We start from the raw sequence: 47,277 nt of genomic DNA, 5'->3' as shown, positions 1-47,277 counted from the left end.
CCGGCCTTGCCGGCGAAGCGTCTAGACCCCCAGGCTGTTGAAGTGCCCGATCATGCGCTCGGCATCCGGCACCACCCCGCTGAACAGTTCAAACGCCTTGACGGCCTGAAACACCGCCATGTTGGCGCCGTTCAGCGTCTTGCAGCCCAGCGCGCGTGCCTCGCGCAGCAACTCGGTCTCGAGCGGGAAGTACACGATCTCCGCCACCCACAGGTCCGCGCGCAACAGCGCCTTGGGCACCGGCATGCCCGGCAGCTTGGCCATGCCCATGGGCGTGCTGTTGACCAGCCCGCAGGCCTGCGCCATGGCGCTTTCAAGGTCATGCCCCACGCGCGCGCGACAGCCACTGAAATGCTGGTTGAGATTGTCCACCAGCGCCTGGGCGCGCTCGGGTTCCACATCGAACAGCGTCAGTTGCGCGACGCCCTCGCTGAGCAATGCATGGGCCACGGCAGCCCCGGCACCGCCGGCGCCCATCTGCACCACGTGCCGACGTGAAACCTCGGCCAGCCCACGTCTGAAACCTTCGGCAAACCCCAGGCAGTCGGTGTTGTGGCCGATACGCCGGCCGTCCTTGAGCACCACGGTGTTGACCGCACCGATACCGCGGGCCTCGGGCGACAGCTCATCGAGCAGCGGCAGGATCACCTGCTTGCACGGGAAGGTGATGTTCAGCCCGGTAAAGCCCATGTACTCGGCGGCGGTCAGCAGCTCTTCAAGGGCGCTGCTGTCGAGCTTCAACGGGTCCAGGTCGATCAGCCGGTACAGGTAGTTCAGACCCTGGGCGGCGCCTTCGCGCTCATGCAGGGCCGGGGTGCGCGAGGCCTGGATGCCGGCGCCGATCAGGCCGGCGAGGATGCCGGGAGGGGAGGCCAAACTCATCGGGAAAACTCCGTTGTTGTTTTTGGTCGGTAATGAGGGAGCATTCCAATTAAAATGTACCGGATGGTTAACAAGGTCAATTGAGCGCAGGCTGCTACAGATCATTTGTGTGCGCTGATCGAACAGCCTGTGCTACACCTGTTGTTTTGCACATGAGCACGGAGGGCGGCATGGCGGCGCAGTTCGAAGAGATGCGGGAGGTACAGGACACCTGGCCAGGGTTGGCCAGCCTGACCCACTCGGTGTTTGCCGGGCTCGGCGCGAGGGGCTTTCGCAACCCGTTCCATTTGCAACGTGCCACTGCCACCTGCCTGCTGCTGATCGACGGGCTGGGCTGGGAACTGCTCAAGGCGCATGCGCTGCATGCGCCCTTCCTGGCCTCGCTGATGCAGCCGGACGGGCACTTCAAGGTCGGGTTTCCGGCCACCACGGCGGCGAGCCTTGCGGCCGTGACCTCGGGCCTGGGCAGTGGCGCCCACGGTATCGTGGGCTGCGATTTTGCCCTGGATGAGCATGCGGTGTTCTCGCCGCTGTCGTGGACCACCTCCGCGTTGCAGGAGGGCAGCGTGCCGACGGCGGTGCCTGAGGCGGTGTCGTTCATCGTGCCGCAGACTGCCTGGGAGCAGGCGGCCGAGCAGGGCGTGCAGATCAGCACGGTGATGCTGGGGCGCTATGCCACTTCGGACTTCACCCGGGCCATCTACAAGGCCGGTGGCATTCTGGCGGCGCCGGCCTACGACGCCTATCCCGAGCTGGTGCGTGGCGCGCTGGAGGTGGACGCCCCGGCCTTCTGTTTTGCCTATTTTGGAGACCTGGACTTTGCCGGGCACCTGTTCGGCCCCGGTTCGCCGGAGTGGTGCAGGCAGTTGGCGCTTGCCGACCAGTTGGCCGAGTCGATTGCCCGTCAGTTGCCACACGCCACGCAGATGCTGGTGATCGCCGACCACGGCATGCTCGACCTGGACCGTGGCGTGGTGCGTGATTTCGATACCGATACGCTGCTGCAGGACGGCGTGAGGGCGATGGCGGGGGACATCCGTGCGCGTTATCTGTACACCCACGAACACCAGCAGGACCGGGTGCATGAGCGCTGGCAGAACCGGCTGGGGGGAGGATTACCGGGTGTTGAGCAAGGCACAGGCGATCGGCAGCGGCTTGTTCGGTGACGTGATGCTGAGCCAGGCCGAGGCGCGCATCGGCGATCTGATCGTGATCCCGACAGGGGCTGGCGGGATTGTCCGCAGCGTGATGGAGAAGCATCCCAGCCAGTGGCGCGGGCACCATGGGGCGTTGACGGATGCGGACCAGGTGGTGCCATTGCTTCGGTATTCACATTAGGGCCTCTTCGCTGGCAAGCCAGCTCCCACAGGGATCACACTGTCCTTGTGGGCGCTGGCTTGCCAGCGAAGCAGGCGCCGCCGATACGGGCCTAGCGCCGAACCAGCAACACCCCGCTCTCCATATGGTGCGTATACGGGAACTGGTCAAACAACGCACAGCGCTCGATCCGGTGCGTATCGTGCAACTGCTCGATGTTCGCCGCCAACGTCTCGGGGTTGCACGAGATGTACAGGATGTTGTCAAAACGCCGGGTCAGTTCGCAGGTGTCCGGGTCCATCCCTGCGCGCGGCGGGTCGACGAACACGCTACCGAAGTCGTAGCCCTTCAGGTCAATGCCTTCCAGGCGCCGGAACGGGCGCACCTCGTTCAACGCCTCGGTCAGCTCTTCGGCCGACAGGCGCACCAGGCGCACGTTGTCCACGCCGTTGTCATCCAGGTTGTGCAGGGCGGCATTTACCGACGTCTTGCTGATCTCGGTGGCCAGCACCTTGCGCACCCGCGTGGCCAGCGGCAGGGTGAAGTTGCCGTTGCCGCAGTACAGCTCCAGCAGGTCGTCCTGGCGCTCGCCCAGAGCGTCGAACGCCCAGTTGAGCATCTTCTGGTTGACCATGCCGTTGGGCTGGGTGAACGCGCCCTCGGGCTGGCGGTAGCGGAACGTGCGGCCACCCACGGCCAGCTCCTCGACCGCGTAATCGCGCCCGATCACCACACGCTTGCCCTTGGAGCGGCCAATGATGCTCACGCCAAGGTCGGTGGCCAGTTGCTGTGCGGCGGCTGCCCAGTGTTCGTCCAGCGGGCGGTGGTAGCACAGGGTGATCATCGCGTCGCCCGCCAGGGTGGTGAGGAACTCCACCTGGAACAGCTTGAAGCTCAGCGCGGAACTGGCCTGCCACGCCGCCTTGAGCTGCGGCATCAACTGGTTGATGCGCAGGCTGGCAATCGGGAAGTCGTCGATCAGGATCGCCTTGTGCTTCTCGCCGGGGGCGAACATCGCATAGTGGCGCTGCTCGTTCTCGCGCCACAGGCGAAACTCGGCGCGCAGGCGGTAATGCTCGCGCGGCGAGTCGAACACCGCGGGTTCCGGCGCGTCGAACGGCGCCAGCAGCGCGCGCAGGCGCTCGACCTTGGCGTCGAGCTGTGCGGTGTAGGTAGTCGGGTCGTAGACAGTACTCATGCGGCGAACCAGCCCAGCTTGATGACGAACAGAATGGAGAGCACCACCAGCGCCGAGTTCAGCTCATGGCGGCGGCCCGAGATCAGCTTGATCACGGTCCACGAAATGAAGCCGAAGGCGATGCCGTTGGCGATCGAATAGGTCAGCGGCATGGCCAGCGCGGTGACCACCACCGGGGCGGCTTCGGTCACGTCGTCCCAGTTGATCTCCGCCAGGCCCGACGCCATCAGCACGGCGACGAACAGCAGCGCAGGTGCCGTGGCGAACGCGGGTACGCTGCCGGCCAATGGCGCGAAGAACAGTGCCAGCAGGAACAGCGCGGCGACCACGATGGCGGTCAGCCCGGTACGCCCGCCTGCGCTCACGCCGGCGGCCGATTCGATGTAGCTGGTGGTGGTCGAGGTGCCCAGCAGCGAACCCGCCATGGCGGCCGTGCTGTCGGCGATCAGGGCACGGCCCATTTTCGGCATGTGGCCGTCCTTGCCCATCAGGCCGGCGCGCTTGGCCACGCCGATCAGGGTGCCTGAGTTGTCGAACAGGTCGACGAACAGGAAGGCGAAGATCACGCTGATCAGGCCCACGTCCAGTGCGCCCTTGATGTCCAGTTGCAGGAAGGTCGGGGCCAGCGACGGCGGCATCGACACGATTCCGTTGAACGGGGTGACGCCCATGGCGATCGCGGCCACGGTCACGGTCAGGATGCCGATCAGCACCGCGCCACGGACCTTCATCGCCTCGAGTGCGACGATCAGGAAGAAGCCCAGGGTGGCCAGTACCGGCGCCGGATTGCGCAGGTCGCCCATGCCCACCAGGGTGGCCGAGTTGTCGACCACGATGCCGGCGTTGTGCAAGGCGATCAGCGCCAGGAACAGGCCGATACCGGCGGCAATCGCCGAGCGCAGCGGCAGCGGGATGCTGTTGACGATCCATTCGCGGATGCGAAAGATCGACAGCAGGAAGAACAGCACCGCCGAGATGAACACTGCGCCCAGCGCCACCTGCCAGGTGTGGCCCATGTGCAGCACCACGGTGTAGGTGAAGAAGGCGTTCAGGCCCATGCCCGGCGCCAGTGCGATCGGGTAGTTGGCGATCAGCCCCATCACCGCCGAACCGATGGCGGCGGCCAGGCAGGTGGCGACGAAGATCGCGCCCTTGTCCATGCCGGTCTCGCCGAGGATGCTCGGGTTGACGAACAGGATGTAGGCCATGGCCAGGAAGGTGGTGACCCCCGCCAGGATTTCGGTGCGCACATTGGTGTTGTGCGCTTTCAGTTGAAACAGCCTTTCCAGCATGCCAGCTCCCCGTGGCGCGCTGCGGCGCCTTGAATGTTCGACCCCTTCAGCAAAGCACAGACTGTACCGACTCCCGCTGGCGGGTTCTGTGATTTTTGAACGGGTCGCAAAAAAGCCGCGCATCATAGCAGCATGTTCGCCACTTTTGGACCAACACCCATGCACCTGCAACTGATCCACTACGCCGAGATGACACCTGCACAGCGGGCGTGCCTGGCGGCCATCGAGGTATTGCCGGCGCAGCGGGCATTTGCAGGTGATATCGAGGGCGCGCTGTACACCTTGGGCGGCGCCAAGGGCGATGATGTGCGCGGCCTGGCCTTGCTGGCAGACGAGGTGCCGCGGGCGTTCATGTTGCTCAAGCGTGGTGCGCACCTGCCGGCGTGGGCCCGAACCGATGCGGCCACGCTGCATGCCTTGCAGGTGGACTGGCGACAGCAGGGGCGCGGCCTGGGGCGCAGTTGCCTGGCACAGCTGCCACAGCGGGTGCGTGAGGTGTGGCCGCAGGTCGGCTGCCTGCAGCTATCGGTGGATGCCGACAATCAGGCGGCGCTGGGGCTTTACCGGGCGGCGGGGTGGGTGGACACGGGGGAGGGGTACAAGGGCCGCACAGGCTATGAGCGGCAGATGACACTGGCGTTCTGAGGGGCCCCTTCGCTGGCAAGCCAGCTCCCACAGGTAAAGTGCGATCTCCAGATCACTGATCTCCTTGTGGGAGCTGGCTTGCCAGCGAAGGGGGCGACACGGTCACTCGTGTTTCTGGGTATGCAGATGATCGCGCCCCGCCAGTGTGGGAAACAGCTTGATCCACACCCCCGTCACCACCAGGGTGCCCACCCCGCCCATCACCACTGCCGGCACCGTACCGAACCAGTGCGCGGTCACCCCGGACTCGAACTCACCCAGCTGGTTCGAGGCGCCGATGAACAGCCCGTTCACCGCGCTCACCCGGCCGCGCATCTCATCTGGCGTCTCCAGTTGCACGAACGCGCCGCGGATCACCATGCTGATCATGTCCGCCGCGCCCAGCACCGCCAGCACCGCCAATGAGAACCAGAACGAGGTCGACAGCCCGAAGGCAATGGTCGCCACGCCAAAGATCCCCACGGCGGTAAACATCACCCGCCCGACCTTGCGCTCCACCGGGAAGCGCGCCAGCCACACCGACATCAGCAGCGCCCCCACCGCGGGCGCCGAGCGCAACAGGCCCAGGCCCCAGGGGCCGGTCAGCAGGATGTCCTTGGCGAACACCGGCAGCAACGCGGTCGCCCCGCCCAGCAGCACCGCGAACAGGTCCAGCGACACCGCCCCCAGCACGTCCGGTCGGCTGCGGATGAAGCGCACCCCGGCCAGCAGCGACTCCAGGCTCGCGCGCCCCCGATTGACCGGCTGCGCGCTGGCGCTCAGGCGCAGGGTCAGGCCGCAGGCAATCACATACAGCAGCACCGTCGGCCCATACACCCAGATGCTGCCAAACGCATACAGAAAGCCGCCCAGCGCGGGCGCAACGATGGTCGCCGACTGCATCGCCGAGGCCGAGGCCGCCACCGCCCGCGGGAACAGCCCCGCCGGCACCACGTTGGGCAACAGCGCCTGGGTGGCGGGCATCTCGAACGAGCGCGCACTGCCAAGCAGGAAGGCCAGCACGAAAATCAGCTCACGGGTCACGCTGTTGGTGCTGCTGCCGACCACCAGCGCCAGTGCGATCAGCGCCTGCGCCACCTGGCACAGCGCCGCCACGCGGCGCCGGTCGTAGCGGTCGGCCACATGCCCGGTGTGCAGCATGAACAGCACCCGCGGCGCGAACTCCACCAACCCCACCAGGCCCAGGTCCAGCACGTTGCCGGTCAATTGGTAGAGGTGCCAGCCGATCGCCACGGTGAGCATCTGGAAACCGCTGGCGGTGAACACCCGCGCAAACCAGAACGCCAGGAACGGGCGGTGATGACGCAGCAACAACGGTACGGGGTCTGACATGGGCGAGGCAGGTCCTGGGCAAGGGGCGGCGGGGCAGATTATCACTGGTTTGTAACAACAGGTTGCGAAAGCCGTCATCGCTGTGCGGTCAGCGCACCGATTGGTCGATTGGTAAAGGGGGTGAGGCATCCGGTCACGCGGCAAACGACCACACAACCGCGCAGTGCGTTCAGGACTATGCTTTCAGGCAATCGTTGATCTGGATCAATTGTTGTTTCTGCAACGGTTTCATTTGCAACGATGTGGCCCGGAGGGCCGAATTCCCTGCGACGCTGAAGTTTTCAGAACAATTCAAACTCGCCGCACTCAATGACGTAGGGGCAGTAGGCGCCAAGGCCGTGACCCTGTCGCCGGACAACCTGATAGAGGAAGCACTATGTTCGGATTAGAGGCTCTAGATCTCGCCCGAATCCAGTTTGCGTTTACCATCTCTTTTCACATCCTGTTCCCGGCCATCACCATTGGCCTGGCGAGTTACCTGGCGGTGCTCGAAGGCCTGTGGCTCAAGACCAACGAAAGCGTCTACCGCGACCTGTACCATTTCTGGTCGAAGATCTTTGCCGTCAACTTCGGCATGGGGGTGGTCTCGGGCCTGGTCATGGCCTATCAGTTCGGCACCAACTGGAGCCGTTTCTCCGACTTCGCCGGTGCGGTCACAGGCCCCCTGCTGACCTATGAAGTGTTGACTGCCTTCTTCCTCGAGGCGGGCTTCCTCGGCGTCATGCTGTTCGGCTGGAACCGTGTCGGGCGCGGCCTGCACTTCTTCTCCACGGTCATGGTGGCCCTCGGCACGCTGGTCTCGACCTTCTGGATCCTGGCCTCCAACAGCTGGATGCAGACGCCCCAGGGCTTCGAGATCATTGACGGGCGGGTGATCCCGGTCGACTGGCTGGCGGTGATCTTCAACCCCTCGTTCCCCTATCGCCTGGCGCACATGGCCACCGCCGCGTTCGTCGCCACGGCCTTTTTCGTCGGCGCTTCGGCGGCCTGGCACCTGCTGCGTGGCAAGGACAACCCGGCCATCCGCAAGATGCTCTCGATGGCCATGTGGATGGCGCTGATCGTGGCGCCGGTGCAGGCGGTGATCGGCGACTTCCATGGCCTGAACACCCTCAAGCATCAGCCGGTGAAAATTGCCGCGATCGAAGGCCACTGGGAAAACGTCGGTGACGAGCCGACCCCGTTGATCCTGTTCGGCATCCCCGACATGAAAAACGAGACCACCCACTTCAAGCTGGAAATCCCCGCGCTGGGCAGCCTGATCCTCACCCATAGCCTGGACAAGCAAGTGCCGGCGATGAAGGACTTTGCGCCCGAAGACCGGCCCAACTCCACGGTGGTGTTCTGGTCATTCCGCATCATGGTCGGCCTGGGCATGTTGATGATCGCGGTGGGCCTGTGGAGCCTGTGGCTGCGCAAGCGCGACAGGCTGTACAGCTCGCGCCCGTTCCTCTACCTGACCCTGTGGATGGGCCCATCCGGCCTGATCGCGATCCTGGCCGGCTGGTTCACCACCGAGGTCGGTCGCCAGCCCTGGGTGGTGTACGGCCTGATGCGTACCGCCGATGGCGTGTCCAACCACAGTTATACCCAGTTGGGCATCACCCTGGTGATGTTCGTGGTGGTGTACTTCGCACTGTTCGGTGCGGGCCTGGGCTACATGATGCGCCTGGTGCGCAAAGGCCCTGAAACCGGCGAAGGCGATGAAACCACGCCGGGCGGGCCTGGCCAGCAACGTACACCGGCCAGGCCGCTGTCGGCCGCCGATGACGAACCTGAACACGCCACTGGCGCCAGCCTGAGCAAGGGGAATTGAATCATGGGTATTGATCTTCCGCTGATCTGGGCCGTGATCATCATCTTCGGCATCATGATGTACGTGGTGATGGATGGCTTCGACCTGGGCATCGGCATTCTGTTTCCGTTCGTCAAGGCCGAGCGCGACCGCGACGTGATGATGAACACCGTCGCCCCGGTCTGGGATGGCAACGAGACCTGGCTGGTGCTGGGCGGGGCGGCGCTGTTCGGCGCGTTCCCGCTGGCCTACGCGGTGGTGCTCTCGGCGCTGTACCTGCCGTTGATGCTGATGCTCATGGGGCTGATTTTCCGCGGCGTGGCGTTCGAGTTCCGCTTCAAGGCCAAGGCCGACAAGCGCCACCTGTGGGACAAGGCATTCATCGGCGGTTCGCTGGCGGCGACGTTCTTCCAGGGCGTGGCGCTGGGGGCGTTCATCGAAGGCTTCAAGGTGGTCGACCGCAACTACGCCGGTGGCTCCCTTGACTGGCTGAGCCCGTTCACCCTGTTCTGCGGCCTGGGGCTGATCGTGGCCTACGCGTTGCTGGGCTGCACCTGGCTGATCATGAAGACCGAGGGCCCGTTGCAGAAAAGCATGCATGACCTGGCGCGCCCGCTGGCCTTCGTGCTGCTGGCCGTGACCGGTATCGTGAGCATCTGGACGCCGCTGGCGCACCCGGACATCGCCACGCGCTGGTTCAGCCTGCCCAACCTGTTCTGGTTCCTGCCGGTACCGATCCTGGTGCTGGTCACCCTGTACGGGCTGGTCAAGGCGGTGGCGCGGCACGCCCACTACACGCCGTTCCTGCTGACCCTGGTGTTGATCTTCCTGGGTTACAGCGGGCTGGGCATCAGCCTGTGGCCCAACATCATCCCGCCGTCGATCTCGATCTGGGACGCGGCCGCGCCGCCGCAGAGCCAGGGCTTCATGCTGGTGGGCACGCTGTTCATCATCCCGTTCATCCTGGGGTACACCTTCTGGAGCTACTACGTGTTCCGCGGCAAGGTCACCCACGAGGATGGCTATCACTAGGAGGGCCTGGCAATGACTGGCAAAGATACCGTCGAGCAGGACAAGAAGCCGCTGCTGCAGCGCCTGGGTTGGCTGGTGCTGATCTGGACGGCGAGTGTAGCGAGCCTGGCGATTGTCGCGTGGCTGATGCGTCTGTTCATGAGCGCCGCGGGCCTGAGTACCCACTGAAACGTATTTCCCATCCCGCCTTGCGCGGATTTACAGCCCTGTGCAGCGTAAGCTGCACGGGGTTTTTTTGCCTCTGCCGATCCTGCCACACAGCGTTCCACAGCCCTTGTGGGAGCTGGCTTGCCAGCGAAGCAGGCGACGCGATTACAGCTACTTGCGCGCCTTCAGCACCACGAACTTGGGCGTCGCCGCCACCTGCTCCACCCCGCGAAACAGTCGTGCCAGCTTGCTGTGATACCCCAGGTGACGATTGCCCACGATGTACAGCGCCCCGCCCGCCACCAGCGCCTCGCGCGCCTGCTGGAACATGCGCCAGGCCAGGAAATCACCCACCACCTGCTGTTGATGAAACGGCGGGTTGCACAGCACCACGTCCAGTGACTGCGCTGGCTGCCCGGCCAGGCCATCGTCGGCGCGTACCGTCACCGCGCGTTCGCCCAGTGCCGCCCGCCAGTTCTCGGCTGCCGACTGCACGGCCATGTACGACTCGTCCACCAGGGTGTACTGCGCCTGTGGGTTGGCCAGTGCACTGGCGATCGCCAGTACGCCATTGCCGCAGCCCAGGTCCGCCACTCGCGCACTGCCCAGGCCTTGCGGCAGGTGGGGCAGGAAGGCCCGGGTGCCGATGTCCAGCCCTTCGCGGCAGAACACGTTGGCGTGGTTCACCAGCTCCAGCGCGGGTTGCTCCAGGCGGTAGCGGGTAGGGTAGGGCGAGGTTGCCGCCGCCTTCGGCTCGGCGGTCGCGATCAGCAGGCGGGCTTTCTTGTGGGCCAGCGAGGCCTGCACTGGGCCGATGTACTTCTCCAGCAGGTCGCCGGCGGCGCGTGGCAGGTGCTTGATCATCGCCCCGGCGATCACCTGGGCCCCCGGCGCCAGGTGACCCTGCAGGCGGATCAGTTGCTCCTCCAGCAGTGCCAGGGTCTTGGGCACGCGTACCAGTACCCGTTCGAACGGCCCTTGCCACGGTTCGCTGGCGGCGATGAATGGCACGCTGTCGAAGGCCTGGTCATTGCGCACCAGGTTCTTCTCCAGCGCCAGCCGGGCCAGGTAGGAGTCGCCGCTGGCGACCACCTGGGCATGTGCGCAAAGGCTGATGGCCAGTGCGCCGAAACTGTCATTGAGCACCAGCACCGGCGTGCTTGCGGGCAACCTCTGCTGGGCAAGGTGTTCGAGCAGGTACTGATCGGCGGCGTCGAACGCTTGCAGGGGGTCGTTGGCAACCTCGGGTTGGCGGATCAGCTCGAGCGCGGCGAAAGGGGTGGTCAGCAGGGGCATGGCAAAAGGCTCTGGGGCATTGGCGCGCGCGATGGGGGGGCGCAGGGCGGAGTGCCGATTCTACAGCCTTTTTCCAGGGGTGGCGGGTGTTGGCAAATGGCTCAGAGCAGGCCGTGCATCGCGGCAACCGCGACAGCACTGGTTTTGTTGCTGGTGTTGAGTTTGTTGATAAAGCTGCGGATATGAAAGTTCACCGTGCTCTTGGACAGGGTGAGAATGCAGCTGATGTCTTCGGCAGTCTTGCCGGCGGCAGTCCATCGCAGCACTTCCTGTTCACGTGCCGAGAGTGTGACCGCGCTCAGCTTGTGCGGGTGCAGGGTGTTCACCATCAAGGTATGCAGCACATTGCACAGCCACAGGGTCTGTGCGGACTTTTCGTAGAGCTCAGCCAGGCTGACCTCTCCCTGTGCGCGTGCCACGCACAATATACTCTGGTTACCACGCAGATCCTGCGTGCCCTGGCTCCAGCCGTGACAAAGCCCATGGGATTGCGCGGCCTTGCGTATCTGCGGGGCGTTCTTGAACAGCTCGCGCGTCCACAGCACCGGCATGGTCGAGGTGTGGCAATGCAGGACGGTGGGGTCGATGCGCTGGTAGTCCTGTTGCTGGTAGTGCTCGTTCCAGTCAGCGGGAAAATTGTTGAACGTGTATAGCTGCGGCCCTTGCGTCAGCAGGCGCCCTGAGAGGCGGTAGCCCAGGTACTCCATCCCCAGTTGCCTGGCCAGAGAAAGTGCAGAGGCAAACATTTGCTGCTGGTTGCCTTCCTGCGTCAACTGTTGAAGTTGCTCTTGTTTCCATTGGGGCATGTGCAGGACTCCTTTCCTGATGATTGCAGTCACGTAGACACGAGTGTAGGAAATGTCTGCGCGCTCGCTAGGTTTTTTTTGCTATTAATCGATGCGAACCTTGTACGGTTTTGACTATTGTACAACTCACGAAACAACTCAGTTTCATGCTTGAAACACGATGTCAGTTTGCCTTTATCGATGTCATTACATTAAGCCGGTGTTTATCGGACCCGCTTTGCGCGACACTGTGCGTTCTGATTTGTGGAGCACACCATGACTGCCAGCGCGCAGAAGTTCACCTGCCAGACCCTGCTCGATGTCCAGCCGCTGACCCCCAGCCTGTTCTCGCTGCGTGTTACCCGTGACGCCGGCTTTCGTTTTCGCGCCGGGCAGTTTGCCCGCCTGGGCGTGACCAAGGCCGATGGCAGCGTGGTATGGCGCGCGTACTCGATGGTGTCGTCACCGTTCGACGAGCACCTGGACTTCTTCTCCATCGTAGTGCCGGGCGGCGAGTTCACCAGTGAACTGAGCCGGTTGCGCGAAGGCGACGAGTTGCTGATCGACCGCCAGGCATTCGGCTACATGACCCTGGACCGTTTCGTCGATGGCCGCGACCTCTGGCTGCTGGCCACCGGCACCGGCATTGCGCCGTTCCTGTCGATCCTGCAGGACTTCGAGGCCTGGGAGCGCTTCGACAGCATCAAGCTGGTGTACTCGGTGCGTGAAGCTCGCGAACTGGCCTACCAGGACGTGATCGCCGGCCTCGAACAGCGCGACTACCTGGCTGAATACGCCGGCAAGTTGCAATTCATTCCGGTGGTGACGCGCGAGCAGCACCCCGGTGCCTTGCACGGGCGCATCACCACCCTGATCGAGAACGGCGAGCTGGAACGTGCGGCCGGTTTGGCGCTGAGCCCCGAGCATTCGCGGGTGATGATCTGCGGCAACCCGCAGATGATCGACGACACCCGCCAGGTGCTCAAGGCACGTGACCTTCAACTGAGCCTGAGCCGTCGGCCAGGCCAGGTGGCGGTCGAGAACTACTGGTAATAACGAACAACGGCGCCCCAAGGCGCCGTTCTTGTCTGTGCAGGCCGCTTCAGGGCTGATTGTTCTGTGCCTTGAGCAGGTCGCGAATCTCGCCCAGCAGTTCCTCTTCCTTGGTCGGTACCGGCGGCAGGGTCGGCGCCACGGCTTCTTCGCGCTTGAGACGGTTGATCGCCTTCACGCCCATGAAGATGGCGAAGGCCACGATCACGAAATCGATCACGGTCTGGATGAACTTGCCATAGGCCAGTACCACTGCCGGGATATCCCCCTCGGCGGCCTTGAGCACCACCGCCAGGTCGCTGAAGTCCACCCCGCCGATCAGCAGCCCCAGTGGTGGCATCACCACATCCCCCACAAAGGATGAAACGATTTTGCCGAAGGCGGCGCCGATGATGATACCGACGGCCATGTCGACCACGTTGCCCTTGACCGCGAAGGCCTTGAATTCACTGATCACGCCCATGGTTTATTCCCTGTAACAGATGAGATTGGTCATCGCAGTGTAAATCAGCTAAGCGCTTCATGCCCCGCGTTGCTCTAAAAGACCCTGGCTATACCGAATAGTTTTGTCGGATAACCGAGGCCCCGTGGGTTGGCAGGCTCGGCTATCATGGCCCCTTTTTTCAGGAGACTGCCCCCATGGCCAAGGCCAAGCGCATGTACGGCTGCACCGAGTGCGGCGCGACGTTTCCCAAGTGGGCGGGCCAGTGCGGTGAGTGCGGCGCCTGGAACACCCTGACCGAGACCATGATCGAAAGCGGCGGTGCTGCGGCACCGGCCGGGCGTACCGGCTGGGCCGGGCAGCAGGCACAGATCAAGACCCTGGCCGAAGTCAGCGTCGAGGAAATCCCGCGGTTCAGCACCGCCAGCGCCGAACTCGACCGCGTGCTCGGCGGCGGCCTGGTGGACGGCTCGGTGGTGCTGATTGGTGGCGACCCCGGCATCGGCAAGTCGACCATCCTGCTGCAGACCCTGTGCAACCTCGCCACGCGCATGCCGGCGCTGTACGTCACCGGTGAAGAGTCGCAGCAGCAGGTGGCGATGCGTGCACGGCGCCTGGGCCTGCCGCAGGACCAGTTGCGGGTGATGACCGAAACCTGCATCGAAACCATCATTGCCACGGCCCGGGTCGAGAAGCCCAAGGTCATGGTGATCGACTCCATCCAGACCATCTTCACCGAGCAGCTGCAGTCGGCGCCGGGCGGCGTGTCGCAGGTGCGCGAGAGCGCCGCGTTGCTGGTGCGCTATGCCAAGCAGAGCGGCACGGCGATCTTCCTGGTCGGCCACGTGACCAAGGAGGGTGCGCTGGCCGGCCCGCGCGTGCTGGAGCACATGGTCGACACCGTGCTGTATTTCGAGGGCGAGTCCGATGGCCGCCTGCGCCTGCTGCGCGCGGTCAAGAACCGCTTCGGCGCGGTCAACGAGCTGGGCGTGTTCGGCATGACCGACCGGGGCTTGAAGGAGGTCTCCAACCCCTCGGCGATCTTCCTCACCCGTGCCCAGGAGGAAGTGCCGGGCAGCGTGGTGATGGCTACCTGGGAAGGCACCCGGCCGATGCTGGTGGAGGTGCAGGCGCTGGTGGACGAAAGCCACATGGCCAACCCGCGCCGCGTCACCCTGGGCCTGGACCAGAACCGCCTGGCCATGTTGCTGGCGGTGCTGCACCGCCACGGCGGCATCCCTACCCATGACCAGGATGTGTTTCTCAACGTGGTGGGCGGGGTCAAGGTGCTCGAGACGGCGTCGGACCTTGCGCTGATGGCGGCGGTGATGTCGAGCTTGCGCAATCGACCGTTGCCGCATGACCTGCTGGTATTTGGCGAGGTGGGCCTGTCGGGTGAGGTGCGCCCGGTGCCCAGCGGCCAGGAGCGCCTGAAGGAAGCCGCCAAGCACGGCTTCAAGCGCGCCATCGTGCCCAAGGGCAATGCGCCCAAGGAAGCGCCGCCAGGGTTGCAGGTGATTGCGGTGACGCGTCTGGAACAGGCCCTGGATGCCTTGTTCGAATAGCACAAAAAAGGCCGGTGGTGAGCACCGGCCTTTTTCGAAGGGTTATCTAATGTGGTGTTTCACAAGTACCAATGAAACGCTCCCCTAGTGCTCTACGGCAGTCTGGCGTCTCACCACCTGCCCCCCATGCTCATCCTTCTCCAGCAGCGGAATCTCCTTGCCGTCGGCATCGAACAGCTTGCCGTCTTCGAAGTAGTCACCGTCACGCAGCCCGGAAATGTCCGAGTAGTTCAGCGTGCGCTCGGAGGCGGCGACGAACACCGACTGCTGGTCCGAGTTGCCGGTCTTGAAGTGGTTGAACACCAGGTTGAGCAGGATCGCCATGATCGCCGACGAGCTGATGCCCGAGTGGAAGATGGTCTCGAACCAGTTGGGGAACTGCGCGTAGAAGTTCGGCGCAGCAATCGGGATCATGCCAAAGCCCAGTGACGCAGCCACGATGATCAGGTTCATGTTGTTGCGGTAGTCCACCTTGGACAGCGTGCGAATACCACTGGCCGCCACCGTGCCGAACAGCACGATGCCCGCACCACCCAGCACCGAGGTCGGCACCGCGGCGATCACCCGGCCCATGATCGGCAGCAGGCCAAGCACCACCAGGATCACGCCACCGGTGGCCACCACATAACGGCTTTTTACCCCGGTCACGGCCACCAGGCCAACGTTCTGCGCGAACGCGCTCTGGGTGAACGAGCCGAAGATCGGCGCCAGGATGCTCGAGGCCATGTCGGCACGCAGGCCGTCGCCCAAGCGCTTGGAGTCGACCTTGGTGTCGATGATCTCACCCACCGCCAGGATGTCGGCCGAGGTTTCCACCAGGGTCACCATGATCACGATGCACATCGACAGGATGGCGGCGATGTGGAAGGTCGGCATGCCGAAATGGAACGGGGTAGGGAAGGCCATCATCGGGCCTTCGAGCACCTTGCTGAAGTCGGCCATGCCCAGCGACCAGGCGATCAGGGTACCGAACACCATCGCCAGCAGGATCGACAGCCGCGAGATCGCCGCGCTGCCCAGCTTGCTCAGTACCAGCACGATCAGGAAGGTCGCCGCCGCCAGGCCGATGTTGGCCATGCTGCCGAAGTCCGGCGCCTTGCTGTTGCCGCCCATTACCCAGCGCGCCGCTACCGGCATCAGCGTCAGGCCGATGGTGGTGATGACGATACCGGTCACCAGCGGCGGAAAGAACTTGGTGATGCGCGAGAACACCGGGGTGATCAGAAAGCCGATCAGCGAGGCGGCCATCACCGCCCCCAGCACACCCGGCAAGCCACCCCCGCCCTCGCTGCTGAGAATCGCGCCCATGGTCGCCACACCGGCGAACGACACGCCCTGCACCAGCGGCAACTGGCAACCGAAGAACGGCAGGCCCAGGGTCTGCAGCAGGGTCGCCAGGCCACCGGCAAACAGCGATGCGGCAATCAGCAGGCCGATGTCGGCCGGGCCCAGGCCGGCCGCCTGGCCGAGAATCAGCGGCACCGCGACGATGCCGCCATACATGGTGAGTACGTGTTGCAGCCCGTACGCCAGGTTGGCGCCGAGACCCAGGTTCTCGTCTTCGGGGCGTGAGACCGTGGACGTGTCGGGGGAGGACGTAGTCATGGGAGCAGGTTCTCTGTTTTATTGTTGTGGCGCTACTGTAGACAAGGATTGCACAGTATTGCCAGAACAATTGTATACAATTTTTAGATCTGCGCAGGAACAGTCCTGCACCTGATTTGGGCTCAGGGGTGGATGCAGTTATCGTTCCAACGCCACGCACAAGGCCCGGCAAGGCCGGGTCTGGCGAGGTGAACGCTTGTTTTAAAGCTGTCCGAGTGGACAGGAAGGCGGGGCGGGGTCAGGTCGGTAGTGGGCTAAGAGATTTCAAACTTCGATGAGTTGGCGCAGCTCGCGCATCATTTCAGTGCTGTCCGCCAGGTTCAGCTCCACCAAACGGTGCAAATGGCTGATCGAGATCAGGTCGATATGCAGGCAGGCGAAGCCGAGTGTTTCGGGCTCTTCGTGGCGTAGCTCGACCTGCATCCATACACGGGTCTGCTCATCCAGATGCAGGATGGCCTCGAAGTCCTGGGTATCGTCGAACTCCCACGCGGCCGGGCGCTCGATCAGCAGCCCCTTGAGCGACAGATCGAGCAAGGTGACCGACCAGCGGCGTTCACCCTGCACCAGTTCGGTGGGGGCATCGAAGGCAATGCGCTTGAAACGTCGGCGTTCTTGATGGTCGCTCATCGGGAAGGCCCTCCGGAGTAGAACCTGACTATAGCTCAGCGCTTGCCAGCGTGATCGCAAACGCGCATAACCGACCTGTGAACGGGCCGTTGAAGGCTCTAGACCAAAGCAAGTATGGCAATGCGCCAAGACTGGCCCTAGACTCGACAGGCGGTCTTTCATATCCACTAGCTGGAAGCACACCATGAACAACAATAATAGCCTGCTACGCCACATTCCGTGGCTGCTGCTGGCGGTACTGGGGGCCTGTGCGCTGGGTGTCGTCGCCCTGCGCCGTGGCGAAGCGATCAACGCCTTGTGGATTGTGGTTGCCTCGGTGGCCCTCTACCTGGTCGCCTACCGTTACTACAGCCTGTTCATCGCCACCAAGGTGATGCAACTGGATCCCCGTCGGGCCACCCCGGCGGTGCTCAACAACGATGGTCTGGACTACGTACCGACCAACAAGCACATCCTGTTCGGTCACCACTTTGCCGCGATCGCGGGTGCCGGCCCGCTGGTCGGCCCGGTCCTGGCGGCGCAGATGGGCTACCTGCCCGGCACGCTCTGGCTGATTGCCGGCGTGGTCCTGGCCGGTGCGGTACAGGACTTCATGATCCTGTTCCTGTCCACCCGCCGCAACGGTCGCTCGCTGGGCGACATGGTGCGCGAGGAGATGGGCCGCATTCCGGGTACCATCGCCCTGTTCGGCTGCTTCCTGATCATGATCATCATCCTCGCCGTGCTGGCGCTGATCGTGGTCAAGGCCCTGGCCGAGAGCCCATGGGGCATGTTCACGGTCATGGCGACGATCCCGATCGCGATGTTCATGGGCATCTACATGCGCTACATCCGCCCGGGCCGCATCGGCGAGATCTCGATCATTGGCGTGGTGCTGCTGTTGCTGTCGATCTGGCTGGGGGGCCTGGTCGCCGCCGATCCGGTGTGGGGCCCGGCGTTCACCTTCACCGGTGTGCAGATCACCTGGATGCTGGTGGGCTACGGCTTCGTCGCTGCGGTACTGCCGGTATGGCTGGTGCTGGCGCCACGTGACTACCTCTCCACCTTCCTCAAGATCGGTACCATCGTGGCCCTGGCCATCGGTATCCTGGTGCTGGCGCCCGAGCTGAAAATGCCGGCCCTGACCCAGTTCACCGACGGCACCGGCCCGGTGTGGAAGGGCACCCTGTTCCCGTTCCTGTTCATCACCATCGCCTGTGGCGCGGTGTCGGGCTTCCACGCGCTGATCTCCTCGGGCACCACGCCCAAGCTGCTCGACAACGAAGTCAACGCCCGTTACATCGGCTACGGCGGCATGCTGATGGAGTCGTTCGTCGCCATCATGGCCATGGTCGCCGCCTCGGTGATCGAGCCAGGCGTGTACTTCGCCATGAACAGCCCGGCTGCGGTGGTCGGCTCCGACGTCGTGACCGTCGCGCAGACCGTCAGCAGCTGGGGTTTTGCGATCACCCCCGAGGCGCTTGAAGCGGTGGCCCGCGACATCGGCGAGCACACCGTGCTGGCCCGTGCCGGCGGTGCACCGACGCTGGCCGTGGGTATCGCGCAGATCCTGCACCAGGTACTGCCGGGTGAAAACACCATGGCGTTCTGGTACCACTTCGCGATCCTGTTCGAGGCGCTGTTCATCCTCACCGCAGTAGACGCCGGTACCCGTGCCGGGCGCTTCATGCTGCAGGACCTGCTGGGCTCGTTCGTGCCAGCCCTCAAGCGTACCGAATCGTGGGGTGCCAACCTGCTGGCCACCGCCGGTTGCGTGGCGCTGTGGGGTTACCTGCTCTACCAGGGCGTGATCGACCCGCTGGGTGGCATCAACACCTTGTGGCCGCTGTTCGGTATCTCCAACCAGATGCTGGCCGGTATCGCGCTGATGCTCGGCACCGTCGTGCTGATCAAGATGAAGCGCCAGCAGTACATGTGGGTCACCCTGGTGCCGGCGGTATGGCTGCTGATCTGCACCACCACCGCAGGCTTCATCAAGCTGTTCGACCCGAACCCGGCAGTGGGCTTCCTGGCCCTGGCCAACAAGTACAGCGTGGCGCTGGACGCCGGGCAGGTACTGGCCCCGGCCAAGGACATGGCGCAGATGCAGCACGTGATCTTCAACGCGTACACCAACGCGACGCTGACCGGGCTGTTCCTGTTCGTGGTGTTCAGCATCCTGTTCTTCGCGCTCAAGGTCGGTATCCGGGCCTTGAACAAGAAAGAACGCACCGACAAGGAATCCCCGTTCCAGGCCTTGCCGGACGCGTAACCCAAGAGGAATGCAAGCATGTTCAACGATCTCGGTCGACTGGGTAAGTACCTGGGGCAGGCAGCCCGCCTGATGGTCGGCATGCCCGACTACGACAATTACGTCGAGCATATGCAAACCAAGCACCCCGACGTGCCGCCGATGACCTACGAGGCGTTCTTCCGCGAACGCCAGGAGGCGCGTTACGGCGGCAAGGGCGGGCCCAAGTGCTGTTGAAACACGGCACCTGCGGCACGTGACACACCTGTGGGAGCCCGGTCAGCCGGGCTCCCACAGTCATTTTCAGCGACAGGAGATTTTCTGCGTGCAACCCATTCCCGTAACCGTGCTCAGTGGTTTTCTGGGGGCCGGCAAGACCACCTTGCTGCGCCACCTGCTCAAGGCCGAGCACGGCCTGAAAATCGCCGTGATCGAAAACGAATTCAGCGATGCCGGCATCGACACCCAGCTGTTGGGTGAGGAGCCGGTGCAAGTCATGACCCTGGCCAATGGCTGTGTGTGCTGCACCATCCACACCGACCTGACCAAGGCGCTGTTCCTGCTGCTGGAGCGCCTGGACAGCGGCGAGATCGCCTTCGACCGGTTGGTGATCGAGTGCACCGGCCTGGCCGACCCGGCGCCGGTGGCGCAGACCTTCTTCATCGACGAGGAACTGCGCGAGCGCTACATCCTCGACGGCATCATCACCCTGGTGGATGCGGCGCATGCCGACGTGCACCTGGCCCAGACCATCGCCCAGGCCCAGGTGGGCTTTGCCGACCGCCTGCTGGTGAGCAAGACCGACCTGGTCGACGCCGCCTCGTTCCAGGCCCTGAGCGAGCGTCTGGGGCGCATCAACCGGCGTGCGCCGATCCGTGTGGTGGACAACGGCAGGATCGACCTGGCCGAGTTGCTGGATGTGCGTGGGTTCAACCTCAATGCCAGCCTTAACTTGCGGCCGGTGGTGGCGGCCGACAGCCTGGACCGGATCTCCAGCATGGTGCTGCGTACCGATGCGCCGCTGGATATCGATCGCCTGAGCGCGTTCATGAATGAGTTGCTGGAAGCCCATGGCAAGCAGTTGCTGCGCTACAAGGGCGTGCTGAACATTGCCGGCGAGGATCGGCGCCTGGTGTTTCAGGGGGTGCTGAAGCTGTATGGCTTCGACTGGGACACCGAGTGGGCCGAAGGCGAGCAGCGCGAGAGTGTGATGGTATTCATTGCCGATGACTTGCCGGAGGCGAAGATTCGCGAAGGGTTCGAGGCCTTGAGCCGCCCCTGAGAGCCCCTTCGCTGGCAAGCCACACACAGAGTTCTGCGGCGCACATAGAACCTGTGGGAGCTGGCTTGCCAGCGAAGCTCTTTTAAAGGCCCACAAAAAAGCCCGGCTCAGGCGCCGGGCTTTTTCACATCAGTTGCCTGCGATTAGTTGCCGTATACCGGCAGTTTGGCGCAGATGGCCTTGACCTTCTCACGTACGGCATCGATCACCGCTTCGTTGTTCAGGTCGGCCAGGATGTCGCAGATCCAGCCAGCCAGTTCCTTGCACTCTGCTTCCTTGAAGCCGCGAGTGGTCACAGCCGGGGTGCCGAAGCGCAGGCCCGAGGTGACGAACGGGGAACGTGGGTCGTTCGGTACGGAGTTCTTGTTGACGGTGATGAAGGCTTTGCCCAGGGCCGCGTCAGCGTCCTTACCGGAAATTTCCTGCTTGATCAGCGACAGCAGGAACAGGTGGTTCTCGGTACCGCCCGACACCACGTCGAAGCCGCGCTCGATGAACACGCCGGCCATGGCCTGGGCGTTCTTCACCACTTGCTGCTGGTAGGTCTTGAACTCAGGCTGCAGTGCTTCCTTGAAGCAGATCGCCTTGGCCGCGATCACGTGCTCCAGCGGGCCACCCTGGGCGCCCGGGAAGACTGCGGAGTTCAGCTTCTTCTCGATGTCGGCGTTGGCACGGGCCAGGATCAGGCCGCCACGTGGACCACGCAGGGTCTTGTGGGTCGTGGTGGTGACCACGTCGGCGAACGGCACCGGGTTCGGGTAGACGCCCGCGGCGACCAGGCCAGCCACGTGCGCCATGTCGACGAACAGGTAGGCACCGACCTTGTCGGCGATTTCACGGAAGCGCGGGAAGTCCAGCACTTGCGAGTAGGCCGAGAAGCCGGCAACGATCATCTTGGGCTTGTGCTCGACCGCCAGGCGCTCGACTTCGTCGTAGTCGATCAGGCCGTTGGCGTCGATGCCGTACTGGATGGCGTTGTACAGCTTGCCCGAAGACGACACGCTGGCGCCGTGGGTCAGGTGACCGCCGTGGGCCAGGCTCATGCCCAGGATGGTGTCACCGGCCGACAGCAGGGCCAGGTAGACGGCGCTGTTGGCCTGGGAGCCGGCGTGCGGCTGGACGTTGGCGTAGTCGGCGCCGAACAGCTCCTTGGCGCGGTCGATGGCCAGTTGCTCGACCACGTCGACGTACTCGCAGCCACCGTAGTAGCGCTTGCCCGGGTAGCCTTCGGCGTACTTGTTGGTGAGCACCGAGCCTTGAGCTTCCATCACCGCAGGGCTGGTGTAGTTTTCCGAAGCGATCAGCTCAATGTGCTCTTCCTGGCGCTGGGCTTCTTGCTCCATGGCGGCAAAGAGATCGGCGTCGTACTTGGCAATGGTCAAATCACGGCTGAACATGGCGGTCCTCAAGGATCGTGCTGAAATAGGCGGGCATTCTACCTCATCGGCTTTTGTCTGGCATATGAAAGGGCATCATGTCGCAGACAAGCGGGGTTCATTCAGGATCGGTGGCGCTGCCTTCGCTGGCAAGCCAGCTCCCACAGGGGCTTGCGGCGTCCATTTAACCTCTGGGAGCTGGCTTGCCAGCGAAGGGGGCCCCGCATTACTCGAACATGAACAAGGTTTCGTTGCTGAACTGCGCCTCGAACTGGTTCGCCGGCATCGGCCGCCCGAACAGGTAGCCCTGCACCTCATCACAGCCATGCTCACGCAGGAACTCCAGCTGTTCATGGGTTTCCACGCCCTCGGCGATCACCGCCAGGTTCAGGCTGTGGGCCATGGCGATGATGGCGCGGGCGATCTGCGCGTCCTGCTCGCCCTCGGGCAACCCGTCGACGAAGGTGCGGTCGATCTTGAGCACGTCGATCGGGAACTGCTTGAGGTAGTTGAGCGATGAATAGCCGGTGCCGAAGTCGTCCACCGCGATGCTCAGGCCCAGGTTCTTCAGGCTGTCGAGAATCACCATGGCCTCGTTGACCTCGCGCATCAGGATACTCTCGGTCAGCTCCAGCTCCAGGCATGCCGGGGGCAGCCCGGTCTCGCCCAGGATGGTGGCGATGCGCGTACCCAGCTGGCCGTCGGAGAACTGGCGCGCCGAAATGTTCACCGACACCTTCGGTACCCGCACCTTGGCCTGGTGCCAGGCCTTGAGCTGGCGGCATGCTTCGTTGATGACCCAGTCACCCACGTCCACCACCAGCCCCAGTTCCTCGATCACCGGGATGAAGTCGCCCGGCGGCACCAGCCCGCGACGTGGGTGACGCCAGCGCAGCAGCGCCTCGGCCCCGGTCAGGCGCTTGCCGTCGCCACTGAACTGCGGCTGGTAGTACAGGATGAATTCGTTCTGCTCCAGGGCATGGCGCAGGTCGCTTTCCAGCTCCAGGCGTTCCAGCGCACTGGCGTTCATGTCGGCCTGGTAGAACTGGAAGTTGTTCTTGCCACGTTCCTTGGCGTGGTACATCGCGGTGTCGGCGTTCTTCATCAGTTGGCTCAGCTCGCCGCCGTCCTGCGGGCTGAGGGCGATGCCGATACTGGCAGTGACGAAGAATTCGCGGTTTTCCAGCACGAACGGGCGCACCAGGCTGGCCAGGATCTGCTCGGCCACGTGAATCGCCCGGTTCAGGGCCAGCTCGCGGGTGGCCTTGGGCTGCAGCAGCAAGGTGAATTCGTCGCCGCCCATGCGCGCCACGGTGTCATCCTCGTGCACGCAGTCGAGCAGGCGCTCGGCCATGTCCTTGAGCATGCGATCACCGGCGGCGTGGCCCAGCGAGTCGTTGATCGGCTTGAAGCGGTCCAGGTCCAGGAACATCAGCACCACCCAGGCCTTCTGCCGCTCGGCCTGCTGCAGCGCGGTGTGCAGGCGGTCCTGGAACAGCGTGCGGTTGGGCAGGTGGGTCAGGGCGTCGTAGTAGGCCAGGCGGTGGATGCGCTGTTCGCTGGCCTTGCGCTCGCTGATGTCGGTGAAGAAGCACACGTAGCTGGCCAGGTCGCCCTCGTCATCGAGCACCGCGGTGATGCCCACCCACGCCGGGTAGTGCTCGCCGTTGCGGCGCTTGAGCCACACTTCGCCTTCCCAGGTGCCGCGCTGGTGCAGTTGCTTGAGCACGTAGTGCAGGTGCGCTTCCTGCTGTTCGTCGACGGTGAGTAGGCTTGGCAACTGGTCGAGCACGTCGGCCACCGCGTAGCCACTGACCCGGCTGAACGCCTCGTTGGCCTGCACGATGTAGCCGGCGGGGTCGGTGATCAGGATCGCCGAGGTGGAGTGTTCGAATACCGTGGCGGCCATGCGCAGGTCTTTCTCGGCACGGCGCTGCTGGCTGATGTCGCGGCCAACGCCCAGGATGCCTTCGAAGTGGTTGTGCTCGTCCCACACCAGCACCACGCGCAACTCGATCGGGATCTTGCGCCCATCGGCGCGCAGGCAGTCGAACAGAAACAGCTGGGTGGTCACTTCGGTGCGCAGCCGCTCCAGTGCGGCCGGCTCGGTCAAGGCATGGCTGACCCGTTCGAACAGCGTATACAGGCCGGTCAACTGCGCCGGGTTGGCGATGGTCGACTGCCAGCCGTTGTCGAGAATCCACTGCACGTCATAGCCCAGCACCGCCTGCACCGAGGGGCTCACATAGTTGAGCTGCAAGCGCGGGTCGGTGGAGAAGATCACGTCGCTGATGCTCTCGGCGAGCATGCGGTAGCGCTGCTCGCTGTCGCGCAGCGATTCGCTGGCCTCGATCTGATCGGTGACGTCCTTGGCCACGCCGATGATGCGCTGCACGTTGCCTGCAGCGTCGCGGGTCAGGGCCTGCTCGCGAATGTCGTAGCGCCGCCAGCTCTGGTCGCGATGGCGAAAGCGCAACTGGCAGTGCAGTTGCTCGACGTAGCCGCTGTGGCGTTGCTGCTGGCGCATCTGGCGGAACTGGTCGGCGTCCTGCGGGTGCAGCAGCACTTCCCAGAAGTACTCGCCCATCTGTGCCAGCTCGTCGCGCCCATAGCCCAGGGTCTGGCCCAGGTGGCGGTTGCTGAAAATCATGCGCAGGCTGTGCACATCCTGCACGTACAGCTGGTCGGGCACCGTGCGTACCACGTCCGACCAGAAACTCTCGCGTTCCAGCAGCGACAGCTCCACACGCTTGCGGCTGGTGATGTCGCTGATGCTCAGGATCACGGCCTGATAGTCGCGGCGCTCTTCAGGGAAGCGCACCATCAGCCAATAGTGCTGATCCTGGCCCAGCTCGTCGCTCAGGCGCACTTCCAGCTCCAGCAGACGCTGACCGTTGAGCACTGCTTCGAGCAATTGCACACCGACCCCGTTGTCGCCGGGCCGCGTCTCTTCGAACAGGCGCTGCCAGGCGCTCTGGCAGCACGCCACGCCCAGCAGTTGCAGGGCGACCTGATTGACTTCGGTGATCTTCAGCTCACCCAGCAACGTGCCGCGCAGCGACGGGTCCTTGGCCAGGCGCTGGGCCAGCATCTCGGTGCTGCGCAGGCGCTGACGCTCCAGCAGTGCATCGAGGCCGGACAGGTCGAGCACGCACAGCGCCACGCCGGTGCCTTCGAAGATGTCCTGGTAGCGGCGGCGCCCTTCCTGCAGGGCGCGATGGCGGCGGCGCATGCTGAACAGCGCCAGCAGCGGGATCAGTGCGCACACCAGCCCCAGCACGCATTTGCCGATCAGCGCCGGCAGCAGTTGCTGGCGGCTTTGCGCGGCATCGAACAGGCCGCGCAGTTGCCAGTCGCTGTTGTCGATAAAGGCCAGCATGACGCTGTGCAGCGATGCGTCGTCGCGTGCGGGCGCATCGGCGTGAGCCGGATGGCGGTCCACCACCTGTGCGCTGTGGAGGTTTTCCAGCCACCACAGCGGGTGGTCAGGGCGTTCCAGGCGTGCAGTCAGGTCGCGGTAGTAGTCAGGTGCAAGGCGCAGCAGCCAGTAACCGTTGCCGGCGCTGGCGGGTTGGCGCAGCAGCAGGTAGATGAGGCTGTTGTCGGGGCTGTTGCTGAAGTAATAAGGGCGGCCGTGGCTGCGTTGCAGCAGCTCGTCGAGGGCCTGACGGTCGGCGCTGAGGCCTGCACTGTCGTGCAGCACCTTGCCTTGGGCATCCAGCCAGGCCAGGCTGCGCAGCCCCACCAGGCGCTCATGCAACTGTTCGAGCAACGGTGGCAGCTCGGCGGCGCCAGGGGCGACGGGGTGTGCTTGCACCAGGTTGAGCGCCACCTGCGAATGCAGGGCCAGGCTCAGGCTCAGGCGGTCGGCCAGGTCTGCGCTGGCGTCCAGGCTGTGCTGGCGGCGATCGGCCAGGGTATGGCGATACTGCTCGATCACCTGCCAGAACAGCAGGCCAAGCAGCAGCAGCGCAAGGATCGCCAGCGCCCCTTTCAGCGAGCCACGCAACGTCGAGCCGGACGCAGTGCCGGCTTTGCGCAGGGATGAAAGCTGAGTCAGATTGGTCAAACGGGGTTCCTGCGGTAAGGCTGTGCCACGGGGCGCTGCGCCATCAATAGCGTGGGCGCAGTGTGCGGTGTTCCTGTCGCATACCAGTCCAGGCGCGCACTATAAGCCCCACGCCCGGAGGGCGGCTAGCATGCCTTGAAGTGTGGCAAAGTGCCAGTGCTGTCCATCTGTAGGCTCGCGTCCTGTTTTTTGACATAAATTGAACACAAAGCGTTGATTGCAAAGTGCCATCTCCAGGTCTAGGATGTCCTATCTTTTTTAAAAGCAGCGGACCCACGGATGGGTGTTTCGCGCTGCTTTGGCAGGCCTTCTGCCGCCTGGGCTATTCCAGCCGGGGCAGGGCCTGCAGTCCAAATACAGGCCATGGATGTCCTACTCAAGCAAGCTGCACGCACGCTACCTCGAGCTTGCCCGGCAGGCGGTTTCCACGGAACGCTTTGCAGGCGAGGATGTACGCTTTTCCAGTGAGTACGAAGCACTGGAAGGCGAACTGAACAAGGCTCAGTCCGTTCACGAAAGCGGCCAGATCGACTGGCTCAGGGTCCTCGAGAACAGCGAGGCGCTGCTGCGCACCCAATCCAAAGACCTGCGGGTTGCTGCCTGGCTGACCTGGGCCTTGTATCAGCGCGAATCCTTTCCGGGGCTGTTGGCCGGCGTGGGCCTGTTGCAGCACCTGTGCGAGCAGCACTGGGCCCAGGTGCATCCAGCCAAGGCACGTACGCGGGCTGCGGCGATCAGCTGGCTGGTGCCGCGGCTGGAGCAGGTGCTGGGTGAAAATGTCGCGATCAAGGAACAGCTCGCGTTGTTCCGCCGCCTGGTCGAAAGCCTGCAAGGGCTCGACGCCGCCCTGACGCTGCACCTGGGCGACGAAGCCCCCCTGCTGCTGCCGTTGTGCCGGCGCCTGTCGAACATGGTGCAACGCGCCGCCGACAACCAGCCCGAGCCAGGTGCTGTGGGGGCGGTGGTGGCCCAGGTCAAACAGGCCGCCACCCAGTTGCTCACCCCCGGCGCCCCCGTCGACAGCGAGAAAGACGCGCACAAGGTCTTGCGCAGCTTGCAGGACAGCGCCCGCCCCCTGTCCACCTGGTGGCTCAAGCAGAAGGCCACCGACGTGCGCGCCCTGCGCCTGAATCGCACGCTGCTGTGGCTGCAGATCGACGCGGTGCCCGAACGCAATGCCGAGCAGGTGACGGCGCTGCGCGGGCTGCCGGTCGACCGCCTGAAGACGTATCAGGAGCGCTTCGCCAACGGCCAGTATGCCGACCTGCTGGTGGAGCTCGAAGCCAGCCTGGCCAAGTCGCCGTTCTGGTTCGACGGCCAGCGCATGGTCTGGGAATGCCTGCTGGAGCTCAATGCCGAGCAGGGCATGCGCGAGGTGGAGTTTCATTTTGCGCAGTTGCTGCAGCGCCTGCCGGGGGTGCTTGAGCTGCGCTTTCACGACGGCACCCCGTTCGCCGACCCGGCAACCCGCGGCTGGATCAACGCCAGCGTCATGCCGCACCTGCAAAGCACCAGCGCGCCGCGCAAGGCCGAGCTCGACGTCGCGGCCAGCCAGCCAGCCTGGGAGCTGGCGCTCGAGGCGGTGCTGCCGGTGCTGCGCAAAGACGGCCTCAAGCCCGCCGTACAGATTCTCAAGCAAGGCCTGCAGGCGGCCCAGGGTGGGCGCGTGCGCTTCTTCTGGCAGCTCACCCAGGCCCGGCTGTGTTTTCTGGCCAAGAAGTACGAGCTGGCCAAGACCCAGCTCGAAGCCCTCGATCACGAACTGCAACAGGCCGGCCTGCACCTGTGGGAGCCGGACCTGGCACTGGAAGTACTGCGTCTGCTGCACAGCTGTTGTGAGCTGTTGCCGCAGAACCACGCCGTGCGCGAACGCAAGGATGAGGTTTATCGCAGGCTGTGCCACCTCGACCTCGAAGTGGTACTCGACTAGGCCCCCGGGCCGCAAACGCAAGGAGAAAAGCCATGGCCAAAGAAGGCTCGGTAGCCCCCAAGGAACGCATCAACGTCACGTTCAAACCTGCCACGGGCGGTGCCCAGGAAGAAATCGAACTGCCGCTCAAGCTGCTCGCGATCGGTGACTACACCCAGCGTGCAGATGAACGCAAGGTAGAAGACCGCAAGCCCATCAGCATCGACAAGATGACGTTCGACGAGGTGCTGGCCAAGCAGGAGTTGAGCCTGACCCTCAGCGTGCCCAACTGCCTGCAGGACGACGACAGCTCCACCGACGAGCTGGGCATCAGCCTGCGCGTCAATTCGATGAAGGACTTCAACCCGGCCAGCCTGGTCGAGCAGGTGCCAGAGCTCAAGAAGCTGATGGAGCTGCGCGATGCGCTGGTGGCACTCAAGGGCCCGCTGGGCAACGCACCGGCCTTTCGCAAAGCCATCGAAGGCGTGCTTGCCGACGATGCGTCGCGTACCCGAGTGCTCGGCGAACTGGGCCTGAGCGCCACCCCGACCACCGACGCTTGAGCCTCCCCAGTCAAGGAAGAACACCATGAGCACCAGCGCAGCACAGCAAACCAGCAGCACCGATGGCGAGTACAGCATTCTCGACAACATCATCGCGCAGACCCGCCTGACCCCTGACGATGAAGCCTACGACATCGCCAAGCGCGGCGTGTCGGCCTTCATCGAGGAACTGCTCAAGCCGCACAACGACGGCGAACCGGTCAAGAAGGCCATGGTCGACCGCATGATCGCCGAGATCGATGCCAAGCTCAGCCGCCAGATGGACGCCATCCTGCACCACCCCGACTTCCAGTCGCTGGAGTCGGCATGGCGTGGCCTGCAACTGCTGGTCGACCGCACCAACTTTCGTGAAAACATCAAGATCGAAATTCTCAACGTCTCCAAGCAAGACCTGCTGGACGACTTCGAGGACTCGCCCGAGGTCATGCAGGCCGGCCTCTACAAGCACATCTACACCGCTGAATACGGCCAGTTCGGTGGCCAGCCGGTGGGCGCGATCATTGCCAACTACTTCATGTCGCCAAGCTCGCCCGACGTCAAGCTGATGCAGTACGTGTCCAGCGTCGCCTGCATGTCGCACGCCCCGTTCATCGCGGCAGCCGGCCCCAAGTTCTTCGGGCTCGAAAGCTTCACCGGCCTGCCAGACCTCAAAGACCTCAAGGACCACTTCGAAGGCCCGCAATTTGCCAAGTGGCAAAGCTTTCGCCAGTCCGAAGATGCACGCTACATCGGCCTGACCGTACCGCGCTTCCTCTTGCGCAACCCGTACGACCCGGAAGAAAACCCGGTCAAGTCCTTCGTCTACAAGGAAACCGTGGCCAACAGCCACGAGCACTACCTGTGGGGTAACACCGCCTACGCCTTCGGCACCAAGCTGACCGACAGTTTCGCCAAGTTCCGCTGGTGCCCGAACATCATTGGCCCGCAGAGCGGTGGCGCGGTAGAAGACCTGCCGTTGCACCACTTCGAAAGCATGGGCGAGATCGAAACCAAGATCCCGACCGAAGTGCTGGTATCGGACCGCCGCGAGTACGAACTGGCCGAGGAAGGCTTCATTTCCCTGACCATGCGCAAGGGCAGCGACAACGCCGCGTTCTTCTCGGCCAGTTCGGTGCAAAAGCCCAAGTTCTTCGGCATCAGCGCCGAGGGCAAGGCCGCAGAACTCAACTACAAGCTCGGCACCCAGCTGCCGTACATGATGATCGTCAACCGCCTGGCCCACTACCTCAAGGTGCTGCAGCGCGAGCAACTGGGTTCGTGGAAAGAGCGCACCGACCTGGAGCTGGAGCTCAACAAGTGGATCCGCCAGTACGTGGCCGACCAGGAGAACCCGAGCGCCGAAGTGCGTGGCCGCCGCCCGCTGCGTGCCGCCCAGATCATCGTCAGCGATGTGGAAGGCGAACCGGGCTGGTACCGCGTGAGCCTCAACGTGCGCCCGCACTTCAAGTACATGGGCGCCGATTTCACCCTGTCGCTGGTTGGCAAGCTGGATAAAGAGTAACCGGGAGCGTGCACATGACGGGATATGGCAGCCTTTTCGAGCGTCTGGGCGGCGAAGCCGACAAGCGTCGCGGCTGGAGTCGTGAAGTGGCTGCCATGGCCTCCGTCGCGGCGCACCTGGGCAAGATGCTCAGTACCCGCGCGGGCAGCGTGCAAACGCTGCCCGATTACGGCCTGGCAGACCTGAACGACATGCGTTTGAGCCTGCATGACGCGTTGAGCCAGGCGCGTCAGGCCATCGAGCAGTTCATCGAGGCCTATGAGCCGCGCCTGTCGAGCGTGCAGGTGGTGTCGCTGCCGCGTGATCACGATCAGCTCAAGCTGGCTTTCAGTATCGAAGGCCTGCTTGAGCTGGACGGGATCAAGCGCCAGGTCAGTTTTTCCGCGCGCCTGGAGGGCGGCGGCCAGGTCCGGGTCAACTGAGGTGCTCATGGCGCCACGGTTTAGCGAACAGCCCATTCGCACGCATGACTAACAGGTAATCGAGCATGTCCTTCAACCATTACTACCAGAGCGAGCTCACCGCGTTGCGCCAGTTGGGGCGACGCTTTGCCGAGCGCAGCCCGGCGCTGGCGCCGTTCCTGGGACAGGCCGGGCGCGACCCTGACGTGGAGCGCCTGCTCGAAGGTTTTGCCTTTCTCACCGGGCGCCTGCGACAGAAGCTCGATGACGAACTGCCGGAGCTGAGCCATTCGCTCATGCAGCTGCTGTGGCCCAACTACATGCGCCCGCTGCCGGCGTTCAGCATTCTGCAGTTCGACCCCCTGGGCCAGCCGGGCCCGGCCTTGCGGGTGGCGCGCGATACGCCGGTCGAGAGCCAGCCGATCGATGAGGTGCGCTGCCGTTTTCGTACCTGTTACCCCACCGATGTGATGGCGCTGGACCTCAGCGCCGTGAACTACTCGGTCAAGGGCGATGGCGCGTTGCTCAGCCTGCACCTGCAGATGAGCTGCGACGGGCATGTCGGCGAATTGGAGCTGAGCCGCCTGCGCCTGCATCTGGCGGGCGAGCGCTACATCAGTCAGATGCTCTACCTGTGCCTGCTGCGTAATGTGGAGGGCATCGAACTGGTGCCGCTGGGGGCCGATGGCAAGCCGTTCGTGCGTGCCAGCGGTGAAGGGGTGTCGCTGCGCCTGACGGGCAACCGCGTTCAACCGGTCGGTTTTGCCGAGGAGGAGGCGTTGATTCCCTACCCCTTGAACACCTTTCGTGGCTACCGCTACCTGCAGGAGTACTTTGCCTTTCAGGACAAGTTCCTGTTCGTCGACCTCGATGGCCTGGAGGTGCTCAAGTCGCTGGGGCCGGACACCCTCAAGCAGACGCGCGGGCTGGAGATTCGCTTCGATATCCGCAGGGGCGGCATCCAGCGCATGCGGCCCACGCTGGACAACGTCAAGCTCTATTGCACCCCGATCGCCAACCTGTTCCAGCACGATGCCCTGCCCATTCGCCTGGATGGCAAGCAGGACGAGTACCTGTTGCTGCCGGCCGAGTACGACCTGGAAAACTGCGGGGTGTTCTCGGTGCACAGCGTCACCGGCTGGAAACCTGGCGGGGTGGGCTACCAGGCCTATGTGCCGTTCGAGTCGTTCGAGCACGACCCCAGCTTCGACGTGCCGCAGACCAGCCCGCACTACAGCATTCGCCAGCGCTCCTCGTTGCTGCATGACGGCCTCGACACGTACCTGAGTTTCGGTATCCGCGATACCCAAACCCACGAAACGCTGTCGATCGAGCTCACCTGTACCAACCAGAACCTGCCGCGTCGGCTCAAGCTGGGCGATATCAACCAGCCTTCCGAGCAGACCCCGGAGTTCCTGACCTTTCGCAATATCACCCCGGTCACCGCCAGCTACGCACCGCCCTTGAACCGGGATTTTCTGTGGAAGCTGATCAGCAACATGTCGCTCAACTACCTGTCGCTGGCCAACGTCGATGCGCTCAAGGTGATCCTGGAAACCTACGACTTGCCGCGCTACTACGACCAGCATGCCGAGAAGGTCAGCAAGCGCCTGCTCGGCGGGCTCAAGTCGATCCGTCACGAGCACGTCGACCGCCTGCACCGCGGGCTGCCCCTGCGCGGCCTGCGCACCGAGCTGACCATCGACCCGCAGGGCTACATCGGCGAGGGCGACCTGTTCGTGTTCGCCTCGGTGCTCAACGAGTTCTTTGCCCTTTATGCCAGCCTCAACTCGTACCACGAATTGCGGGTCAAAAGTACTCAGGGAGAGGTGTACCAATGGACACCACGTATGGGCTTGCAGCCCCTGCTTTGAGCGGGCTGACCCACTCGATACGCGAGTATTCGCTGTTTCAGGCAGTGCTGCTGGTCATGGACCGGCTGCGCGAGTTTCACCCCGGTCTGGGCGAAGACGAGCTGTATGACCTGCTGGAATTCCAGGCCAACCCGAGCCTGGGCTTTCCGGGCAGCGATGTCGATCGGGTCGAATTTTTCCAGGACCACGGGCAGATGCGCGCACGCCTGCGCTTCAACCTGATCGGCCTGTGTGGCGCCAGTTCGCCGCTGCCGGCGTTCTATGTCGAACAGGCGCTGGGAGACGCCGAGGACGGCAACCCCACGCGGCATTTCCTTGACCTGTTTCACCATCGCCTGCAGCGCCTGATGCTGCCGATCTGGCGCAAGTACCGCTACCGCGCGCGCTTTCAGAGCGGTGCGCTCGACCCCTTTTCGGAGCAGTTGTTCGCCCTGATCGGGTTGGGGGGCGAACACATTCGCGCCGCCCGCGAGCTGAACTGGAAACGCCTGCTGCCGTACCTGGGCCTGCTCAGCCTGCGTGCCCACTCCGCGGCGCTGATCGAGGCTGTGCTGCGCTACTACTTCAAGCATGCGGACCTGGTGATCGAGCAGTGCATCGAGCGCCGCGTGCAGATCCTGCACGAACAGCGCAATCGACTGGGGCGTGGCAACAGCCTGCTGGGCGAGGACGTGGTGCTGGGGGAGCGGGTACGCGATCGCAACGGCAAGTTCCGCATTCACATCACCCAGCTCGACTGGCAGCGCTTCCACGAATTCCTGCCGATCGGTTTCGGCTATCAACCGCTGTGTGCGCTGGTGCGCTTCACCCTGCGCGATCCGCTGGACTACGACATCCGCCTGGTACTGCGCCAGGAAGAGATTCGCGAACTGCGCATCGGCGAAAGCAATGCCTGTCGTCTGGGATGGACGAGTTGGCTGGGTCACGAACACGCCGACGGCGTGGTGACCCTGGGAAGCAAAATTCATTAAGGACCGATGGACATGATCACTGTAGACCTGCAACAACTTATCCAGGCGCTGGACGCCGACACCCGACGCGACCTGGAGCGCTGTGCCGAACGCTGTGTGGCCCGTGGCGGCAGCAAGATCCTGGTCGAGGACCTGCTGCTGGAACTGCTCGACCGTGCCGAGGGCCTGCTCGAACGGGCCTTGCACGATGCCGACGTGGCGCCGGGCGAACTGCGTGCCAGCCTGCAGGTGCAGCTTGAACACAGTGCGTCACGCAACCCGGTGTTCGCCCCGGAACTGGTGCAGTGGCTGCAGGATGCCCTGCTGGTGGCCAACCTCGAACTGGGCAGCAGCCAGGTCGAGCAGGCCGCACTGATCCTCGCGCTGCTGCGCAACCCCCTGCGCTACGCCGGCAGCCGTTACCAGCCGCTGCTGGCCCGGCTGAACATCGAACGCCTGAAGGGGTTCGCGCTGGCGTCGCAGCCGGCCGCCCAGGGCGCCGCCGGCGGGCAGGGTGAGTCCATGCTGCAGCGCTTTACCCACAACCTCACGCAGCAGGCGCGTGACGGCCGGCTCGACCCGGTGCTGTGCCGCGATGACGCGCTGCGCCAGATGGTCGACATCCTGGCCCGGCGGCGCAAGAACAACCCGATCGTGGTGGGCGAGGCGGGCGTGGGCAAGACCGCCATCGTCGAAGGGCTGGCCTTGCGCATTGCTGCCGGTGAAGTACCGCCCGCGCTGCGCGGGGTGGAGTTGTTGTCGCTGGACATGGGCCTGCTGCAGGCCGGTGCCAGCGTAAAGGGCGAATTCGAACGGCGCCTGAAGGGGGTGATCGACGAGGTCAAGGCCGCGCCCAAGCCGGTGATCCTGTTTATCGATGAGGCCCACACCCTGATCGGCGCGGGGGGCAATGCCGGCGGTTCGGATGCGGCCAACCTGCTCAAGCCGGCGCTGGCGCGGGGCGAGTTGCGCACCATCGCTGCCACGACGTGGAGCGAATACAAGAAGTACTTCGAGAAAGACCCGGCCCTGGCCCGGCGCTTCCAGCCCGTGCAGTTGCACGAGCCGACGGTTGACGAGGCGGTGACCATATTGCGCGGCCTGGCGCAGGTGTATGAAAAAAGCCACGGCATCTACCTGCGCGATGACGCAGTGGTGGCTGCCGCACAAATGTCGGCGCGCTACCTGGCCGGCCGGCAACTGCCGGACAAGGCCGTCGACGTGCTGGACACCGCCTGCGCCCGTGTGCGCATCAGCCTGGCGGCCGCCCCGCAACGCCTGGAACGGTTGCGTGCGGCGCTGGCAGAAGGCGAGCGACAGGTTCAGGCGCAGCAGCGCGATGCCGAGGCGGGTGTGCCCATCGACCGCCAAGCGCTGCACGCACTGCAGGCGCAACTGCGCAGTGACGAGGCTGCGCAGCAGGCCGTGCAGGCCCGCTGGGAACAGCAGCGGGCGCTGGCCGAGCATGTGCTTGAGCTGCGCCGGCAACTGGCCGAGGCCCGCGAGGGCGGTGCGGCACAGGATCAGCTGTCGACCTTGCAGGCCTCGCTGGAGGCAACCCGCAGCACACTGGAGGCTGCGCAGGCGGTAGAGCGCCTGGTCAGCTTCGAAGTGTGCCCACGGCTGGTGGCCGAAGTGATCAGCGCCTGGACCGGCGTGCCGCTGGAGCAACTGGCGCGTGAACACAATGCCAAGGTGGTGCGCTTTGCCGATGACCTGCGTGCGCGCATCCGTGGCCAGGAGCAGGCCGTGCAGGCGCTGGACCGTTCGATGCGGGCCAGTGCCGCCGGGCTCGAGAAGCCCGATGCGCCGGTCGGGGTGTTCCTCTTGGTAGGCCCCAGCGGCGTGGGCAAGACCGAGACGGCCCTGGCGCTGGCCGACCTGCTGTACGGCGGTGATCGTTTCATCACCACCATCAACATGTCCGAATTTCAGGAGAAGCACACCGTTTCGCGCCTGATCGGCGCGCCACCGGGCTACGTCGGCTATGGCGAGGGTGGCATGCTGACCGAGGCCGTGCGGCAGAAACCCTATTCGGTGGTGCTGCTCGATGAAGTCGAAAAGGCCGACCCGGACGTGTTGAACCTGTTCTATCAGATCTTCGACAAGGGCGTGGCCAACGACGGCGAAGGGCGCGAGATCGATTTTCGCAACACGCTGATCCTGATGACCTCCAACCTGGCCAGCGACCACATCGCGGCACTCTGCGAGGGCGGCGAGCGCCCCTCTGCCGAGCAGCTCGAACAGGCGATCCGGCCGGCCCTGAGCAAGCACTTCAAGCCCGCCTTGCTGGCGCGCATGCGTGTCGTGCCGTATTACCCGGTGAGCGGGCCGGTACTGCGCGAGCTGGTCGAGATCAAGCTGCAGCGTTTTGGCGAGCGACTGCTGCGCCGCCAACTGGGCTTCAGCTATGCCCCGGCGCTGGTCGAGCACCTGGCCGAACGCTGCACCCAGGGCGACAGCGGTGCGCGCCTGATCGATCACCTGCTCGACCTGCACCTGCTGCCGCAGGTAGCCGACCGTGTGCTGCACGCCATGGCAGCCGGCGAGACGTTGCAGCAGGTGCATGCCACGCTCGACGGCGATGCACGCGTGAGGTGCGAGTTTGCCTGAGGTGGGGGTGATGTTCACCCATGTGCCGCAGCCTCTGCACTATGCCGAAGCCCTGCTGACGCACTTCGCCAGCCTGTCGCGCCTGGGCCGCGAGCTGGCGTTGCAGGAAACGTTCGTGCGCGCGGTGGCCGAGCTCAGCGGTTGCGAGCTCAGCCAGCTGTACCTGCTCGATGCGACCCACACCTCGCTGGGGCTTGCCGCCGAATGCCTGGGTGGGGCCGTGCAACCGCGTGGCGCTGCGAGCGTGCCGGTGGACTACAACGGCGAACAGCTGCTGCAGTTTGCGCTGTGCCAGAACCGCTCGGTGAGCCTGGTCGACCTGCCCGCCAGCCTGCTGGACACCAGTTTTCTGCCGGTGCTGCAACGCCCCTGGCAATCGCTGCTGTGCGTGCCGCTGCTCAACCCGCAGCAGACCATCGAAGGCCTGCTGCTGTGCGCCAGCCGCGAGGCCGTCGAGCTGAGCGGGTTTGCCCAGTCACTGGCGCACCTGGGGGCGTTCGTGCTGGGACAACTCGACCTGCTGCAGCGCCTGCGCCAACCCCGCGTGACGCCTGAACCGCTGGCCAGGGCCGGCGCCACCGACTACGGGTTGATCGGCAGCAGCGCCGCCATGCGGCAGACCTGCCAACTGATCAGCAAGGTGCTGCATAGCCCTTACACCGTGTTGTTGCTGGGCGAGACCGGTACCGGCAAGGAAGTGGTGGCACGCGCGATCCACGACTACGGCCCGCGGGGTTCCCAGCCGTTTGTGGTGCAGAACTGTGCGGCCCTGCCGGAGCACCTGCTGGAGAGTGAGCTGTTCGGTTACCGCCGGGGCGCCTTCACCGGCGCGCTACACGATCGCCAGGGGCTGTTCGACGCCGCCCACGGCGGCACCCTGCTGCTCGACGAGATCGGCGACATGCCGCTGTCGCTGCAGGCCAAGCTGCTGCGTGTGCTGCAGGAAGGCGAGATTCGCCCGCTGGGCTCCAATGACACGCACACCCTCGATGTGCGAATCATCGCCGCCACCCACCGTGACCTGGCGGTGCTGGTCAGCGAAGGCCGCTTTCGTGAAGACCTGTACTACCGCCTGGCGCAGTTTCCCATCGAGTTGCCGGCCTTGCGCCAGCGTGAGGGCGACGTGCCCGTGCTGGCCCGGCATTTTGCCGCCAAGGCCTGCGAGTTCCTGGGCCGCCAACCGCTGCACTGGTCGCCGGCGGCATTGGCCTGCCTGGATGGGCTTGCCTTGCCGGGCAACGTGCGCGAGCTCAAGGGGCTGGTCGAGCGCGCGGTACTGCTGTGCGACGGCGACTGTCTGCTGCCCGAGCACGTTGCACCGGTCAGCGAAGTACCGGCGCCGGACACCGGCCTGAACCTGCGCGAGCGCCTGGAGAACGTGGAGCGGCACTGGCTGCTCGACTGCCTGCGCAAGAACGCCGGCAACCAGACCCTGGCCGCGCGCGAGCTGGGCCTGCCCCGGCGCACCCTGCTGTACCGCCTGGGGCGGCTGAATATCAACCTTGGCGAATTCGAAGGTTGAGCGGCCATGGCGACAAACAGTCTGTTTTCCCGTTCAACCGCGTGCTGCCCGAGCCGGGTGGCACCCCGTGCACTGCCTACCGATGGAGATTCGCCAATGTCTGTTCGTCACTGGCCCGCCGTACTGCTGGCGCTGATTGTGCTCAGCGGCATGGGCGGCTGTAGCGGCAATTACAAATTCAACGACGACACCTATCGCCCGCTGGGTGATCCGCAGGCAGCCAGCCGCGGCAAGTGAGTGCAAGGAGCATCAACATGGAACTGGTTCTGCAAACGCAGGGACGCAGCAAGACCTTCACCCGTGCAGGCGGTGTGATCGGGCGCGACGAGGCCTGTGACTGGGTCATCGCCGACGCGCAGCGGCACGTATCGAAAAGGCATGCGCTGATCACCTGCCAGGAGGGTGCGTTCTTCCTCACCGACATCAGCAGCAACGGCACCCGCGACGGGCGCAGCGGTGCACAACTGCGCAAAGGCGAACCTCAGCGTATCGAGCAGGACAGCGTATTTCTGCTGGGCAGTTTCGAGGTGCGCGCGCGGCTGGTCAGCCAGGCCGCGGCAGACGTCGAAGTGGGCCTGCCCAGTGCCGCCGGCAGCATCATCCCCGACGACGCCTTTCTCGACCAGAACCCGTTCCATGCACTTGACCAGCAAGAGGGCGAGCCTTCGCCACTCGACGCATTGAGCGCGCTGGACACGGTGGTGCCGATGGCCCGCCAGCGCCCGGACTACGCCCGAGTGGACAGGGAAAGCCTGCTGGTGCCCAACCTGGTTGCGCAACCGCAGATCAGTAGCGAGGCGCAGGCCGCACCGCCACCGCCACCGCAGCATGACGAGCGCTTCTGGTGCGCCTTTGGCGAGGCCCTGGGGGTCGACCTCGGCGGGCTCGACGCCGCTGCCCGTGAAGCCCTGGCGATCAAGGCTGCCGGCCTGCTCAGGCACAGCATCGGCGGCCTGCAGCAAAGCCTGCGCACCCGCAGCGAACTGAAGAACGAACTGCGCCTGGCCCTGACCACCTCCCACCGGGCCAGCCACAACCCGCTGAAGTCGGCCATCGATGCCGGTCAGGCGCTGGGCCTGTTGCTGCAGGCCAGTGCGCCGGGCCAGCTACCCGCGACCCAGGCCGTGACCCAGGCCTACCGCGACCTGCAGGCACACCAGGTGGCGATGCTGACGGCCAGTCGCGCTGCCTTGCACGGGGTGCTGGAGCACTTTTCGCCACGCCAGTTGACCTTGCGTTTCGAGCGCGGTCGCACGCCGCTGCTGCGCACGGCTGCCAGCCAGTGGCGCGCCTTCGTGCGCTACCACCAGGCCCTGGGCCAGGACGATGAATGGAGCGAGCGCCTGCTGGCGCGCGACTTCGCCCAGGCCTACGCCGAACAGGTTCGCCTGATCGGCACCCTTCACACCGACGCCCAAGGATGATGCCCATGCTGCGCTGCAAGACCCTTTTCTCCACCGGCCTGATGGCCCTGGCGCTGCTGCTGGCCGGCTGCGCCTCGCTGTCGCCGTACTCGGCGTTGACCAAGCTGCACCTGACCCTCAATGCCGGTGACCAGCTCAATCCCGACCTCAATGGCCGGCCCTCCCCCATCGTGGTGCGCCTGTTCGAACTCAAGCACCCGGTGGCCTTCGAGAACGCCGACTTCTTCAGCCTGTACGAGCGGGCCAAGGAGTCCCTGGCGCCGGACCTGGTGGTCAGCGAAGAACTGGAGCTGCGCCCCGGTGAGCAACTGGCGCTGCGCTTGAGCGTGGAACCTGGCAGCCGCTACGTCGGCGTGCTGGCGGCCTACCGCGACCTCGACCAGACGCAGTGGCGCTACGTGATCCAGATCGCCCCCCAGGCGCTCAACAACGCCAGCCTGACACTGGACCAGGCCGGGATTCGCAACAGCAACGCCACACTGGCCCGGACGGAAAACTGATCATGCACGTGCACAAAGTCATTTGGCAGGAAGGCATGCTGCTGCGCCCGCAGCACTTCCAGCACAACGATCGCTACTACGACTACCAGATGAAAACCCGTACCCAGCTGCTGGGCAGCTACAACTGGGGGTTCCTCAGCCTTGAGATCGACCAGCAGTTTCTCAGCATGGGCAAGCTGGTGGTCAGCCAGGCCAGCGGCGTGCTGCCCGACGGCAGCCTGTTCGAGCTCAGCAGCAACATCGAGCCGCTGGCCCTGGACATTCCGCCCAACACCGGCAACACGCCGGTGTACCTGGCGCTGCCGCTGGTCACCGGCAACCACATCGAGACCCGTCGCCTGGAACAGTCCGACGTGCTGGCGCGGTACATCGCCTACGAGGCGCCGGTCAGCGACTCCAATGCCGGCGATGACATCAACAGTGACATCAGCTGCGCACGGCCGGATTTTCGCCTGCTGCTGGGCGAGCAGCAAGGCGATCAGGCCTACGTCAAACTCAAGCTCTGCGCCGTGCTCGACACCACCCCGGACGGGGTCATCAGCCTCGACCCCGAGTTCGTACCGACCTTCATTCACACCCACGCCTCCAGCTACCTGCTGTCGTGCCTGAAAGAGGTGATCAGCATGCTCGGCCACCGTGGCGACACGATTGCCGAGCGCATCCGCTCCAACGGCAAGGTCGGTGGCGCCGAGGTGGGCGACTTCATGATGCTGCAACTGATCAACCGCACCGAGCTGCTGCTGCGCCACTACCTGGGCCTGGACCAGCTGCACCCCGAGGAGCTGTACCGCACCCTGCTGACCATGCTCGGGGACCTGGCCACCTTTGCCAGCGACAGCAAGCGCCCGCGGGTCGACAGCCGCTACCAGCACAGCGACCAGGGCGCGAGCTTTCGCCGGCTCATGGACGGCATTCGCGAGGTGCTGTCGATGGTGCTGGAGCAACACGCCATCGAGCTGGACCTGCAGACCCGCCAGTACGGCATTCTGGTGGCCTCGGTGCACGACCAGACGCTGCTGGCCTCGGCCTCGTTCGTGCTGGCGGCCAGCGCCAACTGCGACAGCGAAACCCTGCGCACGCGCCTGCCTTCGCACCTCAAGGTCGGCCCGGTGGAACGTATTCGGCAACTGGTCAACCTGCACCTGCCGGGCATCAAGGTGGTGCCGTTGCCGGTCGCTCCACGGCAGATCCCGTTCCATTCCAACAAGACCTACTTCCTGCTCGAGTTCAATGCCGAGGACCAGGCCCACCTGGAGCGTTCCGGTGGTTTTGCATTCCATGTCTCGGGCGACTTCGCCGAGCTTGAACTGAAATTCTGGGCCATCAGGAACTGACCGCCATGCACAAGGACATCGAACACCGTCAGGACGACAAGACCGTGCTGGTGGACCGCCAGGGCCAGGTGCCCAGGCAGGTCCCGCTGACCGACGCGGGTGCCGCCCCACGCCTGGAACAGCTGGAAGACCGGATGATCTACTCGGCCCGCCTGGGCCCGGCCGAGGCCATCAACATCAGCCTCAACACGCTGGTGGCAGCGGCCTCCGACCTGCTCTCGCACGTGGTGCGGCTCAAGCACAGCGACACGCCCGAGGACATGGACGCGCTCAACCAGACACTCACCCATGGCATCAAGCTGTTCGAGGCGCATGCCCTGCACAACGGGGCCGAGCCCAGCCAGGTGATGACCGCCCGCTACGTGCTGTGCTCGGTGCTGGACGAAGCCGTGGTCACCACCTCCTGGGGCAACGAGAGCGAGTGGGCGCAGATGAGCCTGCTCAGCAGTTTTCACAACGAGACCTTCGGTGGCGAAAAGTTTTTCCAGCTGCTCGATCGCCTGTCCAAGAACCCGGTCAAGCACCTGCCGATGCTGGAACTGATGTACCTGTGCCTGTCGCTGGGGTTCGAGGGCAAGTACCGCGTGATGGTGCGCGGCATGCTCGAACTCGAAGGCATTCGCGATGCGTTGTTCCGCCAGGTGCGGCAACTGCGCGGGGACGCCCCGCGCGAGCTGTCGCCGCAGTGGGAAGGGCTCAACGATCAGCGTCGCAGCCTGGTGCGGGTGGTGCCGTGGTGGATGGTCGCGCTGTTCGCGCTGATCTGCCTGGTGGTGATGTATTCGGGTTTCGCCTGGGTGTTGGGCGAACAGCGCGAGACCGTGCTGCAACCTTTCCAGCAGCTTGACCCCGAGACGGTCCAGGCGCAGCAGTAGAACAGGGACGTGTAATGAAAAACTTCTTCAAGAAAGTCGGCGACTTCCTGCGCAAGACGTGGGTCTGGACGCTGTTGCTGGTGCTGTCGCTGGTACTGCTGGTGTGGTTCGTGGGGCCGCTGCTGGCGGTCGACGATCATCGCTTCTGGGCATCGGCCACCTCGCGGCTGCTGACCATCAGCGCGCTGTTCCTGTGCTGGGGGCTGGGCATGGTGTTCGCCAGTTGGCGCGCCGGGGTGCGCAAGCAGGCGGTTGAGGAGAGCGAAGACGGCCAGGAACGCCTGCGCCGTGAAGAGCGCATCGACGAGGAACACAAGGAACTGCGCAGCCGCTTCAGCGAAGCCTTGCGCACGCTCAAGGCCTCGAGCCTGTACAGCGGGCGCAGCGAGCGCTGGCGCAACGACCTGCCCTGGTACCTGCTGATCGGCCCGCAGGGCAGCGGCAAGACCAGCCTGCTGGACTTCTCCGGCCTGGAGTTCCCGCTGAACAAGCTGGAACGCCAGCTTACCCGTGACACCCGGGGTACCCGCCATTGCGACTGGTACTTCGCCGACCATGCGGTACTGATCGACACGGCCGGACGCTACCTGACCCAGGAAACCAGCGAGGTCGACGCCAGTGCCTGGCGCACCTTGCTCAACCTGCTGCGCCGGCGCAGCCGTAGCCGTCCGCTCAATGGCGTGCTGGTCAGCGTACCGGTCGAACTGCTGCGCAGTGGTGACGAGAAGGGCCTGGAAAACCTGGCGCGCCAGGTACACGCACGGTTGCAGGAGGTGCAGCAGACGCTGCACGTGCAGGTGCCGGTGTACCTGGTACTGAGCAAGGCCGACCAGTTGCAGGGCTTTGACGACTTCTTCGACCAGTTGAGCCGTGAAGAAAGCGACCAGGTGCTGGGCAGCACCTTTGCCAAGGACCAGAACGGCACCGATGTGGCCGTGCTGCGTCAGGCGTTCGAAGCGCTGCTGCGCCGCCTCAACAGCCAGGTGATCATGCGCATGCACCACGAGCGCGATACCCAGCGGCGTGCGCGCATCCTCGATTTCCCGCACCAGCTGGCGCAGATCGGCGAGCAACTGTGCCTGTTCGTCGACATCGCCTTCACCGGCAACCGCTATCAGCGTGGCAGCCAACTGCGAGGGTTCTACCTCACCAGTGCCCCGCACCTGACCCAGCAACTGGACCCGGACACGGCCAGCATCGGCGCCAACCTGGGCTTGCCCAGCGCGGTACTGCCTACCTTGCGCAGCGGGCGTTCGCGGTTCATCCATCACCTGCTCAGCCGGGTGATCTTCCCCGAGGCCGACCTGGCCGGCCTCGACCAGCGCGAACGGAGCCGCATTCACTGGGGCCAGCGTGCCCTGTATGTCAGCGCGCTGGGCGTGCTGGCGTTTTGCGGGCTGTTGTGGGCAGGCGGCTTCACGGCCAACCACGATCGCCTCGAACAACTGCGCGGGCTGGGCCAGGCATGGGCCGGACAACGTGCGGCACTGACCCCGCAGAGCGAGGCCATGGCAGCACTCACGCCGCTGGACACCAGCTATGCCGCGACCCAGGTGTTCCCGCCCGCCAGCGAAGCGTCGCTGCATGAGCGCCTGGGCCTGTACCAGGGCGAGCAGAGCAACCCGTTGTTGCGCAGCGCCTATGAACAGGAACTGCACACGCAACTGCTGCCACGTGTGGCCAGGCAGCTCGAGGGGCAGATTCGCGCCAACCTGCGTGACCGTGAACGCCTGCTCAACAGCCTGCGCGCCTACCTGATGCTGAACATGCAGGACCGTCGCGAAGCGGCCTGGCTGCAGGAGTGGATGGCTGCCGACTGGTCGCGGCGCTACGCGGGCAACACGGCGGTGCAAAATGGCCTCAACGCGCACTTCGAACGCCTGATGCAGTTGCCGTTCAGCTACCCGCTGGACCAGCAACTGGTGGCCCAGGCGCGCAAGGTGCTGCGCAGCGAGTCGCTGGTCAACGTGGTGTACCGGGTGTTGCGCGAGCAGGCCAGCAGCCTGCCCGACTACCGCCTCAGCCAGCACCTTGGCCCTCAAGGCGGGCTGTTTTTCGGCACCGACTACGTGATCCCCGGTTTCTATACCCAGCAGGGCTACGAGCAGTACTTTTCGGTGCAGGGCTCGGCCCTGGTCAGCGAACTGCTGCGTGACAACTGGGTACTGGGCGAGGGCAGCGGGATCAGCGACATGGACATGCGCCGCCTGCTGGTAGCGCTGGAGCAACAGTATTTTCGCGACTACGCCAACCACTGGAGCGAGGCCGTCGGCCAGATTGGCCTGCAGCCGTTCAGCGACGCCGGCGAGGGCGCCGAGCAACTGGCCGGGTTGACCTCGGCCAACTCGCCGGTGCTGCAACTGCTGGTGCAGGTGCGCGACAACACCGTGTTCGAGCCCGTGCCGGACAGCGTCGATGAGCCTGCCGAGGCCGCAGCAGGCGAGCCTGGCAAGGGCGTCAAGTTGAACAAGAAGGCCAAGGCCGCAGTGGCCGTGGCCGGCAAGGTGCAGGGCGCGTTGGCGAGCAAGCCTGCGGTGGCGGCCAAGCCGCTGCCGGACACCGCGAAAAAATCCCTGCAGCGACGCTTCGAACCCTTGCACCGCCTGCTCGACGAAAACAATGGCCCGTCGGCCGACCTCTCCCCGGCGCTGCAGGCGCTCAACGACCTGCAACTGCAGATGGCCGGGCTGGCTCGGGCCAGCCAGCCCGAGCAGGTGGCGTTCGAGCTGGCCAAGACCCGCATGGGGGGCCAGCGCGATGCGCTGAGCGCGCTGCGCAACGCCTCGGTACGGTTGCCGCGCCCGCTCAACAGCTGGTTCAACCTGCTGGCCGAGGACAGCTGGCGACTGGTGCTCAACGATGCCTACCTGTACGTGAACCAGCGCTATCAAAGCGAGCTTTATGGTTTCTACGGCGAGGCGATCCAGCAGCGCTACCCGTTCGACGCGCACAGCACCAGTGATGTGGCGATCAACGATTTTCGCGAATTCTTCAAGGCCCAGGGCATTGCCGACCGCTTCTTCGAAACCTACCTGCGCCCGTTTGTCAGCGGCGACCCGGGCAGCTATCGCCTGCGCAGCATCGATGGCCAGAACCTGCCGATCTCGCGGGTCTACCTGGACCAGATGGCCAAGACCCAGGTGATCCGCCAGAGCTTCTTCGCCGAAAACCCGGCGCAGCCCCAGGTGCAGTTCAAGCTGGAGCCCTACACCCTGGATTCGGCGGTGAGCCGTGCCGAGTTCCGCTTTGGCGATCGGCAACTGGACTACCGCCATGGCCCGGTGGTGCCCATGACCTTCAACTGGCCGACCGATGCCGAGGGCGGGCGTGCCAGCCTGGTGCTCGAACGCATGGTCGAGCGCCCGATCGGGATCGAGAAGAACACCGGGCCGTGGTCGTTGTTCCGCCTGTTCGACCTGATGCAGACCGAGTACCTCAAAGGCCGCGACGTGCTGGTGCTCAAGGCCGAAGTGGGCGGACTGCGCGCCAACTATCTGTTGAGCAGCCAGCGCACGCCGAACCCGTTCGATGTGGGCGCGCTGCGTGGCTTCCGCCTGCCGGGGGAGCTCTAGATGCAGGCCGGTGCACGCTGGCGCAGCGCGGCGCGTACCGACCCCGGCAAGGTGCGCATGCGTAACGAGGACGCCTTTCTGGAGTGCCCGGCGCAGGGCTTGTGGGCCGTGGCCGATGGCATGGGCGGCTACCGCAGTGGCGATGTCGCCAGCCAGCTGATTGTTGCCAGCCTTGCCGAGTTGCCCAGCCAGGGCAGCTTCGATGAGCGCCTCAAGGGCCTGCGCGAGTGCCTGCACTGGATCAACCGGCGCCTTGGCCAGGAGCTGACCGTCACCGAGGCGCACCACGACAGCATCATGGGCAGCACGGTGGTGGCGCTGTTGCTCGACGGTGAGCGCGCGGCGTGCATCTGGGCCGGCGACAGCCGCTGCTACCTGTGGCGCCAGCAGCGCCTGTACCAGCTGTCGCGTGACCATTCGCTGCAGCAGCAATTGATCGACCAGCAGCACATGAGCGCCGAGCAGGCGCGGGCGCACCCGGGCTCGCGGGCACTGACCCGTGCACTGGGTGCCAGCGAGCAACTGACCCTGGAGGTGCTGGAGCTGCAGGTGTACCCCGGGGATGCATTCCTGCTGTGCAGTGACGGCCTGTATCAGGAGCTGAGCAGCGATGCGCTGGGCAAGGCGCTGAGCCTGGCGTCGGCGCAGGTCGCGTTGCAGCGTTTGTTCGAAGGGGCGTTGCGCGGCGCGGCCAGGGATAACCTGACTGCGGTGGTGGTGCGTCAATGAGCAAGCACCAGCCTGACCTTCAGGCCCTGCTGGCGACGCAGGCCAGCGATGCCAACCTGACCTATTTTGCCTTCGTCAACGGGCAACTGGCCGCGCCGACGCCCGTTGCAGGCAAGCGCAAGGGGCGGCGCGGCGGCAAGAAAAAAGCGGCGCAGACACCGCCACTGTTGCCGCTACCGCAGGTGCTGGCCGGGCGGTATCGGCTGGAGCGCCTGCTCGGTGCCGGCGGCATGGGCACGGTGTATCGCGCGCGCGACCTGGTGCGCGAGCGATTCGGTGACCCGCAGCCGTGCGTGGCGCTCAAGCTCATGAGCGAGGCGCTGGCCGGCTCGCCCGATGCCAACGCGCTGTTGTTCAGCGAGTTCGCCCTGACCCGTCATGTGGCACACCCACAGGTGGTTCAGCTGTACAGCTTCGAGATCGACAGCCAGAGCCAGCGCGGCTTCATCACCATGGAGCTGCTGCGCGGGCCGGCGCTGGACAAGCTGCTGTGCGAACAGCCGACCGGCCTGCACGGCCAGGCGTTGAACGCGATCGTGTTGCCACTGCTCGACGCCTTGGCCAACTGCCATGCGCGGGGCGTCTTTCACGGCGACCTCAAGCCCAGCAACGTGATGCTCGTCGAAGACGGTGTGCGCCTGTTCGATTTCGGCCTGGGCCAGGCCGAGCCAGGCGTACTGGCAAGCCTGGCGCACCTGAGCCGTGAGCGTTTCAACGCCTGGACGCCGGGCTACGCGGCGCCGGAACTGCTCGAGCACGGCACGCTGGGTGCGGCGGGCGACCTGTATGCGGTGGGCTGCCTGATCTATGAGCTGGCCAGTGGCAGGCATCCCTATCGACGCCTGCCTTCCACCCAGGCCCGTGCCGAGCAGCTGGACCTTGGGTTGTCGCGGCCCCCCAACCTGACAGCGCATGGCTGGGCGGCGCTGAAAGAGGCGCTGGCATTCGACCCGGCCCGACGCACGATCAGCGCACGGCAGTTGCGTCAGGCGATGGCCTCGGAAGAGGGATTTTTTCGGCGCGTGCTATCGCGTTTCAGCCGGTGATCACTCACCCCACCCTTTTTACGTCGCTCGTGCCTTCCAGGCGCGGGCGGCATTGCAGCACAGCAGGAGGAACACCGGATGTTCTCAGCGGCCAACCAGCCCCATTTCACCCTGACCCTGGACGGGGCCGACAGCGACTTTCAGGTGCTGTCGTTCACCGGGCGCGAAGCGCTCAGCCAGCCGTTCGAGTTCGAACTGGAACTGGTCAGTGAAAGGGCTTCGCTGAACCTGGAGTCCCTCCTGCACAAGTTGGCCTTTTTGCAGCTGTCGCCCAGCGGCAGCGGCATTCACGGGCTGGTCTACAGCGCCGCGCAAGGTGAAGCCGGGCGGCGCCTGTCGCGCTACCGCCTGGTGCTGCGCCCGCAGCTGGCGTACCTGGCGCACCGCATCAACCAGCGCATCTTCCAGCACAAGACGGTGCCGCAGATCATCGCGCAGGTGCTTGAAGAGCACGGCATCCTCGCCAGCGACCACCGCTTCGTGCTCAGCGC

At 64.7% G+C, this 47,277-nt stretch carries 38 protein-coding genes and 2 pseudogenes; 28 read left to right on the top strand and 12 right to left on the bottom strand.

What is annotated here, in order from left to right:
* Positions 1-21 precede the first annotated feature (21 nt).
* Positions 22-882 (bottom strand): shikimate dehydrogenase, encoded by an 861-nt coding sequence (locus KUO17_RS13460; RefSeq protein ID WP_425274856.1) that lies wholly within the window; start codon positions 880-882, stop codon positions 22-24.
* Between the two features lie 152 nt (positions 883-1,034).
* Here KUO17_RS13460 and KUO17_RS13455 point away from each other — a divergent pair, with 152 nt between their 5' ends.
* Both KUO17_RS13455 and KUO17_RS26660 read left to right on the top strand, forming a co-directional pair.
* Positions 1,035-2,048, top strand: coding sequence for an alkaline phosphatase family protein (locus tag KUO17_RS13455; protein WP_255263572.1), 1,014 nt, complete (start codon positions 1,035-1,037; stop codon positions 2,046-2,048).
* Positions 2,008-2,220 carry a hypothetical protein gene (locus KUO17_RS26660; RefSeq protein ID WP_255263571.1) on the top strand — a complete coding sequence of 71 codons (213 nt, stop codon included), beginning with the start codon at positions 2,008-2,010 and terminating at the stop codon, positions 2,218-2,220. The genes KUO17_RS13455 and KUO17_RS26660 overlap by 41 nt, the downstream gene beginning before the upstream one ends.
* Positions 2,221-2,311: 91 nt before the next feature.
* Here the strand turns inward: KUO17_RS26660 and trmA are convergent, their stop codons facing one another.
* Together trmA and KUO17_RS13445 are read right to left on the bottom strand one after the other, a co-directional pair.
* Positions 2,312-3,397 (bottom strand): tRNA (uridine(54)-C5)-methyltransferase TrmA, encoded by a 1,086-nt coding sequence (gene trmA / locus KUO17_RS13450; RefSeq protein ID WP_217976043.1) that lies wholly within the window; start codon positions 3,395-3,397, stop codon positions 2,312-2,314.
* Positions 3,394-4,689 (bottom strand): NCS2 family permease, encoded by a 1,296-nt coding sequence (locus KUO17_RS13445; RefSeq protein ID WP_217976042.1) that lies wholly within the window; start codon positions 4,687-4,689, stop codon positions 3,394-3,396. The genes trmA and KUO17_RS13445 overlap by 4 nt, the downstream gene beginning before the upstream one ends.
* Before the next feature lie 159 nt (positions 4,690-4,848).
* On the opposite strand from KUO17_RS13445, the gene KUO17_RS13440 reads away from it, so the two are divergent.
* Positions 4,849-5,334 (top strand): GNAT family N-acetyltransferase, encoded by a 486-nt coding sequence (locus KUO17_RS13440; protein ID WP_217976041.1) that lies wholly within the window; start codon positions 4,849-4,851, stop codon positions 5,332-5,334.
* 102 nt (positions 5,335-5,436) lie between these two features.
* On the opposite strand, the gene KUO17_RS13435 is transcribed toward KUO17_RS13440, so the two are convergent.
* Entirely contained in the window at positions 5,437-6,666 is a 1,230-nt protein-coding gene (locus KUO17_RS13435; RefSeq protein WP_217976040.1) for an MFS transporter, read from the bottom strand.
* A gap of 376 nt (positions 6,667-7,042) precedes the next feature.
* On the opposite strand from KUO17_RS13435, the gene KUO17_RS13430 reads away from it, so the two are divergent.
* Genes KUO17_RS13430 through KUO17_RS13420 form a run of 3 tightly spaced genes read left to right on the top strand, consistent with a single transcriptional unit; the run spans position 7,043 to position 9,661 of the window.
* On the top strand, positions 7,043-8,482 hold the full coding sequence (locus KUO17_RS13430; protein WP_217976039.1) for a cytochrome ubiquinol oxidase subunit I: 1,440 nt from the start codon (positions 7,043-7,045) through the stop codon (positions 8,480-8,482).
* A 3-nt stretch (positions 8,483-8,485) separates the two neighbouring features.
* Positions 8,486-9,493 carry a cytochrome d ubiquinol oxidase subunit II gene (gene cydB, locus KUO17_RS13425; protein ID WP_217976038.1) on the top strand — a complete coding sequence of 336 codons (1,008 nt, stop codon included), beginning with the start codon at positions 8,486-8,488 and terminating at the stop codon, positions 9,491-9,493.
* Positions 9,494-9,505: 12 nt separating this feature from the next.
* Positions 9,506-9,661 (top strand): DUF2474 domain-containing protein, encoded by a 156-nt coding sequence (locus tag KUO17_RS13420; protein WP_217976037.1) that lies wholly within the window; start codon positions 9,506-9,508, stop codon positions 9,659-9,661.
* A gap of 150 nt (positions 9,662-9,811) precedes the next feature.
* Here the strand turns inward: KUO17_RS13420 and KUO17_RS13415 are convergent, their stop codons facing one another.
* Both KUO17_RS13415 and KUO17_RS13410 read right to left on the bottom strand, forming a co-directional pair.
* Complete coding sequence (locus KUO17_RS13415; RefSeq protein WP_217976036.1) at positions 9,812-10,936, bottom strand: methyltransferase; 1,125 nt, start codon at positions 10,934-10,936, stop codon at positions 9,812-9,814.
* A 101-nt stretch (positions 10,937-11,037) separates the two neighbouring features.
* Positions 11,038-11,742: a LuxR family transcriptional regulator gene (locus KUO17_RS13410; protein WP_217976035.1), complete on the bottom strand. Its 705-nt coding sequence runs from the start codon at positions 11,740-11,742 to the stop codon at positions 11,038-11,040.
* A gap of 255 nt (positions 11,743-11,997) precedes the next feature.
* On the opposite strand from KUO17_RS13410, the gene KUO17_RS13405 reads away from it, so the two are divergent.
* The gene (locus KUO17_RS13405; protein WP_217976034.1) at positions 11,998-12,774 is read left to right on the top strand and encodes a ferredoxin--NADP reductase; all 777 of its coding nucleotides are present in this window, start codon (positions 11,998-12,000) and stop codon (positions 12,772-12,774) included.
* A 49-nt stretch (positions 12,775-12,823) separates the two neighbouring features.
* Here the strand turns inward: KUO17_RS13405 and mscL are convergent, their stop codons facing one another.
* Positions 12,824-13,237, bottom strand: coding sequence for a large-conductance mechanosensitive channel protein MscL (mscL, locus tag KUO17_RS13400; RefSeq protein ID WP_217976033.1), 414 nt, complete (start codon positions 13,235-13,237; stop codon positions 12,824-12,826).
* A 176-nt stretch (positions 13,238-13,413) separates the two neighbouring features.
* Between mscL and radA the strand changes: the two genes are divergently transcribed.
* Entirely contained in the window at positions 13,414-14,781 is a 1,368-nt protein-coding gene (gene radA, locus KUO17_RS13395) for a DNA repair protein RadA (protein ID WP_217976032.1), read from the top strand.
* Positions 14,782-14,865: 84 nt separating this feature from the next.
* On the opposite strand, the gene KUO17_RS13390 is transcribed toward radA, so the two are convergent.
* Together KUO17_RS13390 and KUO17_RS13385 are read right to left on the bottom strand one after the other, a co-directional pair.
* Complete coding sequence (locus KUO17_RS13390) at positions 14,866-16,386, bottom strand: nucleobase:cation symporter-2 family protein (RefSeq protein WP_217976031.1); 1,521 nt, start codon at positions 16,384-16,386, stop codon at positions 14,866-14,868.
* Between the two features lie 264 nt (positions 16,387-16,650).
* Positions 16,651-17,016, bottom strand: a complete 366-nt coding sequence (locus KUO17_RS13385) for a PilZ domain-containing protein (RefSeq protein ID WP_217976030.1) — start codon at positions 17,014-17,016, stop codon at positions 16,651-16,653.
* A gap of 184 nt (positions 17,017-17,200) precedes the next feature.
* Between KUO17_RS13385 and KUO17_RS13380 the strand changes: the two genes are divergently transcribed.
* The 3 genes from KUO17_RS13380 (at position 17,201) to yjiA (ending at position 20,528) form a co-directional block, all read left to right on the top strand.
* Complete coding sequence (locus KUO17_RS13380) at positions 17,201-19,267, top strand: carbon starvation CstA family protein (protein ID WP_163947760.1); 2,067 nt, start codon at positions 17,201-17,203, stop codon at positions 19,265-19,267.
* Positions 19,268-19,285: 18 nt separating this feature from the next.
* Positions 19,286-19,483, top strand: coding sequence for a YbdD/YjiX family protein (locus tag KUO17_RS13375; protein WP_217976029.1), 198 nt, complete (start codon positions 19,286-19,288; stop codon positions 19,481-19,483).
* An 88-nt stretch (positions 19,484-19,571) separates the two neighbouring features.
* Entirely contained in the window at positions 19,572-20,528 is a 957-nt protein-coding gene (yjiA, locus tag KUO17_RS13370; protein ID WP_341869618.1) for a GTPase, read from the top strand.
* A 143-nt stretch (positions 20,529-20,671) separates the two neighbouring features.
* Here the strand turns inward: yjiA and glyA are convergent, their stop codons facing one another.
* From glyA to KUO17_RS27440, 3 genes and pseudogenes are all read right to left on the bottom strand, one after another.
* On the bottom strand, positions 20,672-21,925 hold the full coding sequence (glyA, locus tag KUO17_RS13365) for a serine hydroxymethyltransferase (RefSeq protein ID WP_217976028.1): 1,254 nt from the start codon (positions 21,923-21,925) through the stop codon (positions 20,672-20,674).
* A 205-nt stretch (positions 21,926-22,130) separates the two neighbouring features.
* Positions 22,131-24,959: pseudogene (locus KUO17_RS13360) on the bottom strand (sensor domain-containing protein); the annotation flags it as partial.
* Between the two features lie 71 nt (positions 24,960-25,030).
* Positions 25,031-25,973: pseudogene (locus KUO17_RS27440) on the bottom strand (diguanylate phosphodiesterase); the annotation flags it as partial.
* Between the two features lie 367 nt (positions 25,974-26,340).
* Between KUO17_RS27440 and tssA the strand changes: the two are divergent.
* The 17 genes from tssA to KUO17_RS13275 all read left to right on the top strand — a co-directional run.
* Positions 26,341-27,903 carry a type VI secretion system protein TssA gene (gene tssA / locus KUO17_RS13355; protein ID WP_217976026.1) on the top strand — a complete coding sequence of 521 codons (1,563 nt, stop codon included), beginning with the start codon at positions 26,341-26,343 and terminating at the stop codon, positions 27,901-27,903.
* Positions 27,904-27,935: 32 nt separating this feature from the next.
* Positions 27,936-28,445, top strand: a complete 510-nt coding sequence (gene tssB / locus KUO17_RS13350; protein ID WP_217976025.1) for a type VI secretion system contractile sheath small subunit — start codon at positions 27,936-27,938, stop codon at positions 28,443-28,445.
* Between the two features lie 25 nt (positions 28,446-28,470).
* A complete protein-coding gene (gene tssC / locus KUO17_RS13345; RefSeq protein ID WP_043860559.1) occupies positions 28,471-29,946 on the top strand; it encodes a type VI secretion system contractile sheath large subunit in 1,476 nt (491 codons plus the stop codon).
* Positions 29,947-29,960: 14 nt separating this feature from the next.
* Positions 29,961-30,368 carry a type VI secretion system baseplate subunit TssE gene (gene tssE, locus KUO17_RS13340; protein WP_217976024.1) on the top strand — a complete coding sequence of 136 codons (408 nt, stop codon included), beginning with the start codon at positions 29,961-29,963 and terminating at the stop codon, positions 30,366-30,368.
* A gap of 65 nt (positions 30,369-30,433) precedes the next feature.
* Positions 30,434-32,221 carry a type VI secretion system baseplate subunit TssF gene (gene tssF / locus KUO17_RS13335; RefSeq protein ID WP_217976023.1) on the top strand — a complete coding sequence of 596 codons (1,788 nt, stop codon included), beginning with the start codon at positions 30,434-30,436 and terminating at the stop codon, positions 32,219-32,221.
* Positions 32,185-33,192 (top strand): type VI secretion system baseplate subunit TssG, encoded by a 1,008-nt coding sequence (tssG, locus tag KUO17_RS13330; RefSeq protein WP_217976022.1) that lies wholly within the window; start codon positions 32,185-32,187, stop codon positions 33,190-33,192. Before tssF ends, tssG begins: the two co-directional genes overlap by 37 nt.
* A gap of 6 nt (positions 33,193-33,198) precedes the next feature.
* Positions 33,199-35,784, top strand: coding sequence for a type VI secretion system ATPase TssH (gene tssH / locus KUO17_RS13325; RefSeq protein ID WP_217976021.1), 2,586 nt, complete (start codon positions 33,199-33,201; stop codon positions 35,782-35,784).
* Between the two features lie 10 nt (positions 35,785-35,794).
* Positions 35,795-37,306 (top strand): sigma 54-interacting transcriptional regulator, encoded by a 1,512-nt coding sequence (locus KUO17_RS13320; RefSeq protein ID WP_217976020.1) that lies wholly within the window; start codon positions 35,795-35,797, stop codon positions 37,304-37,306.
* 96 nt (positions 37,307-37,402) lie between these two features.
* Positions 37,403-37,543: a type VI secretion protein gene (locus KUO17_RS13315; RefSeq protein WP_217976019.1), complete on the top strand. Its 141-nt coding sequence runs from the start codon at positions 37,403-37,405 to the stop codon at positions 37,541-37,543.
* A gap of 17 nt (positions 37,544-37,560) precedes the next feature.
* The gene (gene tagH / locus KUO17_RS13310) at positions 37,561-38,730 is read left to right on the top strand and encodes a type VI secretion system-associated FHA domain protein TagH (protein ID WP_217976018.1); all 1,170 of its coding nucleotides are present in this window, start codon (positions 37,561-37,563) and stop codon (positions 38,728-38,730) included.
* A 5-nt stretch (positions 38,731-38,735) separates the two neighbouring features.
* On the top strand, positions 38,736-39,230 hold the full coding sequence (gene tssJ / locus KUO17_RS13305) for a type VI secretion system lipoprotein TssJ (RefSeq protein ID WP_217976017.1): 495 nt from the start codon (positions 38,736-38,738) through the stop codon (positions 39,228-39,230).
* Between the two features lie 2 nt (positions 39,231-39,232).
* Positions 39,233-40,564 (top strand): type VI secretion system baseplate subunit TssK, encoded by a 1,332-nt coding sequence (gene tssK / locus KUO17_RS13300; protein WP_217976016.1) that lies wholly within the window; start codon positions 39,233-39,235, stop codon positions 40,562-40,564.
* A gap of 5 nt (positions 40,565-40,569) precedes the next feature.
* Entirely contained in the window at positions 40,570-41,439 is an 870-nt protein-coding gene (gene icmH / locus KUO17_RS13295; RefSeq protein ID WP_217976015.1) for a type IVB secretion system protein IcmH/DotU, read from the top strand.
* A 14-nt stretch (positions 41,440-41,453) separates the two neighbouring features.
* Entirely contained in the window at positions 41,454-45,011 is a 3,558-nt protein-coding gene (tssM, locus tag KUO17_RS13290; RefSeq protein WP_217976014.1) for a type VI secretion system membrane subunit TssM, read from the top strand.
* Positions 45,012-45,740 carry a PP2C family protein-serine/threonine phosphatase gene (locus tag KUO17_RS13285; protein WP_217976013.1) on the top strand — a complete coding sequence of 243 codons (729 nt, stop codon included), beginning with the start codon at positions 45,012-45,014 and terminating at the stop codon, positions 45,738-45,740. It abuts the gene before it with no gap.
* Positions 45,737-46,786, top strand: coding sequence for a serine/threonine-protein kinase (locus KUO17_RS13280; protein WP_217976012.1), 1,050 nt, complete (start codon positions 45,737-45,739; stop codon positions 46,784-46,786). Before KUO17_RS13285 ends, KUO17_RS13280 begins: the two co-directional genes overlap by 4 nt.
* Before the next feature lie 78 nt (positions 46,787-46,864).
* Positions 46,865-47,277, top strand: a 413-nt coding sequence (locus KUO17_RS13275) for a contractile injection system protein, VgrG/Pvc8 family (RefSeq protein ID WP_255263570.1), incomplete at its 3' end; no start/stop codon positions are given.

The sequence above is a fragment of the Pseudomonas aegrilactucae genome, assembly GCF_019168305.1.
In the GTDB taxonomy this organism is placed as follows: domain Bacteria; phylum Pseudomonadota; class Gammaproteobacteria; order Pseudomonadales; family Pseudomonadaceae; genus Aquipseudomonas; species Aquipseudomonas aegrilactucae.
This window is presented reverse-complemented; position numbering and strand designations above follow the sequence as displayed.

Bases quoted from the DNA above. Each gene is read 5' to 3' on its own strand.
- KUO17_RS13460 (WP_425274856.1), bottom strand. From the start codon at position 882: ATGAGTTTGGCCTCCCCTCCCGGCATCCTCGCCGGCCTGATCGGCGCC.
- KUO17_RS13455 (WP_255263572.1), top strand. From the start codon at position 1,035: ATGAGCACGGAGGGCGGCATGGCGGCGCAGTTCGAAGAGATGCGGGAG.
- trmA (WP_217976043.1), bottom strand. From the start codon at position 3,397: ATGAGTACTGTCTACGACCCGACTACCTACACCGCACAGCTCGACGCC.
- KUO17_RS13445 (WP_217976042.1), bottom strand. From the start codon at position 4,689: ATGCTGGAAAGGCTGTTTCAACTGAAAGCGCACAACACCAATGTGCGC.
- KUO17_RS13440 (WP_217976041.1), top strand. From the start codon at position 4,849: ATGCACCTGCAACTGATCCACTACGCCGAGATGACACCTGCACAGCGG.
- KUO17_RS13435 (WP_217976040.1), bottom strand. From the start codon at position 6,666: ATGTCAGACCCCGTACCGTTGTTGCTGCGTCATCACCGCCCGTTCCTG.
- KUO17_RS13430 (WP_217976039.1), top strand. From the start codon at position 7,043: ATGTTCGGATTAGAGGCTCTAGATCTCGCCCGAATCCAGTTTGCGTTT.
- cydB (WP_217976038.1), top strand. From the start codon at position 8,486: ATGGGTATTGATCTTCCGCTGATCTGGGCCGTGATCATCATCTTCGGC.
- KUO17_RS13420 (WP_217976037.1), top strand. From the start codon at position 9,506: ATGACTGGCAAAGATACCGTCGAGCAGGACAAGAAGCCGCTGCTGCAG.
- KUO17_RS13415 (WP_217976036.1), bottom strand. From the start codon at position 10,936: ATGCCCCTGCTGACCACCCCTTTCGCCGCGCTCGAGCTGATCCGCCAA.
- KUO17_RS13410 (WP_217976035.1), bottom strand. From the start codon at position 11,742: ATGCCCCAATGGAAACAAGAGCAACTTCAACAGTTGACGCAGGAAGGC.
- KUO17_RS13405 (WP_217976034.1), top strand. From the start codon at position 11,998: ATGACTGCCAGCGCGCAGAAGTTCACCTGCCAGACCCTGCTCGATGTC.
- mscL (WP_217976033.1), bottom strand. From the start codon at position 13,237: ATGGGCGTGATCAGTGAATTCAAGGCCTTCGCGGTCAAGGGCAACGTG.
- radA (WP_217976032.1), top strand. From the start codon at position 13,414: ATGGCCAAGGCCAAGCGCATGTACGGCTGCACCGAGTGCGGCGCGACG.
- KUO17_RS13390 (WP_217976031.1), bottom strand. From the start codon at position 16,386: ATGACTACGTCCTCCCCCGACACGTCCACGGTCTCACGCCCCGAAGAC.
- KUO17_RS13385 (WP_217976030.1), bottom strand. From the start codon at position 17,016: ATGAGCGACCATCAAGAACGCCGACGTTTCAAGCGCATTGCCTTCGAT.
- KUO17_RS13380 (WP_163947760.1), top strand. From the start codon at position 17,201: ATGAACAACAATAATAGCCTGCTACGCCACATTCCGTGGCTGCTGCTG.
- KUO17_RS13375 (WP_217976029.1), top strand. From the start codon at position 19,286: ATGTTCAACGATCTCGGTCGACTGGGTAAGTACCTGGGGCAGGCAGCC.
- glyA (WP_217976028.1), bottom strand. From the start codon at position 21,925: ATGTTCAGCCGTGATTTGACCATTGCCAAGTACGACGCCGATCTCTTT.
- tssA (WP_217976026.1), top strand. From the start codon at position 26,341: ATGTCCTACTCAAGCAAGCTGCACGCACGCTACCTCGAGCTTGCCCGG.
- tssB (WP_217976025.1), top strand. From the start codon at position 27,936: ATGGCCAAAGAAGGCTCGGTAGCCCCCAAGGAACGCATCAACGTCACG.
- tssC (WP_043860559.1), top strand. From the start codon at position 28,471: ATGAGCACCAGCGCAGCACAGCAAACCAGCAGCACCGATGGCGAGTAC.
- tssE (WP_217976024.1), top strand. From the start codon at position 29,961: ATGACGGGATATGGCAGCCTTTTCGAGCGTCTGGGCGGCGAAGCCGAC.
- tssF (WP_217976023.1), top strand. From the start codon at position 30,434: ATGTCCTTCAACCATTACTACCAGAGCGAGCTCACCGCGTTGCGCCAG.
- tssG (WP_217976022.1), top strand. From the start codon at position 32,185: ATGGACACCACGTATGGGCTTGCAGCCCCTGCTTTGAGCGGGCTGACC.
- tssH (WP_217976021.1), top strand. From the start codon at position 33,199: ATGGACATGATCACTGTAGACCTGCAACAACTTATCCAGGCGCTGGAC.
- KUO17_RS13320 (WP_217976020.1), top strand. From the start codon at position 35,795: ATGTTCACCCATGTGCCGCAGCCTCTGCACTATGCCGAAGCCCTGCTG.
- KUO17_RS13315 (WP_217976019.1), top strand. From the start codon at position 37,403: ATGTCTGTTCGTCACTGGCCCGCCGTACTGCTGGCGCTGATTGTGCTC.
- tagH (WP_217976018.1), top strand. From the start codon at position 37,561: ATGGAACTGGTTCTGCAAACGCAGGGACGCAGCAAGACCTTCACCCGT.
- tssJ (WP_217976017.1), top strand. From the start codon at position 38,736: ATGCTGCGCTGCAAGACCCTTTTCTCCACCGGCCTGATGGCCCTGGCG.
- tssK (WP_217976016.1), top strand. From the start codon at position 39,233: ATGCACGTGCACAAAGTCATTTGGCAGGAAGGCATGCTGCTGCGCCCG.
- icmH (WP_217976015.1), top strand. From the start codon at position 40,570: ATGCACAAGGACATCGAACACCGTCAGGACGACAAGACCGTGCTGGTG.
- tssM (WP_217976014.1), top strand. From the start codon at position 41,454: ATGAAAAACTTCTTCAAGAAAGTCGGCGACTTCCTGCGCAAGACGTGG.
- KUO17_RS13285 (WP_217976013.1), top strand. From the start codon at position 45,012: ATGCAGGCCGGTGCACGCTGGCGCAGCGCGGCGCGTACCGACCCCGGC.
- KUO17_RS13280 (WP_217976012.1), top strand. From the start codon at position 45,737: ATGAGCAAGCACCAGCCTGACCTTCAGGCCCTGCTGGCGACGCAGGCC.